The 57,671-nt window shown below is 63.5% G+C and carries 49 protein-coding genes (2 of these 49 cut by a window edge); 28 read left to right on the forward strand and 21 right to left on the reverse strand.

Annotated features, from left to right (window positions below):
• Positions 1-1,329 carry the 5' portion of an L-fuconate dehydratase gene (locus tag M1E07_RS02115; RefSeq protein ID WP_461188653.1) on the reverse strand. The gene continues 57 nt to the left of window position 1, outside the view, so only the first 1,329 of its 1,386 coding nucleotides appear in the window; its start codon is at positions 1,327-1,329; its stop codon lies beyond the left edge, outside the window.
• A 29-nt stretch (positions 1,330-1,358) separates the two neighbouring features.
• Between M1E07_RS02115 and M1E07_RS02120 the strand changes: the two genes are divergently transcribed.
• The 7 genes from M1E07_RS02120 to M1E07_RS02150 all read left to right on the forward strand — a co-directional run bounded on the left by M1E07_RS02120 (position 1,359) and on the right by M1E07_RS02150 (position 9,866).
• Positions 1,359-2,324, forward strand: a complete 966-nt coding sequence (locus M1E07_RS02120; protein WP_461188654.1) for a FadR/GntR family transcriptional regulator — start codon at positions 1,359-1,361, stop codon at positions 2,322-2,324.
• Between the two features lie 177 nt (positions 2,325-2,501).
• Positions 2,502-3,758, forward strand: a complete 1,257-nt coding sequence (locus M1E07_RS02125; protein ID WP_461188655.1) for an ABC transporter substrate-binding protein — start codon at positions 2,502-2,504, stop codon at positions 3,756-3,758.
• A gap of 56 nt (positions 3,759-3,814) precedes the next feature.
• Complete coding sequence (locus tag M1E07_RS02130; RefSeq protein ID WP_461188656.1) at positions 3,815-4,735, forward strand: carbohydrate ABC transporter permease; 921 nt, start codon at positions 3,815-3,817, stop codon at positions 4,733-4,735.
• Positions 4,725-5,624, forward strand: coding sequence for a carbohydrate ABC transporter permease (locus M1E07_RS02135; RefSeq protein WP_461188657.1), 900 nt, complete (start codon positions 4,725-4,727; stop codon positions 5,622-5,624). The genes M1E07_RS02130 and M1E07_RS02135 overlap by 11 nt, the downstream gene beginning before the upstream one ends.
• A 65-nt stretch (positions 5,625-5,689) precedes the next feature.
• Positions 5,690-7,042, forward strand: coding sequence for an alpha-L-fucosidase (locus M1E07_RS02140; RefSeq protein ID WP_461188658.1), 1,353 nt, complete (start codon positions 5,690-5,692; stop codon positions 7,040-7,042).
• A 908-nt stretch (positions 7,043-7,950) separates the two neighbouring features.
• Positions 7,951-8,823 carry an NAD-dependent epimerase/dehydratase family protein gene (locus M1E07_RS02145; RefSeq protein WP_461188659.1) on the forward strand — a complete coding sequence of 291 codons (873 nt, stop codon included), beginning with the start codon at positions 7,951-7,953 and terminating at the stop codon, positions 8,821-8,823.
• Positions 8,824-8,834: 11 nt separating this feature from the next.
• Complete coding sequence (locus M1E07_RS02150; RefSeq protein WP_461188660.1) at positions 8,835-9,866, forward strand: aldo/keto reductase; 1,032 nt, start codon at positions 8,835-8,837, stop codon at positions 9,864-9,866.
• 540 nt (positions 9,867-10,406) lie between these two features.
• Here the strand turns inward: M1E07_RS02150 and M1E07_RS02155 are convergent.
• Complete coding sequence (locus M1E07_RS02155; RefSeq protein WP_461188661.1) at positions 10,407-10,682, reverse strand: hypothetical protein; 276 nt, start codon at positions 10,680-10,682, stop codon at positions 10,407-10,409.
• 486 nt (positions 10,683-11,168) lie between these two features.
• Here M1E07_RS02155 and M1E07_RS02160 point away from each other — a divergent pair, with 486 nt between their 5' ends.
• The 6 genes from M1E07_RS02160 to M1E07_RS02185 all read left to right on the forward strand — a co-directional run bounded on the left by M1E07_RS02160 (position 11,169) and on the right by M1E07_RS02185 (position 15,766).
• Entirely contained in the window at positions 11,169-12,275 is a 1,107-nt protein-coding gene (locus M1E07_RS02160) for a tyrosine-type recombinase/integrase (protein ID WP_461188662.1), read from the forward strand.
• Positions 12,269-12,607, forward strand: coding sequence for a helix-turn-helix domain-containing protein (locus tag M1E07_RS02165; RefSeq protein WP_461188663.1), 339 nt, complete (start codon positions 12,269-12,271; stop codon positions 12,605-12,607). The genes M1E07_RS02160 and M1E07_RS02165 overlap by 7 nt, the downstream gene beginning before the upstream one ends.
• Positions 12,597-14,114 (forward strand): recombinase XerD, encoded by a 1,518-nt coding sequence (locus M1E07_RS02170; protein WP_461188664.1) that lies wholly within the window; start codon positions 12,597-12,599, stop codon positions 14,112-14,114. The genes M1E07_RS02165 and M1E07_RS02170 overlap by 11 nt, the downstream gene beginning before the upstream one ends.
• A 49-nt stretch (positions 14,115-14,163) precedes the next feature.
• On the forward strand, positions 14,164-14,694 hold the full coding sequence (locus tag M1E07_RS02175; RefSeq protein WP_461188665.1) for a hypothetical protein: 531 nt from the start codon (positions 14,164-14,166) through the stop codon (positions 14,692-14,694).
• Positions 14,695-14,815: 121 nt separating this feature from the next.
• Positions 14,816-15,067, forward strand: a complete 252-nt coding sequence (locus M1E07_RS02180; protein WP_461188666.1) for a hypothetical protein — start codon at positions 14,816-14,818, stop codon at positions 15,065-15,067.
• A gap of 339 nt (positions 15,068-15,406) precedes the next feature.
• A complete protein-coding gene (locus tag M1E07_RS02185; RefSeq protein ID WP_461188667.1) occupies positions 15,407-15,766 on the forward strand; it encodes a hypothetical protein in 360 nt (119 codons plus the stop codon).
• 77 nt (positions 15,767-15,843) lie between these two features.
• Here M1E07_RS02185 and M1E07_RS02190 read toward each other — a convergent pair whose 3' ends face one another.
• From M1E07_RS02190 to M1E07_RS02220, 7 genes are all read right to left on the reverse strand, one after another.
• Positions 15,844-16,902, reverse strand: coding sequence for an LLM class flavin-dependent oxidoreductase (locus M1E07_RS02190; RefSeq protein WP_461188668.1), 1,059 nt, complete (start codon positions 16,900-16,902; stop codon positions 15,844-15,846).
• Between the two features lie 169 nt (positions 16,903-17,071).
• Complete coding sequence (locus M1E07_RS02195; protein WP_461188669.1) at positions 17,072-17,458, reverse strand: hypothetical protein; 387 nt, start codon at positions 17,456-17,458, stop codon at positions 17,072-17,074.
• 213 nt (positions 17,459-17,671) lie between these two features.
• Positions 17,672-18,469: an ABC transporter ATP-binding protein gene (locus M1E07_RS02200; RefSeq protein WP_461188670.1), complete on the reverse strand. Its 798-nt coding sequence runs from the start codon at positions 18,467-18,469 to the stop codon at positions 17,672-17,674.
• 38 nt (positions 18,470-18,507) lie between these two features.
• Positions 18,508-19,428 (reverse strand): ABC transporter permease, encoded by a 921-nt coding sequence (locus M1E07_RS02205; RefSeq protein ID WP_461188671.1) that lies wholly within the window; start codon positions 19,426-19,428, stop codon positions 18,508-18,510.
• Positions 19,425-20,399: an ABC transporter substrate-binding protein gene (locus M1E07_RS02210; protein WP_461188672.1), complete on the reverse strand. Its 975-nt coding sequence runs from the start codon at positions 20,397-20,399 to the stop codon at positions 19,425-19,427. The genes M1E07_RS02205 and M1E07_RS02210 overlap by 4 nt, the downstream gene beginning before the upstream one ends.
• A 24-nt stretch (positions 20,400-20,423) precedes the next feature.
• Positions 20,424-22,142 carry an allophanate hydrolase gene (atzF, locus tag M1E07_RS02215; protein WP_461188673.1) on the reverse strand — a complete coding sequence of 573 codons (1,719 nt, stop codon included), beginning with the start codon at positions 22,140-22,142 and terminating at the stop codon, positions 20,424-20,426.
• Positions 22,139-22,888 carry a GntR family transcriptional regulator gene (locus tag M1E07_RS02220; RefSeq protein WP_461188674.1) on the reverse strand — a complete coding sequence of 250 codons (750 nt, stop codon included), beginning with the start codon at positions 22,886-22,888 and terminating at the stop codon, positions 22,139-22,141. The genes atzF and M1E07_RS02220 overlap by 4 nt, the downstream gene beginning before the upstream one ends.
• Before the next feature lie 481 nt (positions 22,889-23,369).
• Here M1E07_RS02220 and M1E07_RS02225 point away from each other — a divergent pair, with 481 nt between their 5' ends.
• The 4 genes from M1E07_RS02225 to M1E07_RS02240 all read left to right on the forward strand — a co-directional run bounded on the left by M1E07_RS02225 (position 23,370) and on the right by M1E07_RS02240 (position 29,651).
• Positions 23,370-25,337 (forward strand): helix-turn-helix domain-containing protein, encoded by a 1,968-nt coding sequence (locus M1E07_RS02225; RefSeq protein ID WP_461188675.1) that lies wholly within the window; start codon positions 23,370-23,372, stop codon positions 25,335-25,337.
• Positions 25,338-25,492: 155 nt separating this feature from the next.
• A complete protein-coding gene (locus M1E07_RS02230) occupies positions 25,493-26,743 on the forward strand; it encodes an iron-containing alcohol dehydrogenase (RefSeq protein ID WP_461188676.1) in 1,251 nt (416 codons plus the stop codon).
• Positions 26,744-26,762: 19 nt separating this feature from the next.
• Entirely contained in the window at positions 26,763-28,238 is a 1,476-nt protein-coding gene (locus M1E07_RS02235) for an NAD-dependent succinate-semialdehyde dehydrogenase (protein WP_461188677.1), read from the forward strand.
• Positions 28,239-28,277: 39 nt separating this feature from the next.
• On the forward strand, positions 28,278-29,651 hold the full coding sequence (locus tag M1E07_RS02240; protein ID WP_461188678.1) for an MFS transporter: 1,374 nt from the start codon (positions 28,278-28,280) through the stop codon (positions 29,649-29,651).
• Positions 29,652-29,813: 162 nt separating this feature from the next.
• On the opposite strand, the gene hxlA is transcribed toward M1E07_RS02240, so the two are convergent.
• Complete coding sequence (gene hxlA, locus M1E07_RS02245; RefSeq protein ID WP_461188679.1) at positions 29,814-30,437, reverse strand: 3-hexulose-6-phosphate synthase; 624 nt, start codon at positions 30,435-30,437, stop codon at positions 29,814-29,816.
• 48 nt (positions 30,438-30,485) lie between these two features.
• Entirely contained in the window at positions 30,486-31,088 is a 603-nt protein-coding gene (hxlB, locus tag M1E07_RS02250; protein WP_461190463.1) for a 6-phospho-3-hexuloisomerase, read from the reverse strand.
• Positions 31,089-31,282: 194 nt separating this feature from the next.
• Between hxlB and M1E07_RS02255 the strand changes: the two genes are divergently transcribed.
• Positions 31,283-32,539, forward strand: coding sequence for a helix-turn-helix transcriptional regulator (locus M1E07_RS02255; protein ID WP_461190464.1), 1,257 nt, complete (start codon positions 31,283-31,285; stop codon positions 32,537-32,539).
• A 132-nt stretch (positions 32,540-32,671) separates the two neighbouring features.
• Positions 32,672-33,481 (forward strand): IclR family transcriptional regulator, encoded by an 810-nt coding sequence (locus M1E07_RS02260; protein WP_461188680.1) that lies wholly within the window; start codon positions 32,672-32,674, stop codon positions 33,479-33,481.
• Positions 33,482-33,542: 61 nt separating this feature from the next.
• Here the strand turns inward: M1E07_RS02260 and M1E07_RS02265 are convergent, their stop codons facing one another.
• Positions 33,543-34,475 carry a LysR family transcriptional regulator gene (locus M1E07_RS02265; RefSeq protein WP_461188681.1) on the reverse strand — a complete coding sequence of 311 codons (933 nt, stop codon included), beginning with the start codon at positions 34,473-34,475 and terminating at the stop codon, positions 33,543-33,545.
• A 160-nt stretch (positions 34,476-34,635) separates the two neighbouring features.
• On the opposite strand from M1E07_RS02265, the gene M1E07_RS02270 reads away from it, so the two are divergent.
• From M1E07_RS02270 to M1E07_RS02290, 5 genes are all read left to right on the forward strand, one after another.
• The gene (locus tag M1E07_RS02270; RefSeq protein ID WP_461188682.1) at positions 34,636-35,940 is read left to right on the forward strand and encodes an aromatic ring-hydroxylating oxygenase subunit alpha; all 1,305 of its coding nucleotides are present in this window, start codon (positions 34,636-34,638) and stop codon (positions 35,938-35,940) included.
• Positions 35,937-37,352, forward strand: coding sequence for a ferredoxin reductase (locus M1E07_RS02275; protein ID WP_461188683.1), 1,416 nt, complete (start codon positions 35,937-35,939; stop codon positions 37,350-37,352). The genes M1E07_RS02270 and M1E07_RS02275 overlap by 4 nt, the downstream gene beginning before the upstream one ends.
• 80 nt (positions 37,353-37,432) lie before the next feature.
• On the forward strand, positions 37,433-39,394 hold the full coding sequence (locus tag M1E07_RS02280) for a BCCT family transporter (protein ID WP_461188684.1): 1,962 nt from the start codon (positions 37,433-37,435) through the stop codon (positions 39,392-39,394).
• Positions 39,395-39,397: 3 nt separating this feature from the next.
• On the forward strand, positions 39,398-40,336 hold the full coding sequence (purU, locus tag M1E07_RS02285) for a formyltetrahydrofolate deformylase (RefSeq protein ID WP_461188685.1): 939 nt from the start codon (positions 39,398-39,400) through the stop codon (positions 40,334-40,336).
• A gap of 33 nt (positions 40,337-40,369) precedes the next feature.
• Entirely contained in the window at positions 40,370-42,877 is a 2,508-nt protein-coding gene (locus M1E07_RS02290; RefSeq protein WP_461188686.1) for a GcvT family protein, read from the forward strand.
• A 125-nt stretch (positions 42,878-43,002) separates the two neighbouring features.
• On the opposite strand, the gene M1E07_RS02295 is transcribed toward M1E07_RS02290, so the two are convergent.
• Genes M1E07_RS02295 through M1E07_RS02310 form a run of 4 tightly spaced genes read right to left on the reverse strand, consistent with a single transcriptional unit; the run spans position 43,003 to position 47,930 of the window.
• Complete coding sequence (locus M1E07_RS02295; RefSeq protein ID WP_461190465.1) at positions 43,003-44,730, reverse strand: glycoside hydrolase family 13 protein; 1,728 nt, start codon at positions 44,728-44,730, stop codon at positions 43,003-43,005.
• A 59-nt stretch (positions 44,731-44,789) separates the two neighbouring features.
• A complete protein-coding gene (locus tag M1E07_RS02300; protein WP_461188687.1) occupies positions 44,790-45,680 on the reverse strand; it encodes a carbohydrate ABC transporter permease in 891 nt (296 codons plus the stop codon).
• Positions 45,677-46,615 (reverse strand): carbohydrate ABC transporter permease, encoded by a 939-nt coding sequence (locus tag M1E07_RS02305; RefSeq protein ID WP_461188688.1) that lies wholly within the window; start codon positions 46,613-46,615, stop codon positions 45,677-45,679. Before M1E07_RS02305 ends, M1E07_RS02300 begins: the two co-directional genes overlap by 4 nt.
• 37 nt (positions 46,616-46,652) lie before the next feature.
• Positions 46,653-47,930 (reverse strand): ABC transporter substrate-binding protein, encoded by a 1,278-nt coding sequence (locus M1E07_RS02310; protein ID WP_461188689.1) that lies wholly within the window; start codon positions 47,928-47,930, stop codon positions 46,653-46,655.
• A 132-nt stretch (positions 47,931-48,062) separates the two neighbouring features.
• On the opposite strand from M1E07_RS02310, the gene M1E07_RS02315 reads away from it, so the two are divergent.
• The 3 genes from M1E07_RS02315 (at position 48,063) to M1E07_RS02325 (ending at position 52,018) form a co-directional block, all read left to right on the forward strand.
• Positions 48,063-49,241 carry an ROK family protein gene (locus tag M1E07_RS02315; protein ID WP_461188690.1) on the forward strand — a complete coding sequence of 393 codons (1,179 nt, stop codon included), beginning with the start codon at positions 48,063-48,065 and terminating at the stop codon, positions 49,239-49,241.
• A 127-nt stretch (positions 49,242-49,368) separates the two neighbouring features.
• On the forward strand, positions 49,369-49,809 hold the full coding sequence (locus M1E07_RS02320; protein ID WP_461188691.1) for a VOC family protein: 441 nt from the start codon (positions 49,369-49,371) through the stop codon (positions 49,807-49,809).
• 121 nt (positions 49,810-49,930) lie between these two features.
• A complete protein-coding gene (locus tag M1E07_RS02325; protein ID WP_461188692.1) occupies positions 49,931-52,018 on the forward strand; it encodes a beta-galactosidase trimerization domain-containing protein in 2,088 nt (695 codons plus the stop codon).
• A 43-nt stretch (positions 52,019-52,061) separates the two neighbouring features.
• Here the strand turns inward: M1E07_RS02325 and M1E07_RS02330 are convergent, their stop codons facing one another.
• The 4 genes from M1E07_RS02330 to M1E07_RS02345 all read right to left on the reverse strand — a co-directional run bounded on the left by M1E07_RS02330 (position 52,062) and on the right by M1E07_RS02345 (position 55,266).
• Positions 52,062-52,880, reverse strand: coding sequence for a hypothetical protein (locus tag M1E07_RS02330; protein ID WP_461188693.1), 819 nt, complete (start codon positions 52,878-52,880; stop codon positions 52,062-52,064).
• Positions 52,881-53,082: 202 nt separating this feature from the next.
• Positions 53,083-53,724 carry a hypothetical protein gene (locus tag M1E07_RS02335; RefSeq protein ID WP_461188694.1) on the reverse strand — a complete coding sequence of 214 codons (642 nt, stop codon included), beginning with the start codon at positions 53,722-53,724 and terminating at the stop codon, positions 53,083-53,085.
• A gap of 45 nt (positions 53,725-53,769) precedes the next feature.
• On the reverse strand, positions 53,770-54,471 hold the full coding sequence (locus M1E07_RS02340; RefSeq protein WP_461188695.1) for a sortase domain-containing protein: 702 nt from the start codon (positions 54,469-54,471) through the stop codon (positions 53,770-53,772).
• 24 nt (positions 54,472-54,495) lie between these two features.
• Positions 54,496-55,266, reverse strand: a complete 771-nt coding sequence (locus M1E07_RS02345) for a hypothetical protein (protein ID WP_461188696.1) — start codon at positions 55,264-55,266, stop codon at positions 54,496-54,498.
• A gap of 437 nt (positions 55,267-55,703) precedes the next feature.
• On the opposite strand from M1E07_RS02345, the gene M1E07_RS02350 reads away from it, so the two are divergent.
• Positions 55,704-55,922 (forward strand): hypothetical protein, encoded by a 219-nt coding sequence (locus M1E07_RS02350; protein WP_461188697.1) that lies wholly within the window; start codon positions 55,704-55,706, stop codon positions 55,920-55,922.
• A gap of 101 nt (positions 55,923-56,023) precedes the next feature.
• Here M1E07_RS02350 and M1E07_RS02355 read toward each other — a convergent pair whose 3' ends face one another.
• Positions 56,024-57,671, reverse strand: the 3' portion of a protein-coding gene (locus tag M1E07_RS02355; RefSeq protein WP_461188698.1) for an FdhF/YdeP family oxidoreductase. Its footprint extends 716 nt past the window's final position; the window shows 1,648 of its 2,364 coding nt (coding positions 717-2,364); the start codon falls outside the window, past its right edge — the gene reads right to left on this strand; the stop codon is at positions 56,024-56,026.

Consider the following 57,671-nt stretch of genomic DNA (forward strand, 5'->3'; position numbering starts at 1 on the left):
AGCTCGCCACGCCTGTTCAACGCGTCCGGCGTCCGTTCCCGTCCAGTAGCTGCCCCAGGGGAAGGCGTATTCCTGAAGTGTCTGCTCCTTCAGTTCTGACGAGTACCCGGGGTTGGCCGGCATCACGTAGGCGCCGTTTTTGATGATGCACGGATCCACAAAGTGCTCGTGAAGGTGGTCCACGAACTCCGTGACCCGTCCGGTGAGGTCTCCCGAGACGGCGATGAAGTCAAAGATGGATAGATGTTGGACCAGCTCGCACAAACCCACACCGCCGGCGTGCGGGCAGACCGGGATGCCGAACTTCGCCGCCATCAGCTGCACGGCAAGCACTTCGTTCACGCTGGCTAGCCGACATGCGTCCAGCTGGCAGTAGTCGATCGCCCGGGCCTGGAAGAGCTGCTTGAAGAGCACCCGGTTCATGCCGTGCTCACCGGTGGCCACCCCGATCGGCTGGACAGCCCTGCGGATTTCAGCGTGGCCCAGGACGTCATCCGGGCTGGTTGGCTCTTCGATCCAGAGCGGGTTGAATTCAGACAGCTGCTTTACCCAGTCGATGGCCTCCGGAACGTCCCACACCTGGTTCGCATCAATCATCAGATTCCCTTCCGGCCCGATCACCTCCCGGGCAATCCCCAGCCGGCGGATATCATCCTCCAGTGATGCGCCCACCTTGAGCTTGATGTGGCGGTATCCTTGGTGCACAGCCTCCTCGCAGAGCCGCCGCAGTTTCTCGTCCGAGTAGCCGAGCCAGCCGGCGGAAGTGGTGTAACACGGGTAGCCGTCCCGGCCCAGCTGCTGAACGCGCTCTTCCCTGGTTGGAGCCAGACGGGCCAAAAGTCCCAGCGCTTCCTCTTTCGTCAGTGCGTCCGACAGATAGCTGAGGTCAGCGGCATCCACGATCTGCTCCGGAGTCATGTCAACCAGGAGCCGCCACAGTGGTTTTCCTGCCCGCCGGGCAGCGAGGTCCCACACCGCATTCATGACCGCACCGAGCGCGAGATGCTCTACGCCCTTATCGGGTCCCAGCCAGCGGAGCTGCGAATCACGTTTGAGGCTCCGATAGGTTTCTCCTAAGCCGACGCAGATTCCGTCGGCGTCCTGCCCCACGAGCGGGCGGGCCCGCAATTCCATAGCGGCGGCACAGACCTCGGTGCCGCGGCCGATGGTGAAGGTGAAGCCGCAGCCATAGACGGCAGGGTCGTCCGTCTTCAGCACGATATAGGCGGCTGAGTAGTCCGCGTCATGGTTCATGGCGTCTGAACCGTCCGCGGAAAGTGACGTCGGAAACCGCACATCGAAGACGTCAAAACCAGTGATTTGTGGCATGGTGAGCCCTCCAAGTTCAGGCTAGGAAGATGACGCTCAAGCAACGTTGCGAGCGTCATCGGATGTATTTGGGAGTATTTGATGAGAATATAGGAGTCGGCGGGTTTTTCCAAGCAATACATCTGATGAAAGCAAAATTAGTGCTAGCTGACAAAGCACCAAGAAAGGCGGCTGCCATGGCCAACGACCCCTCCACTGGCTCCATGTCCCAGACCGACGTTGTCATCTCGGGTGTCAAGCGGATGCTGTCCTCCCGCCGGCTTCGGCCAGGGGACCGGCTGCCGATCGAAAAGGACTTAGCCGCGGAACTGCAGGTTTCCCGGGGTTCGCTTCGCGAAGGAGTGCGGGCTCTGTCCACGATGGGCATCCTTGAAACGCGGCAAGGCGCCGGAACATTCGTAACCCGACTGGAGCCTTCTGCCCTCCTTTCTGCCATGGAATTCTGGGTAGGACTGCAGGATGGCGAGCGGGCGAACCAGGTGCACACTGTTCGGCGGGCCCTCGAAACTGAGGCGGCTGCGGCGGCTGCGATCCGCATCGACGACGGGCAGTTGGGTGAAGCGGATAAAATCCTTGAGCGGGCCCATGCCGCTATCCATGCGGCTCCCGTCGACCATAAGGCAGCAATGGAGTGCGATGTTGAGTTCCACCGCTTGATTGCCGGCGCATCTGCCAACCACGTGCTGTCCGCACTCATCGAAACCGTGTCCACAAATACGATCCGCGGGCGCATGTGGCGGTCCATCCATGACAATGAAGGTCTGCTGGCGACACACCGAGAACATCTGGGCATCCTGGAGGCGCTGCGCCGGCATGATGTGGACCGGGCGAGGACGCGGATGGCAAACCACTTGTACGCGGTGGAGGACTATGTGACCGCCATTCCCGGGCCGGAGCTGGAGGAGCGTGCCGAAGGATCACTGGACGTTGTGTCGGGTAGTTCGGGCAACAAGGAAGTTCCTATTCATCCGATCTTGTTGCCCGATAATTACTAGAATCAGGTTGCACTGCCCTCAATACAGGAAATGGGCACCGAAAGATCGGATGATTTACTTGACTTCCGATAGTTTGGAGGGTCATTCTGTTGGGACAAAGGTTGCGGAATCACATCGGGCAGGCCACGAGAACGTCGCCGGGCAGCCTTTGTCCCCAGCTATGAAAGGACATTCATCGTGTCGAACAACCGCGTTACCGGCAGGCTGCTGACAGCGGCAGCGGTGGCCGCCCTCGCAGCAGGCACCCTGAGCGCCTGTGGCTCGTCAGGCGCAGGATCGTCATCGGACGGCGGCAAGGAAGCCTCCTCGATGTACACCTGGATCACCAACGAAAGCGACCGCGCACAGTGGCAGGCATTCGTGGACGCAGCCAAGGAGAAGGACCCGGAGTTCAACCTGACCCTCGAGGGCCCCAGCTTCAACGATTACTGGACCAAGGTCAAGACGCGACTCTCCAGCTCTGGAGCGCCGTGCATCATAACCACGCAGGCGGCACGTACCCAGGAGCTCAAGGACCTGACGGTGCCGCTGGATGAGCTGGCCAAGAGCAATAACATCGACGTCTCCATGTACAACAAGGCAATGATCGACGGCCTCACCGTGGACGGGACCCTCCGTGGCATTCCCTATGACGCGGAGCCGGTAGTCCTGTACTACAACAAGGATCTCCTGGCGGCAGCCGGCGTCAAGGAACCAACACTCAACTACACCACAGAACAGTTCACCGAAGACCTTAAGGCGCTGACCAAGGACGGTGTCTCCGGCCTGGCTGTCCCGCCGGGGTTCGCGTCCGGCCCCGGGCTCGCCCTCGCCTTCGCCAATGGCAACGAGCCGGTGAAGGACGCAAACCTGGACCTCACCAACGCGGGCCTGGTCAAGGACCAGCAGTTTGCTTTCGACCTGGTGGCGAAGGAAAAGGTGGCGAATGCGCCCCAGGCCTCCGATGGCACGGATGTCCCTGAGCAGCAGTTCATGAGCGGCAAGGCCGCCATGATCATTGACGGTCCGTGGATGTACGAGACGCTGACCACCAAGACCCAGGGCAAGGTTGGGATCGCCGTTGTTCCCTCCGACTCGGGAGAGAGCACTGGGATGATTCAGGGCTCCGCCTTCGCGATTGCTGCGTCCTGCAAGGATAAGGAGGCGGCCTTCAAGAACATCATGAAGATCACCACGCCTGAGGTTGTCGGTGCCGTCGGTGCTGCCCGCGGGACCGTGCCGTCCGTGGAATCCGCAGTCAAGGACTGGGCCGCGAACAAGCCGGCATCGGACGTTGCGGTGGTGGAGGCCCTGCTGAAGAGCGGCCGCCCGCTGGTGACCACGCCCAGCTGGAACCAGGTGGAGACAACCTTTAGCCAGTACTCGGGCGAGGGTTTCCGGGGCAGCAAGTCAGCCCAGGAGATTCTCTCCACCATCTCGAACTCAGCCAAGTAATCTTCCCGGGGGCGGGCTCCCAGCAGGGCCTGCCCCCTTATTGGAATAGGTCAACGATGACTGCTCTACCCACGCTAGCTGTAAAAAACGGAAAGAAGCCCACGGCCATTGCCGGCCACGGCCGGCTCGCGGCAGCCTACCTTGCCCCGGGGATGCTGGGGTTCCTGATCTTTATCGTGCTGCCGCTCATCGCCTCCCTGGTAATCAGCCTCTTCGACTGGCCGTTGTTCGGGGTTCCGGAGTTCGTAGGTTTGGACAATTACGTCCGGATGCTGAGCGGTGACCCCGTGTTCTGGACAGTCCTGGGCAACACCCTGTTCTTCGCCGTCTGTTACACCGTGCTCAACCTCGTCCTGGCGGTGGGCCTGTCCACCTGGCTGCACAACCTTGGCAGCTGGGGACCCTTCTTTCGGGTCCTGTTCTTCATCCCGGTGGTGACGCCGATGGTGGCCAATGCGCTGGTGTGGCGGCTGATGCTGACCGACGACGGGGTAGTTAACAGTTTCCTTGCGAATTTTGGCATCGCCGGGCCGTCTTGGCTCAGCGACACCCAGTTGGCCATGGGATCACTGATCGCCATGTCCGTGTGGCAGGGAGTCGGCTACAACATCATCGTCCTCGGCGCAGGCCTGAACAGCATCTCGCCCAACCTGCTGGAAGCGGCACGCATCGACGGCGCAGGCCCGTGGCAACGGTTCTTCCGGGTGGTCCTGCCCATGTTGTCGCCGTCGCTCTTTTTCTGCACGGTGATGACCATCATCGGATCGTTCAAGGTGTTCACACAGCCCTACCTGCTGACGCTCGGCGGGCCCGGTGAGTCCACCAACACGATCGTCCTGTACCTCTACCGCAACGGATTTTCCTTCGACAAGCTCGGATACGCCTCGGCATTGGCCTGGGCACTGTTTGTGATCGTCATGCTCATTACGGCTCTGCAGTTCTCGCAGCAGAAGAGGCTGGTCAACTATGACAACTGAAATGCTGGCCAAGCCGGCGACCGACAAGTCCGCGTCCCACCGGCGCCATTCCATGAAGCTGCGCACGAAGAGGCACCCGGGGCGCTACATCAGCCGGATAGGCATCATCCTCGTGGGACTGGTCTTCTTCTTCCCCTTCGTGTGGATGATCGCAACATCCCTCAAGCCCACCTCAGAAGTCTTCTCCACCGGATCAAGCCTCTTGGCTTCCCGTATCGAATGGTCCAACTACATCACCGCGTGGACTTCAATCCCGTTCGGGCAGGTCATCGCCAACAGCTTCCTGGTGGCGATTGCCGGAGCAGTCCTGACTACTGTGGTTTCGTTGCTCTCCGCGTACGCCTTTGCGCGCCTGCAGTTCAAGCACCGAGACAAGCTGTTCCTCGTCTTCCTGGGCACCCTGGTACTACCGCAGGAGGTCCTGGTGATTCCGCTGTACATCATGATGAACAAGCTTGAGCTCGTGAACTCCCTGCCCGCCCTCATCGTTCCGTTTGCCTTCGGCGCATTCGGAGCGTTCCTGATCCGCCAGTTCCTCCTCTCGCTGCCGGTGGAGTTTGAAGAGGCGGCAAGAATTGATGGTGCCGGGTCAATCCGGATCCTGTGGAGCGTCATCCTGCCGCTGGTCCGGGCACCGCTTGCCGTGGTGGCGGTATTCAGCTTCATTGATTACTGGAGCAGCTTCCTCTGGCCTCTGATCGTCATCAACGACGTCTCCCAGGCCACCATCCCGCTGGGGTTGTCCATGTTCTCCGGCGAACGCGGCACCGACTGGGGCCCTCTGATGGCCGCGGCAACCGTTGCCGTCATTCCCAGCCTGCTGGTGGTCATCCTCCTGCAGCGCCAGCTGGTGAAGGGCGTAAGCATGGGCGGCTTCGGCGGCCGTTGACCGCCACCCCTCATCCCAAAATTTCATCAACATTAAAAATCCACAAATAAGAATCGGAGCTCAGAATGACCGACGCAACGGCCACCCCTGAAGAATGGAACCAGCTGTCCCGGCCTGTGCCGGAATGGTTCCAGAACGCGCCGTTCGGCATCTTCATCCACTGGGGCGCCTACTCTGTTCCCGCCTGGGCAGAGCCCATCGGGGCATTAGGCACCATCGACGACGACCGAGAGTGGTTCACCCACAACCCGTACGCAGAGTGGTACTACAACACCATCCGCATCGACGGCAGCCCCGCCCAGCAGCATCAGAAGGAGGCGTTCGGCGGCGAGGACTATGATGCCTTCCTGGACCAGTGGAAAGCGGAGCAATTCGATCCGGCGGACTGGGTGGAGCTGTTCAAATTTGCCGGGGCGGACTACGTGGTTCCGACCACCAAGCACCACGACGGCATCGCCCTCTGGGATGCTCCCGAAACAGGGGAACGGAACACTGTCCACCGCGGACCCCGCAAGGACCTGATTGGTGAGATTGCGCATGCCGTGGAGGAGAAGGGGCTGAAGCTGGGCCTGTACTACTCGGGCGGACTGGACTGGCACGTACGCCCCTTCCCGCCCCATCTCACCAGCGAAAGCGTCCATGATACGTCCCGGCCCAAGGACGCCGGCTACGCGGAATATGCTTACAACCATGTGGTGGACCTGGTGGACAAGTACCGTCCCGACATCCTGTGGAATGACATTGAATGGCCCGACGCCGGTAAGCACTTTGGCAAGTCCGGGCTCGGTACCCTTTTCCAGCACTTTTACGCTGCCAACCCCGATGGCGTGGTCAATGACCGATGGGGCGAGACGCATAAGGACTATGCCACCAGCGAGTACGAGCACTTCTCCCAGTCCGAGTCGGAATCTCAGTGGGAGAACTGCCGCGGCGTCGGATTCTCCTTCGGTTACAACCAGGTGGAAGGCCCGGAACAGTCACTCACCGGTCGGCAGTTGGCTCAACACCTCACGGACGTCGTCTCCCGGGGCGGGCACTTCCTGCTGAATGTGGGGCCGAAGGCAGACGGCACCATCCCCGAAATCCAACGCCGGGCACTGACCGACCTGGGGCGCTGGATGGCAACTGCCAAGGAGTACCTGGTCGGCTCGCTTCCGCTTGGGTCTGCTATGACGGGCAGCGGCGGCGAGGGCAACTGGATCCGCTGGGTAGACCGCGGCCCTGAGGTTGTTGCCTTCATTGATTCAAACAAAGAAGATACCGAGGTTGTCCTCGAGCCCGGGGCAGTACGGTTCGCCTTCGAGAAGGCGTCCGTAGCCGGGTCAGGCGGCGCAGTGGTCTTCACCGATGGAGCGTTGAAGGTGACCCTGACACCCGACCGGTTGGGGCCCGTCGTCGTCCGCGTTCCGCGCTACTAGCGGCCTTCCCGTCAGGTATCGCCACGACGGGGGTCGTCCCCAGCAGGGACGACCGCCGTCGTTCCTCTTGTCATTGAAGACCCGGTCCAGAACCTAGCCCTCAAGCCGACGTTGCTTGTTCCGGTCCAGCCTTTCTACGCACACGTACTGATCCGCTTCCAGTCGATAGGTAAAGGCGCCTCTCCAAGGAATTGGCAGGATCGCGGCGAATCCGTATGCCGGGAATGCCTTATGTTGCGAAGCGTTTTTATCCACGGCTGGGATTGGGAGCCGTTGGAGTAGCTCCGTAGCAGCAGTAGGCGTGGATAACCTATTAAGAGTTGCCCGGTTGTGGGCGGAGAAATACTTTCCAGCGTCAGGTTGGGGTGTGCCCCACCTAGGTGTTCGCTGGGTTGGCGCGCCAGTGCGCAAGGACCCTCCGCGTGTGCGGCTTTTTCTCGAAGAGCGGGTTGCTTCGCGAGATAGACCCCTAAACAGACTCGAGCTTCGTTGAATGATGCTGATGCCGCCTACCCCGCTTGTGATGGGCCAATTAGTTGCGGTCCAGGAGTTCTGCCTGGTGCGTGACAGCGGAAACGTTTTTCTAATCTCCGCATTCAGGTCGTTTATTTGTCCATGGCCCTGTTCACGCTTGCGACAGGAACGGTAGGACTCAACGTCCTAGGAAAAGCAGGGACAGGGAAACCTGCTGACAGTGCCGCACTATGTACGTAACGTCAATGGGGTATTCCGCACGGAAGCGGTTCCCGCAGTCCTTTGCCAGCGCCGGTGCGGGAGCGCCAACGTCACGAGGGAAACCTCCCCCGATCAAGCGGGAAGCCGGAAATGACGGGTGACAGACACACGATCGGAAGCGCCCTCATCAGAGCTTCGGGGGAACCGTGGAGTCATACCAGTTAAGGAGCATCATGAGAATTGCAGTGACAGGTGGAAGCGGAAAGCTGGGACGGCACGTGATCCGCAGGCTTGCCGAGGATGGGCACCAGGTGCTCAATCTGGACCGTGCCGGGGAAAGGAATCCCGGGCTGGTTATCGTGGACCTCCGCCAATACGGCCAGGTTCTGGACGTGCTTTTGGGGCTGGATGACCGGCACGGCGGTTTCGACGCCGTGGTGCATCTGGGCGCCGTCCCCGCCCCCGGCATCCTTCCGGACGCGGCCACGTTCGAGAACAACATGCTCTCTACGTACAACGTGTTCCAGGCGGCCCGCCGGGCCGGAATCAAGAAGGTGGTTTATGCCTCGAGCGAAACGGTGCTCGGCCTGCCGTTCGACGTCGACCCGCCCTACATTCCGGTGGATGAGGAATACCCCGCACGACCGGAAAGCACCTACTCTCTCGTGAAACACCTGGAGGAGCAGATGGCGGTGGAACTGACCCGCTGGGATTCCGAGCTGAGCATCACTGGTCTGCGGTTCTCCAACGTCATGGACGCCGAGGATTATGAACAGTTCCCGTCGTTCGATTCCGACGCCAGGCTGCGGAAATGGAACCTCTGGGGATACATCGATGGCCGGGACGGTGCGCAGGCCGTCGCCCGGGCCCTGGAGAACGGCAAGCCCGGATTCGAGTCATTTATCGTCGCGAACTCGGACACGGTCATGAGCCGTTCCAGTGCCAGCCTCGCCGCGGAGGTCTTCCCCGAGGTCAAGGTGATTAAGGATCTGGGCGAACACGAGACCATGCTTTCCATCGACAAAGCCAGACGGCTGCTGGGCTTCGAGCCCGAATACAGCTGGCGTACCTACCACTCGAACACGACCACCCCCACAAAGAACTGAGGAGCATCATCATGCAGTACCGCACATTGGGCAACAGCGGCGCCGTGGTTTCGAACTACGCGCTGGGCACCATGACATTCGGGGCAGAAGCAACCGAAGAAACGTCCCACGCCATCCTGGATGACTATGTTGCCGCTGGCGGCAACCTCATCGACACCGCTGACGTCTACAGCGCCGGCAAATCGGAGGAGATCATCGGACGCTGGCTGGCTCAGCGGCCCGAAGCCAAGGACCGGGTGGTATTGGCCACCAAGGGCCGCTTCCCCATGGGTGAAGCCCCGAACGATGTCGGTACGTCCCGCCGCCACCTGACCAGAGCTCTGGATGATTCCCTCCGCCGCCTGGGAGTGGAGCAGATTGACCTCTACCAGATGCACGCATGGGACCCCATCACACCTCTGGAGGAAACGCTCCGGTTCCTGCACGATTCCGTCAGCAGTGGCAAGATCGCCTACTACGGGTTCTCCAACTTCCTGGGGTGGCAGCTGACCAAGGCGGTCCACCTGGCCAGCGCCCACGGCTGGAGTGCCCCGGTAACCCTGCAGCCGCAGTACAGCCTGCTGGTCCGCGACATAGAGTCGGAGATCGTCCCGGCCTCCCTGGATGCGGGCATCGGTCTGCTTCCCTGGTCGCCTTTGGGTGGCGGCTGGCTGTCCGGAAAGTACAAGCGCGACGAGCCGCCCGCCGGGGCCACCCGGCTCGGCGAAAATCCAACTCGAGGCATGGAAGCATGGCAAGCCCGGAACGACGACCCCCGCACCTGGGACATTATCGGAACAGTGGAAAAAATTGCGGCTGACCATGGCGTGAGCGCCTCGCAGGTGGCCCTGGCCTGGCTGGCAGACCGGCCGACAGTTACGTCTGTGATTCTCGGCGCCCGCACCACCGATCAGCTGGCGGACAACCTAGGGGCGGCAGACCTCGAACTAACCCCGGAGGAATCCGAGCGCCTGACCGAAGCCAGCCAGCCGCGCGTCGGGGTCTATCCCTACGGACCCATGGCAATCGAGCAGCGCAGCCGCAAGATCGAAGGCGGCCGGTAGCGCCGAGACGCGGTGCACTGGCGCTGGCCGGAAGGGCCGGCGCCTTCTTTCCCTTCCGGCCACACAGCCTTCCCCAGCACTTGTGCTGGCTGCCGTAATCATCCTTGCCCGCACCAGATCCCAGCGACTCTTCACGATGATGGGCGGGGCCGTGTTCGTAGCCTTGGTCCCTTGCTCCCGACTTCACTGGAGCGTGCACTACCTCAGCGACGCTGCCGGGGCCATGGATCGCGTTGCCCGCCATAAGATGGCTTTCGGGCCGTACACGGCTGGGGTTATCTGGGTTATCCACATCTGGAAGTGAAAGCCGTGGGGGTGGCCCCGAGCAGCAGTAGCGGTGGATAACCTCTGGGATTCATCCCCGGCCCTGGACGACCGACAAAGCTTCCCCTTGTGACTCCCACTAGATGCGAAGGAGGGCCGCCCCGGTGCCGGGGCGGCCCTCCTTGTAGCAGCAGGAAGCTCTGCCTGGTGGTGTTTCTAGAGGACGTCGACGACAACGACGAGCACGTTATCCACGACGGTGACGTCCACCACGTCCTAGACGTCTACGTTGTTGTCGTTCAGTGCGTTGACCGTGATGCCATTGAGCACGTTGTTCACGGGAACGTCTACGTCGATGTTGCTCAGAATGTCACCGTTGACGGTGACAAGCTGGATCTGGTTGATGTCTGTGCGGTCCGCGTTCACTGCTGCGGCGACGAGGCCGCCGACGGCTCCTGCGTTCTGGTCAGGGGCCGCCTGGGCCATTCCGGCGCCGCCGAATGCCAGCGACGCGGGGAGGGCTGCTGTGGCAAGTGTCTTGGTGATCTGCATGGGTCGTACTCCTTCGTTGAGCGAAGGGGGTTCTAATCCCGGTGCGTGACCCAGTTACGCATGAGGCTCGTGTGCATGTGAATCGGTTGTAAGGTTACTTACTATTGTCGGTATATGGGCAGTGGTTCAGCGGGTTTCGGTGAGGACCTTGAGGTTGGCTAGGGCCTTTTGGGCCACTTCTCCGCCCAGTTTCGAACGCCGATAACTGATATTATGTAAAGCTGTACTCTGCGCATTGCATCAGATGAATCAATCGCCCGATCCCCCGGGTCCGCAAGGGAGTTCTCTTACTTCCTTGAGATTCCGCGGATTTTGCGGGCTGGCGGCTTTGAGGTGCCGCCGCCCAGGTACTCCTGACGGCTGCAACTTCCAGCTTCGAAGGCAGCTGATACATGCCTCTGACCTGCGGTTTTGTGCTGATGATGCATTTAATGAATCATTGATTCAGGATTTGAGCACAAACTTCGACGGGACTGTGGGGCGAAAATGGCGGTCGACGCGTCCGGGCGTGTGCTGCAGCTGAGCGCTGTTCAGCTGCTGCATCCCGAGGAACAGACGCTTGAGGACATGCTGACCGGGTGGCGCAACCAGCAGCTCTCCAGGAACCTCCAGTTCGACACGATCGACAAGTACATCGAGTGCGTCCGCCGGTTCGTGAACCATGTGAACGAGTTCCCGTGGAACTGGGCACCGGAGCATGTCGAGGAGTATTTCGGTGACCTCCGCTCGATCCACCAGCTGAAGCACTCCACTATCCGCGGTTACCAGTCGACGCTCTGCCGGTTCACGTCCTACGTGTCGAACCCCGACTACGGCTGGGACCGGGTCTGCGAACAGCGCTTCGGCACACACCCGTCCCAGGTCTTCTTTGACTGGAACACCGCCTCCCACACTCAGGAGTACGAAGGACGCGCCTCCAAGCGGCCCTTCACCAAGACGGAACTGCAGATGCTGTTCGATCATGCGGACGACCAGGTCGAACTCATCGCCGCCTCAGGGAAGAAAGGCTGGCAGGCGGCCTACCGGGACGCCGTCATGCTGAAAGTCGCCTACTCGTACGGGCTCAGATTCAACGAACTCAGGCACCTGCAAATCATCGACTTTGCGACCAACCCCCAAGCGCGAAGGTTCGGCAAGGCAGGCGTCTGCAAGGTCCGGTTCGGCAAATCCCGCAAGGGCTCCCCCCACAAACCCCGCAGCGTCCTGACGGTCTTCGACTGGACCGCCGGCGTCATCGAGGACTGGCTCGCCAACGGACGGGGCACGCTCGACACCCTGGACCTGTTCCCCAGCGAACGCGGCGGCCTGATCTGTGAATCCACCCTGCTGCGCCGGCTCCGGCGCTACCTGGCCGAGCTGGGCCTGCCGCTGGATGGCCTGGACCTGCATTCGCTCCGGCGCTCCTACGCAACGCACCTGCTGGAGGACGGATGGGATCCTAGATTCGTGCAACATCAGATGGGCCACGAACACGCCTCAACCACCGGGATCTACCAGTTCGTCAGCGACGACTTCCGCAACGCAACCCTCCGGGCGGCGCTGGACCGCACCATGGATGAAGTCCTGGGCGTGCAGATGCGGGGTCAATGGTGAGACGCGAAGTCGAATACAAGTGGCGGCTCTCCGAGCTCATGGCAGCACGGGGACTGCACAACACCACCGACCTCATCCCCCTGCTGGCCGAGCGCGGCATCACCTTGTCCCGGCCACAGGTCTACCGTCTCGTCAACCAGAAACCCGAACGCGTCGCACTGCAGGTCATCGCCGCGATCTGCGACATCTTCTCCTGCGGACCCGAGGACCTCATCACCGTCACAGCCGCCGACGTCCGTGCCCGGAAGACCGGCACCAGCGCCCCCAACGTCGTTGACCTGAACTGCACCGTCAGACCCCGCCGGGCACGCATCATCGACGATGACCACTGACAAACCCGAAGGCCTCAGCCCCCGCAGCACCAGCCGCGGCCGGCCCCGCACCACCGGGACCGCCACCTGCGGACGCTGCGGCCGGACCGCCGGCCGAACACGCGCCACCTGGCCCGAAGGCAAAATCTGCGGCCCCTGCTTCACCACCGCCACCCGCACCCACGGGACCTGCCCGGACTGCGGCCAGCACAGACTTCTACCCGGACCACCGGACAGCAGCGGAGGGCCCCGCTGCGCACCCTGCGCCGGCATCCTCCACGACTTCCACTGCACCCGCTGCAATGCTGAAGGTGAGTTCTACCGACGCGGTATCTGCGCCCGCTGCGCCCTCCGGGAGGACCTCAATGAGCAACTGCTGACAGAATCTTCCGACCCCGAAACAGCCAGCAGAATTGTCGATGTCCTCTGCAAAGCGGACCGGCCCGAAAGCATCATCACGTGGAAGCGCTCCCCCAAAGTCCAAGCCCTCCTCCGCTCTCTATCGAGCGGGGAGACTCCGCTGACGCACGAAGGCTTCGACGCTGCGTCTGAGTCAGCGAACCGGGAAGCCAACCACCTGCGTGCCCTGTTCATCCATCACAGGCTCCTCCCCTACCAAGACCCATATCTGGCCCGGTTCGAGACCTGGATTGACGACAAGCTCCGCGACTTGTCCGATGAGGTCGCCAAACCCGTCGCCCAGTTCGCCACATGGCACCACCTCCGCCGCATCCGGTCCATCACAACACCGGAGAAAAGCGCCCAAGCCCCGGTGCACTCCGCCAAACAAGAGATCTCCGAAACCATCAAGTTCCTGGTCTGGCTCTGGGAAACCCACCAGCGGACCGCATCGAACTGCACCCAGCAAGACATCGAAACCTGGCTCGCCACCGGTCCCACTACCAGGAAAGCCATCCGCACCTTCATCGTCTTCATCAACAACACCGGCACAAACCACCGCGTCGAAATGGGCCGCTACACCGCCAAAACCCGACCAACAATCACCCAGGACCAACGCGTGGCATGGTTGAGGGAACTGCTGACCGGCACCAGCGAATCCCTGCCCTACAGAGTCGCCGGCATCCTGCTCCTTCTCTACGCCCAGCCGCTCGTACGGGTAGCCAAGCTCCGGATCGATGCCGTCGAGACCAGCGAAACCAATGGCAACGTCCGGATCAGCTTCGGCTCACATCCGGTCCCCGTTCCCGAGCCCTTCGCGGAACTGCTTCAAGAACACCTCGCGAGCCGTCCGAACCTCAGAACTGGATCAGACACCCAAAGCCCGTGGCTCTTCCCTGGAACCCGCGCCGGCCAGCCACTTCACCCCAACGGCATCATGGACAGGCTCCGCAGCCTGGGGATCGACCTGCGGGGCGCACGAAACACTGCCCTGGACGAACACCTGTTAGTCTCACCGCCGCCAATGGTCGCCGACGCCCTCGGCTACAGCCACCAGGTCGCCTTTCTGCACGCCGACGCAGCAGGCGACGCCTGGTCCCGCTACGTCAACCTGCGAACCAAACCTTGAGCTTTCACGCCACGAACCTGTGACACTCAGAGTCCGCTAGGCTCACCCCATGACGGCTCATGGCCAATTTCAAGGAGATCGGGCACGCACGCCTGAAGAGGAAAAGCTCCTGAATGCGTTCGCTACCGGCGTCGCCCGCTGGCCCCTGACGCACCCTAAGCTTGATTCCTTTAGGGTGTTCGCAGGCATCAAACCCCTCGTCCTGGTTCTCGACGTCCCAGGTGTCGACGTGTCACCGGGCACGTGCACGCTTCAAATTGCGTACTGGCACGACGGACCCAATGGTCGCATGTTGGAAGGTGAATGGGGCGATAACCACCTCCTGGACAACCATGATTACAACGCAGACGGCCTCACAATTATCGGCTTAGAGGAGGCGCCGGATACCTACGGCCAGTTCGCTGCCAACTGGATGGAACGCCAGCTTGAACGCCCCGTGGAGCGACTTGATTGGTTACAAGCGGGACAGGTTAGGGAGTCAACATGGCGCCTGGCAGACTCCGGAAAATCAATCGCCCGAAGAGGCACGTCACTACGCCTTCCCTCCAAACCACCCGATCGCAAGTTGAACATTCGATAGAGAACTTGGTGTTCAACGGCAACTGCCTCATAGTGCCTGCGACCGTTTCTCCCATCGTTCCAAAGGCACTTCCGACGACCGTGGCGACAGGCCAGCACGAAAACGATTCTAAGGAGACAGAGTGAATTTCTGGGACATGACTTACTTCACCGAGACGGCAAGTGTCCCCGAAGTATTCCTTGCCGTTCTCAGTGCCGCCCTGCTCGTCTTCTGGGGTCTGGTGACTTGGTTTTATCGCAGGAAAGGGGAAAGCCCGCTGAGAAAAGATGCGCCCAAGCTTGCCCTTTACGCCGCAAAGGTCTTTCCCTGGATGCTGGGGATGATTTGCCTTCTCTGCACTGTGTGGGCTTTCACGCCAGGGAATCTATGGTAGAGGCTCATCGCGGTCCCCGCCCTCTACGCTTCATCTTTCGTCTGGCGCATCTATCCTGCCGTCAGCGTTGCCCAAGAATACGCCCACGTGTAATCCGCAGGGATGCCAGTAGCACGAAAGTGGACAAAAAGAGGCCCTCAATACCCATAGGAGGAAGACCGGCAGTCGCGTGAAAACCGCTAAGTCTGTCAGCAAAGTCGAAATACTGTTTGGCTCGGGGGCGCAGCGGTAAGAGGCGGAGTTTACCACGTGTTGGCCTTGGGGCGGGCGGACGGATCCTCGATGTGGGTTGTCTGGCTGAGAGTTTCCCGTGCAGGTGGTCTGACGAAGCCGACGACCGTGGCGGGCAACCTGGTGCTCTATCCCAAAATCAACACCCTGGTCATCAACCGGGACCTGCGGGAGGGGCTGAGCGATAACGAACGCCGCGTCCTTGAGCAGGCGGCGGACGGCACCCGGGCATGGGCCACCGCATCAATGCCCGCAACTGCAGCAGAGGCCGCCGCCTACTGTCAAAGCGGAGGGACCATCTTTACGGCGCCGGAACAGGGCATCGCCGAATTCAAAACTGCGGTAGCACCAACGATTGCCAGGCTGGAAAAGGACCCCGGGACCAAAGCCCTCATCGCCAAGATCCGCTCCCTGGCCGCATCCACGCCCGCCCCAGCCCCGCTGGCCCCCTGCAGCCCCAGCGGATAGCCACCGGCAAAGGCCCCGGCCACTGTCTCCTCAAGGCAACGGCAGGAAGGCTGCGAAAGAAACGGATGCCGTGCCGCTTACTGCGAGTCCTGCCCAGCCTCAGCCGGAGTCCATCCCAGGGTGGGACCCAATTTACCGGCGATGTCGGTAAGAATCTGGACGTAGTCCTCCTGGTCGAAACTGAAGGGCAGTGCGAACGCCACTTCGTCGACTTCCCGGAATCCTGCGTGCGCGTACAGCTGCTCGGCGATTTCATCGCTGGTGCCGATAAGATCCGGGGCGAACAGCATGCCCTTCGGCCCCTGCCGCGTTCGTGTGCGCGGAGTGCGTTCATCGACGTACTGCTGGTACTTCTCCCGCTGACGCGGCGATGCCGAATCGGTAGGGATCACCACCAGGCCCTGAGAAACCCGGGCCTGCCCATGCACTTGTGCTGACGTTGCGGCGGCCTCACGGAAGGCACGAATCTGCGATTGCTGCACAAGGGCAAAGTCCTGTTCCTGATCCGTCTCGGGGAAGACCACACTGCTGGAGAGCAGGTTAAAGCCGTTTGCACCGGCCCATGCGGCCGACTTCCTGCTGCCGGCCCCATACCAAAGGCGATCACGCAGCCCGGGAGAGTGCGGCTCGATGCGGTTTGAGAATTCCTCGACCACACCTTGCCTGCCGGAAAAGTCCCGCACCGGTTCCCCTGCGATGAGACGGGCAAGCCGATCCACACGGGCATAGCTGAAGTCCTCCAGCTCCGAGGAATCCGGGTACAGCTCGTACTTCACTGTGTCGTAGTGCATCGGTTCCCCCACGCTCAGCCCCGGATTGATTCGTCCCCCGGCAAGCAGATCCACGGTGGCCAGGTCCTCGGCCAGGCGCAACGGGTTTTCCCAGCCCAGCGGGGTCACAGCGGTTCCAAGCTCGATCCGGGAAGTGCGTTGGCTGGCAGCGGCCATCACCGCGACGGGGGAGGAGATCCCGAACTGCAGATGGCGGTGGCGCAGCCAGGCGCTGTCGAATCCAAGCCGCTCACCAAACTCGATGATCTGCAAAGTGGATTGGTGCCCCGAGGCGGGATCCGCCGGATCGAACAGGCCAATAGTGAGGAATCCAAGCTTGCTTAAGGGACGTGAAGGGTCAGGCATGGGCTTCCTTCCGGATCGGGTACGGCTGATCCTCAGAATATGCGCCCCGGACGTGACGGTTCTTCGGACAATGGCGGGAAGTTTCCCTGTGTGTCATTGGTGAAGACACTACCTACGCTGGTGCAGCAGTGCCCGTCCCAAGCGTGCCGCGGCTTGTGCCCGTTTCGATTTATCCACATCCCCGGGCCCAGGGTCTTTGTGGAGGTGTTGATGTGGAGGACATGATCGGAGTTGTTAATTCCTCCACGCACTCCTGCTCGCCGGCAAACCGCAGCCCGCGGTAGGGGTTGTCGGCCAGGACCACGAAACCGTAGTGCTCGGCCAGCCGTACGAGCTCCCTGCGTGCTTCGCCCGGGAGTGTGCCTTGGGACGGATTGTGGAAGTCCGGCACGGTATACAGGGCGGATGGCCGGGCACCGGCGCGGAGCTGGTCGGAGAGATGGTCGATGTCGAGCCCGTGCGCGCCCACAAACACAGGCAAGGTGCGTGCGTCCGATAACTGCAGCCCCCGCAGGAAGAGCGGAAAGATCGGGTGCCTTGTCTCGTAGCTAATCATGACTATCGAATCCAAGGGTGAAGTTGCGATATGGAGTTGCAAGAATGGCTGGGTCCCGGAATCCGCCGCTATGCATGCGGAGCACATCCACTCGGTGAGCGGTCGAGGTCTCCAGCGCAAGGACCGGTCAGGCCGCTGACGGACATCAGTCCCACCCTAACTTGCGTAGCGCCCGGTGAGCTTCTATGTCACCGGGCGCCGTGTCGGGTGGTTTTACGCTGTCTGGGACTGGACGCCTTCGTGTACGAGGGTGGAGATTTCGCGTTTGAGTGTATTGAATTCAACGGAGGTCACGTCACGTTCCTCGCCGAGGTTGATGTCGATGATGGAGCGGATGTGTCCGGGCATACCGTGGGAGGCGCCACCGGCCATGACGATGACGCGGTCGGCCAGGAAGACGGCTTCTTCGATGCTGTGGGTTATGAAGACGACGGTGGTTCCGACCTGGCGGTGGATGCGGGAGAGTTCGGTTTGTAGTTGCGAGCGAGTCAGTGCGTCCAGTGCGCCGAAGGGCTCGTCCATGAGCAGGACCGAGGGTTGGTTGGCGAGGACCCGGGCGATGGCGACACGCTGTTGCATGCCTCCGGATAGTTGGTGGGGGAACTTGTCAGCGAACCGGCTCAGCCCGACGACGTCGATGAACTTGGCTGCCCGTTGTTTGACCACCTGCGCTGGATGGCGCTGTTGTTTTGGTCCGTAGGCGACGTTCTCGCTGACGGTCAGCCACGGAAACAGGCCGTAGTCCTGGAAGACCACTCCGCGGTCGGGCCCTGGGCCGTTTACGGGTTTGTTTTCGAGCAGAATCTGCCCTTCGGTGGGTTGCTCGAAGCCGGCAAGCATGCGCAGCAGGGTGCTTTTGCCGCATCCGCTGGCCCCGACGATGGCTACGAATTCTCCGGAAGTGATTTGCAGGTCGACATTGCGCATGGCGAAGATTCCTTCGCCGTATCGTTTGCCGAGTTCGGTGATCGATATGGTACCGGCCGGCGACGGTTCGGGGTGTGGTCTCATGTGTTTTCCTTTATGGTTCTGTGGGCCTGCAATGGTGGTCAGAGGATGGGCCGGCGGCCGGCGGTGAGTTTGACCAGACCGACGAGCAGCCTGTCGGTGAGGAATCCGATGAGTCCGATGATTACCATGCCGGCGACAACCAGGTCGGTTTTGGACACTTCCTGGGCCTCGTTGATCATGGCGCCCAGACCGATGCGGATGCCGGTGGTTTCACCCACGACCAAGATCACCCAGGACAAGCCCAAGGCAATGCGCAGGCCGCCGATGATGCCCGGTGCTGCAGCCGGTATAACAATCTTGTAGAGCGCCTGGCTGCGGGGTGTGCCGAGCATGGCCGAGGCTTCAAGGAGCCGGTTGGGGACCTGGTAGACGGCGGTAATGGTGTTGAGCAGGACAGGGAAGAACGCAGCCAGAAAGACAAGGAATATCGTGGCCCGGTCGCCGATGCCGATGATGATCAGGGCCAGCGGAACCCAGGCCGTGACCGGGATGGGCCGGATGAGGTTGATGACCGGGTCGAGCAGGGAAGAGAGCAGTCGGGATCGTCCCATCAGCACGCCGAGTGGGATGGCGATCGCGGTGGCGAGGGTGAAGCCGGAGATCACGCGGACGCCGCTGGCCCACGTATGTTTGGCCAGTTGGCCGGAGAAGGGGTCATTGATCAATCCGCCGAAGGCGATGTCGGCCAGTCTGCGGGCAACAGCCAGAGGAGCCGGGACCTGGGACATGCGGATGTCGAAGGGCAGGGTCCAGCCGTTGCGCACACCCAGGTCCCAGAGCAGGACCAGCAGCAGCGGTACCGGCAGGCCCAGGAGCAGCTGGCGTGCCCATGCCGGGGCCCGTCGGCTGCTCTTCGACGCCGGTCCTGGCGCCGGTGCCGCTACCGGAAGCAAGGTGGAATCGGTTGCCGGTTGCGCGGTGTGGGGAAGTGTTTGGGTGTCGGTTCCTGCGGTGATCATGAGACCTGCTCCTCCGTAGCTTCGATGAAGGTGGTGTCGAAGATCTTGGTGTCGTCGGGCAGTTTTTCCAGCGTTCCAAGTTCGAGCATGCGGTCGGCCAGTTCGCTGACCTGCGTTTGGTAGTCCTGGCCGAGGGCGCTGCGCAACCAGATGTTGTTCAGGGCTTGGGACAGGACGTCATCGTCGAAGCTGAAGTTGGCCTGGATACCTTCGGCCCAGGCTTTCTTGTCGGCCAGCAGATGGTTGGTGGCCCGGATATGCGTATCGACGACGTCCTGGACGAGTTTTGGATTGGAGGAGATGAGCCCGGAGGTGGTGGCCAAGCCGATGTTGACTTTGCCAATGGGTGTTTCGTAGGGGGAGACGATGCTGTGGGCGCCGTTCAGAATGGCGATTGAAGGGCCGACCTCCGCGCTGGAGAACGCGTCGATATCTCCGCGTTCAAGGGCGTCGGGCATGTCCGCGAAGCCAATGTTGACCAATTCGATGTCGCTGTCGGCGTTCATACCCGCCTCGGCCAGGGTCTGGCGCAGCAGGATCTCCTGGGAGGAACCGGGTACGTAGCCAACCTTCTTGCCGCGCAAGCCCTCCGCCCCGGAAATGTCCGCATCTCCGACGATTCCGGTACCCCCGTCTGCGGCCGAAGCGATCAATTTGACGTCTTCGCCCTGTGAGATACCGGCCAGTACGGCGGGAACACCCAGGACACCGAATTCCACGTCGCCGTTGACCACAGCGTTCTTGATCGCTGTGGAGTCGGTCATGGGTACAACCTCGATGGTGACCCCTTCCGGGGCGAAGTCCTGATACACGTAGGGGGCGAACAGGTGTGGCTGGCGCAGGGTGGCGATCTGGATGACCTCGCCGCCGTCGTCAGCCTGTGCTGAGGGTTCGCCGGTGCAGCCGGTCAGGGCGAGAGCCGCAGCGATAGAGGTAACGGCCAGGGCAAGGGGGAGATGGGAAGTGCGCATGATGCCTTTCGACGTGAAACGGTGTCAGTTGTTGATGAGGGCCGGCGAGGTGAAGGAACGCCACCCGCCGAATTCTGTGATGTCTGTAGCTTCCGTTGCGACCGCGCTGTCGGTCAGGAAGCCGCATACATATGTGCCGTCCGCCGTGCGAATCTGGCCCAAGGATTGGGGCTGCGAGACCGAAGCCAGGAGCAGCCCCAGCGCGTGGGGAGTCAGGCGCCACAGTTCGCCGTCGAGGGCGGCACCGTCCTGCGACGGGACCAGCGCGACTTTCGTGACGGCCGTGGTGGATGGCAGGGCCAACAGCCGGTAGTCCGGGGCGGTGGTGATATCCCGGATGAAGCGGGCCCCCAGGGCCTCCAGCTGCGGGTTGAGTGGTTCGCCGCGCATGTGGGCGCCGAAGACCGCGAGCTCCAGCTCCGGGACGAGGGAGACAGCGGCGACGTCGGTGCCGGTGAAGCGTGCGGCAAGATCCAACAGGGCCTGGTCAGTGAAGGCCGGTCCGATCAGCGACAGCCCAAAATCGGGATCGTCCAGTGAGGGGAAGGCGACGGCGGCCATGTCGAGCACGTTCAAAAACGTGGTGTAGACGCCCAGCCGGCCATTCACGCCGACAGGGTCGGCCTGGACCTCATCCATTCGGGGGTGGAAGGGTGCGGTGGGCAGCAGCAGGGCATCGTTGCCGGACAGCTGGTTCCTCGCACGCCGCCGGTACCCGGTCGCCTTCTGCTGGTCCCGGGCCAGGTCTGAAGCGCTGTGTTCGCCCGCACGGGAGATGATTCCCGACACTGTCGGATCCAGATCAGCCGCACCCTGGTCAATGAAAGCACCGACAGCGGCATGTCGTTCGGCAACCAGGGCGCCGGAGTACAGTAGCTGGCCGGCCGCAAGAAGTTCGCTGATATCAACGACAACTGTCTGCCAGCCCAAACCTCGGGCACGGGAAACGGCTCTGTCGTAAGCCTTGCGCCAATCCTCGGTCAGGTCCGTCAGCGTTGCAGGGTCTGCCACCGCGACGGTCGGCGCCGCCTTTGCCGCGAGCAGGTAATCGGCCGGGAGCGCAAGGTTGGTTCGGCGGCCTGCGTCGGCCATGACTGCGGTAACAGCGCCGGTGGTCTGCAGGTCCTGCGCGAAGACGTTGATGCAGTCGTAGGACGGGCAGGCCGGCACCACCCCGGAAGTTGGGACGTACCCGATGGTGGGCTTGATGCTGTATATCCGGTTGAAGGCTGCAGGGATGCGTCCGGAGCCTGCAGTGTCCGTACCCAGAGCCGCGTCCACCATTCCAAGGGCAACTGCCACAGCTGAACCCGAACTGGAGCCGCCGGAGACCTTCTCTGGTTCGTGCGCGTTCCGGACCGGGCCGTGGGGGCTGCGGGTTCCAACCAGGCCGGTGGCGAACTGGTCAAGGTTCGTCTTGCCGAGAACGAGAGCACCTGCCGCGGTCAGGCGCTGCACAGCCTCCGCGCTGGTTTTTGGCTGGTACGCGAAACTGGGGCAGGCTGCCGTGGTGGGCAGGCCTTCAACGTCGATGTTGTCCTTGACCGCGACCAGGATTCCGTAAAGGACGGGCTTATCACGGTCGGCAAAGCGCATCTGCAGCGCCTCGGCCTCGGCCAGCACCTCGGATTCGGGCCGCAGGTGAATCCATACCTCGGGCCGGTCCGCGGAGCGGATGTTGCGGTAGGCCTGACGGACGCGGTCCACGGGCGCGGCGGAGCGCACGGGCAGGGACTGATTCACGGGGTGTCCTCTCGAGAGCTGTTGATTTGGGCAAAATTGGCGAAAGCCTTTGCGGCCCGATCCATGACGACTTCCTGCGAGGCGCCAATATGGGCATGCAGTGCCTCATAGGCTCGTGATAGGTGGTCTTGGAGCAGCAGCTCCAAAATGGCCTTGTGCTCGGTAATGGTGGCAGCAATGCGGTCTGCCGTCAGGTAGTCATACATGCGGACCGATCGGATCTTGTCACTGACAGTCACCAGGGCCGCTGTCAGGGCCGGGTTTCCGGAGGACGCCAGCAACGTGACGTGGAATTCTTCGTCCTCGCTGACGAACCGGGGTGAGGGGGCGGGCGGATCCTCTAGGTAGCAGGACCAGCGCTTCAGGGCTGCCTCCAGTGTGGGCCGGTCGTGGCGGATGGAGGGGTCTTCGACCGCCCGGCTGATACCACGCAGTTCCAGCGTCACCCGCAGCTCGTAGAGTCCCGCTAGCTCCTCGAAGGACGGCAAGGTCAGATAGATCCCGCCGTTCCGCCGCTCCAGAAGGCCTTCGGAAACCAGCCGGGTAAGTGCCTCCCGGACTGGGGTCCGGGAGACGCGGAAGCGGGCCGCCAGCGGTTCCTCAGCCAGCCGGTCCCAACCGGAAATCCGACCCGACCGAAGCTCGGTCCGCAAGCGCTCGTAAACTTCCGCTCCGGAGCGGCGCCCCTTAACTGCCTGCTCCTGATTCGAACTCGTATCCAGTTGTGTATACAAGGCTGCATCCATGGCCCCCACGCTAGGGGCATGATGTTTCGCGGAACTGCGCCGAGTGTTAAAGAAATAGGTCTGGCACATTTCGGAATTGTGTCTTCCGCTTACGGACGTCCCGGTGACCTAGTTCGGACTGAACAGGGCCTTCGCGCCAATGGTCGGACGCTGAAGCTGCGCGGTGCCTGCATCCACCACGACGACGGCATTCTCGGGGCCGCTACCTTTGGCCGGGCAGAAGGGTGCCGCGTCCAGCTACTCAAGGAAGCCGGCTCCGATGCAATCCGAGGCGCGCACAACCCCATTAGCCAGGCATGCTGGATGCCGGTGACCGTCACGGCATGCTCGTCATGGATGAAACCTTCGACATGTGGACAGAAGGCAAAACTGCTCACGACTACTCCTTCTGATTTCCCGAATGGGTGAGAGCGCGACCTCCAGGCGTTCGTGGCCCTGGCCGAGGGCTCTAACCGCCTGGCCCCGGGCTAGCATTACGTTCATGAGTGTCAATGCCAGTTCTGCCGCTCACACCGGTGGAGGCCCGTCGGGCGACACCAAGGGGACGGGCCAACTCATGGCTCTGCTTGATCGTGGCGTTTCGGCGGCTGAACTGGAGACAACGCTATCCGCCTGGCTGGACGCAGGAGTTGTTGATCAGCCCACTGCGGCGGCTGCACGCCGGTTGAACGCACGGTTGTGGGAGGCGAGCCGACGGGAGGGCCTGCTGCGCGTCCTTTACGATACGGCCACCGACTTGACCGGCATACGCGACGTCGAGGCCGTACTCAAGGCCATCGTTCGGCGCACCCGGTCATTGATCGGCAGCGACATCGCCTACTTGAGCCTGAACGACTACGACAGCGGTGAGTCCTATGTCCGCGTCACCGACGGCGCAACGACGGCTCTCTTCCGCAACATCCGGATGCCCCTTGGAGAAGGCGTGCTCGGCGCCGTGGCCACCGGTGAGGCACCGGCCCAGAGCGCCGACTATCTGTTGGACGAGTCAAAATCCCACTTGGAGTCCAGCGACACTGCCGTGGCAGCTGAGGGCGTCCGGGCAATCATGGGTGTTCCCCTCCGCGCAGCGGGGAAAGTAATTGGCGCTCTACTGGTCGCCGACAGGCATGCGCACGAGTTCAGCAGTGACGACGTGGCCCTCATGGAATCTATTGGCACTCATGCAGCCGTCGCGCTGGAGAACGCCCGCTATTTCAGCGAAATGGCGGGTGCCCTTAGCCGGCTGGACCAGGCCCAGCGGCAGAATCTAGCCCACGTACAGGCCCTGGAGGAGCTTTCAAGCCTGGACCGGCGACTTATGGAAACCTTGGCCTCAACCGGCAGCCTTCCCCACCTGCTCAACTTGCTGGCCGAGTCCCTGGACGCCCCTGTTGTCCTGGTTTCTCCCATGGGCGAGCCGCTGGCGGGGATTGTGCCGGACGGCGACTTCGGAACCCTGCCGGCCCTGACGGCGGCCGAGGAGTCCGCAGCAAAGAGCTCGGCCGTCCAGTTTGAGGTCAAGAACAAGAAGTACACGGTTATGTCCGCCGTGGCGGGCGACCAGCATCTCGCCTCCCTCATCGTCGCCGAGCAACTGAGCCCCGCCCGGCTCGCGGTCCTGGAACGCAGCGCCCTGGTGCTCAGCGTGTCGCTGCTGTTTGAACGCACATTCCAGGACGCCCAATATCGGCTCCAGCTCGAACTCATCGATGACCTGCTCAGCCCACGTTCTGAACACGTGGCGGCGCTCACCCGCAGGGCAGGACAATTCGGATTGGCAAACCACCTTCAGCTCGTGGTGCGCGTCGTGGGGGTCAGCGAAGACCAGCGCCAACGTGCGCTCTCCGTGCTAAGGCATCAACGCGAGGGGACCCCCGGAATCATCGCCCTGCACGAATCACACCTGTGCATCATAGAACCCCTCGAACGACGTGACAGCCGTGCGGATGAAGGCCGGGCAACGGACACCGGCCAGTCCATCGTTGACGAGCTGAAACGGCGACGCATCACGGCCAGCGTCGGAACATCAGAACCAGTATCCGGCTTTGCCGGACTGTCCGCTGCCCATACCGAAGCCCACACCGTCCTCCGCGCACTGCATGCCCTGTCGCGCGACGGGGAGGCGGCGGACCGGGCCGCCCTGGGTACGGCAGGGATGCTGCTTGGAGCGATGGACAGCCCCTTTACCGGAAAGCTGTTGACCGCACAGCTGGGTCCACTCATGAGCTACGACGAACGTCGGGGAACACAGCTGGTCCTCACAGCCTGGACGTTCCAGGAATACGGTGGCGCCATGCAGGAAGCAGCCGACTCCCTCCATATCCACCCCAATACCTTGAGGCAACGGCTGGACCGGATAGACGCCCTGATCGGTTCCACATGGCGTAGGGGAAGCCGGTCCCTTGACGTCTTCGTGGCGCTGCGCCTGTGGCGGATCAAGACAGCCGGCATAAGTCCGTACGGTTCCTAACCCCAAAGCCTGCCCGCAGCACATGGCGCTGGAACACACACGCAAGGGATTTGTGTGGCTTCAAGCTACATGGTGGCGATCACGTGGCTCTGGAATGCTGAGATCTGCGGCACCTTTCGGGCAGCCGCCCATCCCATCTCTAGGAGTTATTCACAATGTCGTGTGCGCATGCAGCGGGTATCCGTCCCGCAACTTTCGGCGTCCTCCGCCTGCCGCGGAGCATCGTCGTCGGCGCCCAGCAGCGCTTCGCCGTCGCCAATATCGCAGCCGAATTCGGGACCAACGTCCTCGTCTGCACCGATCCGCGGCTGGCCGTCTCAGAGGAACTTCAGGCCCTGGTCCGCAGCCTTGAGGACAGGAACCTGACCATACGGGTTTACGGGGACACCCAGGCCGAGCTTCCGACGCCGGGCATCCTGGCCTGCGTCGAGGAGCTCAAGGGCCAGGAGATCGACGTCATTATCGGTTTCGGCGGCGGCAGCTGCATGGACATGGCGAAGGTCGTCTCCGTGCTGCTCACGCACGGCGGCAAGCCCAGCGACTACTACGGCGAATTCGCCGTTCCCGGCCCCACCAAGCCGGTCATCGCATTGCCCACCACCGCCGGTACGGGTTCCGAAGCGACCGCTATCGCCGTCGTCTCCGATCCTGACCTCGGCATGAAGATGGGCATCTCCAGCCCGCACATCATCCCGTTCGCTTCGGTGTGCGATCCCGAGCTGACCTACTCGTGCCCGCCGTCCCTGACGGCCGCAACCGGCGCGGACACCTTCGTGCACCTGGTCGAGTCCTTCACCGCCATCACCCGGGAACCCACCCCCACCCTGGCCACCGAACGGGTCTTCGTCGGCAAGAACATCCTGACCGACTCGATTGCCCTGAACGGCATCGGACTCGTGGGCCGCAGCCTGGTCACCGCCTACAAGGACCCGGAAAACACCGAGGCCCGTGCCGGGATGATGCTCGCGGCACTCTACGGCGGCGTGGTCCTGAGCAACGCCGGCACCGCCGCGGCACACGCCATCCAGTACCCGGTAGGCGCCCTCACCCACACCCCCCACGGTGTGGGCGTCGGCCTCCTGCTGCCCTACGTCGTCCGCCACAACTTCGAAGCGATCCAGCCGCAGCTGGCGCAGATCGCCGAAGCCCTGGGACGCGATATCCGCGGCCTGGACCAGCGCGCCGCCGCCGTCGCAGGCGTTGATGCAATCGACGAGGTCATCGCCGCCATCGAGCTGCCCCCGACGCTGAAGGACCTCGGCGTGCAGGAAAGCGACCTCGCCCAGATCGCCAAGCTCTCGCTGAACTCCAAGCGCCTCATCGACAACAACCCCGTGCCGCTCGACCTCGACGCCGTCACCTCCATCGTCCAGGCCGCCTACACCGGCGACCGCACCATCCGCTGATCAGCACTAAGGACTCCTGATGACACTTCTTTCAACTTCTGAACCGCTCGACGTCGACGGGCTGACGGTGCCCCGCCAGCTGCTGATCGCCGGGAACTGGCAGGACGCCAGTGACGGAGACACCGTTGAGGTGATCAACCCCTCCGACGCTTCCGCCATCACCGCCATCGCCGACGCCGACGTCGAGGACGGCCTCGCCGCCGTCGACGCCGCGGCAGCAGCGTTCCCGGAATGGGCCGCGACGCCGCCGCGCCGCCGCGCCGAAATCCTCCGCCGCTGCTTCGAACTGATGACCGAACGCAGCGAGCAGATCGCCCACCTCATCTCCCTCGAAAACGGCAAGGCCCTCAGCGACGCCCGGGGAGAAGTGGCGTACGCCGCCGAGTTCTTCCGCTGGTACGCCGAGGAAGCGGTCCGGATCATCGGCGATGTGTCCGTCTCGCCGTCGGGCTCCAACCGGATCCTGGTCCAGCACATGCCGGTCGGCGTCTGCGTGCTGATCACCCCCTGGAACTTCCCGGCGGCCATGGCCACCCGGAAGCTGGCGCCGGCGCTGGCCGCCGGCTGCACCGCCGTGCTGAAGCCCGCCACGCTCACGCCGCTGACCACCCTGGCGATCGCCCAGTTGATGATCGACGCGGGAACCCCGGCCGGCGTGGTCAACGTCATCACCACGAGCAAAACAAGCGACGTGATGACGCCGATCCTTGCGGACCCGCGGGTTCGCAAGCTCTCCTTCACCGGTTCTACGAGCGTCGGACGCCACCTGCTCCGCCAGGCCGCCGACAACGTGCTCAAGTGCTCCATGGAACTCGGCGGCAACGCTCCGTTCCTGGTTTTCGACGACGCTGACCTCGATCTGGCCCTGGACGGGGCCATGATCGCCAAAATGCGCAACGGTGGCCAGGCCTGCACCGCCGCCAACCGCATCTACGTCCAGCACGGTATCCACGACGAGTTCGCCCACCGGCTGGCCGAACGCATGGGCGCAATGCGGGTAGGTCCGGGCACCGACCCTGACACCGAGGTCGGTCCGCTCGTGGACGAAGCCAGTGTCCGCAAAGTCGACACGCTGGTCCGGGACGCGGTCAGCCAGGGAGCCAGGCTCCTCGCCGGCGGCAAGGCCATCGACGGCACCGGATATTACTACCCGCCCACTGTCGTAACCCACGTCCCGCTGCAGGCCCGTATGGTCAGTGAGGAAATCTTCGGGCCGGTGGCCTCGGTCATCCCCTTCGACACCGAAGACGAAGTCATCGCCGCCGCCAACGACTCCGAGTACGGCCTCGCAGCCTACGTGTTCACGGAGGACCTTCGCCGCGGGCTCAGGGTCTCCGAACGCATCGACAGCGGCATGGTGGCCCTCAACCGGGGACTTGTTTCCGACCCCGCAGCACCCTTCGGCGGCGTCAAGCAGAGCGGCCTCGGCCGCGAAGGTGCCCATCAGGGCCTGCTGGACTTCACCGAAACCAAATACATCGCAGTCGACTGGTAGCCCGCAGCTCCCCCCAATTCCATCCGAAAGAAAAGACCAATGACGATCTCCAACACCAAAACCAAGGCGAAGGCGGCCTGGCGCGTACCGCTTGCCAGCTTCGCCGGTACCACCATCGAGTGGTACGACTACTACATCTTCGGCCTTCTCGCCGCTACCGGCGTCTTCAGCCGCCTCTACTTCCCCGAACAGGACCCGGCGACCGGGCTCCTTCTGGCCTTCGTCACCTACGCCGTCGGCTTCGTCGCACGCCCCTTCGGAGGCATGTTCGCCGGCCACTTCGGCGACAAAATCGGCCGCAAGCCCATGCTGGTGCTGTCGCTGCTCATCATGGGCTTCGCGACCCTGGCCATGGGGCTGCTTCCCACCTATGCCCAGATAGGTGTCTGGGCCCCCATCCTGCTGACGGTGCTGCGCCTGCTGCAGGGCTTTGGCGCCGGAGCCGAATGGGCCGGCGCGGCGGTGATCTCCATTGAACACGCCCCTCCCGGCCGCAGCGGGTTCTTCGGAAGCTTCACGCAGATGGGCGTTCCGGCCGGCATGTTGCTCGCTAACTCCAGCGTCCTGATCGTTAAGTCCTCCGTGCCCGCCGAAGTCTTCGATGCGTGGGCGTGGCGAGTGCCGTTCCTGCTCAGCGTGGTCCTGATCGTCATCGGTCTGGTGGTTCGCGCCAAACTCGAGGACTCCGACGACTTCAAAGAACTGGTTGCGACAAAGCAGACCTCGAAGAAGCCGCTGGGCGAAGCCATGAAGAAGGAAACCAAGGGCATCTGGCTCGTCGTCGGCATGCGACTGGCAGAAAACTCCGCGTTCTACCTGTACACGACCTTCTCAGTGGTCTACATCATGAGGACCTTCGGAGCAGAGCGGGCCAACCAGGGTACCTTGTCAGTCCTGATCGCCTCAGCGATCGGCGTCTTCGCCGTACCACTGTGGGCCATTCTTTCGGACAAGATCGGGCGCAAGCCGCTGTACCTGTTCGGCTCCATCGGCGGACTCCTGTTCTTCCCGCTCTACTTCGTCATGACGGACACCGGCAGCGCGCTGCTGGCAACGCTCGCCATCATCATCGGGCTCGCCGTCTTCCACAACTCCATGTACGGCCCCCAAGCCGCTTTCTTCTCAGAACTGTTCTCCACCAAACTGCGCTACAGCGGCGCGTCCATGGGCTACCAGTTCGGCTCGGTTCTCGCCGGCGGCATCGCGCCTTTGGTCGCCGTGGCGCTCCTGAACGCAGGAAACGGCGAGCCCGGCTGGGTGATCCTCTACTTCAGCGTGATCGGCGTCATCACGGTTGTGGCGACATTCCTCGCACCGGAAACGCTCGGCAAGTTGGACCGGCGCATCACTGCCGCCCAAGAGCTGGACGAGAAGAACGCAGCTGTTTCGCAGGAGCGCGTAAGCGCGAACTGATACAGCCTGAAGTAAAAAGGACCTTTCCGGGTCAGGGATAGACCCGGCAGGCTCAGACGGCGGCCCCGCACCAAAAGGTGCGGGGCCGCCGTCGTGATGCGAACCGGGGCTTGGTCATCGGCTGGGTCCAGTGATTTTGACAGCCGAAGCCAGCGAATAAGCCTAGATAATCGCCGCCCGCAGTTCCTTGGCGGCCACCGCGGGATCGTCCGCGCTGTAGATGGAACCGCCAACCACTGCCACGTCCGCGCCGGCCCGCTGCACGGCCTCGATGGTGGAAAGGTTCACGCCGCCCGCCACGGAGAACGGCACGCGGGCCTCTTCGCCGGCGGTCAGCAGCACGTTCAGGTTGTAGCCCGGCTTGGCCTGCTCATCCAGGCCTGCATGGAACTCGATGAACTTCGCACCCAGGGCGCTGGCTTCCTTGGCCCGGGCCACCTTGTCCGGGACACCGATCAGGTCCACCACGATGCCCTTGTTATGGGCCTTGGCAGCCTTGACCGCACCGGCGATGGTGGAGTCGTCGGCGCTGCCGAGAACCGACACCAGGTCCGCGCCCGCGGCGAAGGCGATCTCGGCTTCCAGCTCGCCGGCGTCCATCGTCTTCATGTCCGCGAATACGATCTTGTCCGGGTGGGCATTCTTGATAGCGGTGACAGCGGAAAGCCCGGCGTTCTTCACCAGTGGCGTGCCCAGCTCGATGATGTCCACGTACTCGGCGACTTTGCCGGCCAGGTCGAGTGCAGCTTCGACGGTGAGGACATCCATGGCTACTTGCAGTTTCATGTTTTTCTCTTTCGGTTTGGGACAAACGGGTAGGCGGGGGAGGGGTTTTTATTCGAGGTTTGCGTGGCGCAGCCAAAGGTCCTCGGGCGCGGTTGAGTCCTCGTCCCAGAGGCTTTGGAACACCGCCTCGGTGGTGGCGAGCAGAACCTGCTCGAAGAGGCTCCCCGAGTACTGGCGTGTCACCGCCGAACCATGGTCCGTCTTCTGGGCAGCCGGGATAAGCACGACGGCGGCAGCAACGGCCGCAAGCGGGGAACCTTTGCTGGTGGTGTAGGCAGCCACGCGGGCACCTTGGGCGGCGGCGGTTTCCGCCGCTTTGACGACGCCCGCTGTGGTCCCGGAACCGGAGGCCGCGAGCAGCAGGTCACCTGCGCGGATGGCCGGCGCCGTGGTCTCGCCAACCACGTGCACCGTCAATCCAAGGTGCATCAGCCGCATCGCCGCCATCTTCAGGACAAGGCCGCTGCGTCCGGCGCCGGTCACGAAGACCCTGTCCGCCAGCCGCAGCTCGGTCACCAGGGCCGCGACCTCTGCGGGGTCAACGCCCTGGAAAACGTCGCTGATCTCGTTCAGGACAAGGGCCCGGTTGCGGTCAAATGCCCGCGATGTTCCGGTCAGGGCAGCCGGATCAGTTTCCGCGATGGCGCTCATGGCGAGTACCTCCTTCTCGACGTTGTGACTCATTCATCGTCGCCCGTGCAAGGGGCAGGTAAAACGCCATCATTGGGCGGTCCTAACTACCCAAAGGAGTAGGTTCTCTCCCGCCTGGTCCGTACACTGGGCAGGTGGAACGCCCCGATACAGCCCTGCTCCAGGCAGTTGCCGCACTTGTCACGGCTCCTTTGATGGAGATGGCGCACCGGTTGCGCAACGCCCTCAACCCGTACGTCAGGTCCAGCGCCCTCGTGATCTTCACCGAGGACTGCACCGGCAGGCCGCAGAAGAAGGCCGGTGACGAGGCCATCATCAGCCGCGTGTCCGTCGCAGAGTTGGATGCCATCCGGGCGTCACTCGCCGAAGCCCGAAACGACGCCGGCGACAGCCATACTTGGAGCGGGCAGGCCACATTTGGCGGTGCCGTGCGCCCGGTCCTGGCCTTCTCATCGCCAAGCAATGCGCTGCTGGTCCTCTCGGACCCGCACCCCAACCCCCATCCGCAGTCCAGCACCCAACCGCAACCGGGCCCTGACGGCGAGGCGGACGCCCAGTGGATCCTCCACTACCTCTGGACGATGGCAGCCGAGCGGATCCGCGAAAAGGTGGCCGATGCGCCGCCGTCGTACCTCATCGAATCCCGCGCCGCCTCGGCGGAACGCCTCCGGGTGACTGCGGAACTGGTGGACCAGCACTCCACCACCCTCGAAACCCTGCTCTCAGCGCTAAGGTCGCCGGCGCTCGCCGACGCCGCTGCCCGGAAGGCAGCAACAGAGGTTGCGGCCAAGGCGCTGGTGGGCCTCCGCACCCTCAGCGACCGCACCACCGACCTCGTCGAGGAACCCGTGGCTTCCGCTTTCCAGCGCCTCCGCGAGGACCTGCGGCCCCTGATGAACTTCAGCGGGATCGACGTCCAATTCATCGAGCCGCCGGTGAACGGCCGGGCGCTCCCCGGCGAGGTGGCACACGCCGCCAGGGCAATCGTCCGCGGCTTGGTCCTGGCCATGGTGGACCAGGGCGGAGTGGGCCGGATCCGCACGCAATGGGATTGCGACGGCGTCAACCTCATCATCAATGTGCGCGACGACGGTCCCGGCGAACTGTCCGCGTCGGCGCCGGCCATGGCGCGCCTCGTCCAGCGCGTTGAGGTGCTCGACGGGACCATGGGAGTGGACGTGATGCCAGGCTGGGGCGCCGATGTCGCCGTCACCATTCCGCTCGATCCTCCCGCCCGCCAACTCACAGACGTAGCGGGATGGAAGCTCGGGGAGCGGGAACTCGAGGTGCTTCAGCTGCTGGCCGCAGGCCAGCGGAACCGCACCATCGCAGGGCAGCTCCACATCAGCGAAAACACCGTGAAGTTCCATCTCCGGAACATCTTCCGGAAGATCGGGGCGTCCTCACGCACGGAAGCGATCGCGCTCGCACACAGCAGCGGGCTGCGTTAAGCCACTTAGCGCAATATCACCTCCGTCACAGTCCGCGGTCTAGGATCGAAACAGTGGAACTGACCGGGAGGACGCCGCAAGCGGCCTCATCGCGGGAGAGCGAGCCGCACAAACTACTCGAGAGTATGGACCATGGCTTCGAACACTGACCGCGAACCCGACGCCGATGCGGAGGCGGGCCAGCACGGCGGCGTCCAGTCCGTGGACCGGGCACTGGCGGTGCTGGAGATCCTGGCGCGGGACGGCCATGCCGGCGTGAGCGACATCGCCGAGGAGATGGGCATCCACAAGTCCACCGTTTCCCGGCTGCTGGGGTCACTGGTGAGCCGGGAAATGGTCCACCAGAACAGCGAGCGCGGAAAGTACCAGCTGGGGTTCGGCATCCTGCGGCTGGCCAGCTCCATCCCCGGCCGGCTCAGCCTGGTCCGGGAGGCCCGGCCCGTGCTTGAGGCCCTGGCGGAGGAATTCAAGGAGACGGTGAATCTCGCCGTCCTGCGATCCAACTTCGCCGTCAATGTTGACCAGGCAATGGGGCCCTCCACCCTGGCCACCTATGACTGGGTGGGCAACCTGACGCCGCTCCATGCCACCTCAAGCGGGAAAGTCTTGTTAGCGGCGCTGCCCGCCGAGGAACGGGACCGCATTCTGAAGGAGGCCGGGCTGCCGCAGCGGACTCCGCGGACCATCACCAGCCGCACGGAACTTGAAAACCAGTTGCTCGCCGTCGCCCGCGACGGCTATGGGGTGGTGCGCGAGGAATTCGAGATGGGCCTGACGGCGGCCGCCGTTCCGGTCTACAACCACATGGGTGCCGTGATCGGGGCCATCAGCATCTCCGGCCCGGCCTTCCGCTTTGATCCGGAGGAAATCCCGGGACTGATCAAAGCGCTGAAGCAGGGCGGGCTGCAGGTCAGCGCCAAGATGGGCTACACCGCCCGTTGAGTCAGCGTCCACGCAAGGATAAGGAAGCTGCTGAACGCCAGGACGCCCGCGCCGGCAGCGCTCAGAGATCCTCTTCGGGACGGGCGGTGAGGATCCGATTGGCATTAACCTGCAGGATGCGGAGCGACTCCTGAATCAGGGGTGAGGCGATGCTGCCCCTGCGCACCGCGGCGACGATGCGGCGCGTGGGTTTTGCCTTACCGGTGATACGTAGCCGAACCACGTTCTCGGCACCCTGCAGAGGCGCCAGCCGGGGCAGCAGGCCGACGCCCAGCCCCGCACCCACGAACGCGATCTGCGTTTCCCATTCAACGGCCTCATGGGCAATGCGCGGTGTCACCCCGACTGCCGTGAATGCCGCGGTAAAGAGGGAATGGTAGGTGGAACCAGCGGTCTCCGTGATCCACGGTTCCGATGCCAGTTCTTCAAGCGTCGCTGTTTCCCGTGATGCGAGCGGATGGTCACCGGGAATGATCACGTCCAGTGGATCGTCGAGCAGAACTGTCTGCTCGAAGCGCGGATCGTCCTCACCATAAGTGTCGGACTGCATGGCGACAATAACTGCAAGGTCGATTCGTTCCGCAACCAACAAGTCGAAGCACCGGGCCGGATCAGCCTCAAGAACCTGTACCTCCAGCAGGGGGCGTGTTGTCCGCAGGGTGGCGGCCAGCGGCGCGAGCAACTGGGCGGCTGCAGTGGAAAATCCGCCGAGGCCAAAATGGGGCTGCACCTGGTCGCCGGCCTCCATGGCTGCCGCGCGCAGGCTCTCCCATTGGGCAATGAGGGGATCCGAGCCCGCCACGATAAAGCGACCCGTGGCGGTAAGCCGCACGCCCCGGCCGTCTTTCGTCAGCAGCTGCATTCCAAGCACGCGCTGGAGCTCCCGCAATTGCGCGGAGACGGCAGAGGGAGAATAACCCGTGAGCTCCGCGGTCGCGCCGATGGTGCCGCACCGGGCGAACACGCGAAGAGTGATGAGTCTCGCATCGATCATGCACCTATTCTGCATGGTTATCTTCAGAATGTTGCGCTTTTATTGCAGCTGCTGTGACTCTAATCTCATGCTTACAAGTTCTTCCACTCGGCCGCTACCACCTACGCACCCGTGGTTGACACGCAACACCCACTTACCCTTGCCTCCCGGGAGGAAACCCATGACTGCTTCAGTGAACGTGCCCCTCAACTCACGCGGAAAACTCGCTGCCTCATTGCCTGCCGAGCAGCTGGCAGAAATCACCGCGCTGTTTGAGTTCCGGCGCGCCGGCTACTCCCTCGATGCCCCCTTCTACACCGACTCCTCGATCTTCAAGCTCGACATGGAGGCCATTTTCGGCCAGCACTGGATCTTTGCCGCCAGCACCGCCGAACTGCCGGAACCGGGCGACTACGTCACCGTCGACTACGGGCCCTACTCCCTGATTGTGCTGCGCAACGACGACGGCGCCGTGAACGTCCTGCACAACGTATGCCGCCATCGCGGTGCCCGCGTTCTGACCGAAGCTGCCGGGTCAACCGGAAACCTGGTCTGCGGCTACCACTCCTGGACCTACTCCCCGGAGGGCAATTTGATCCATGCCTCCGCGCCGGGGGAAACGAAGTTCGACAAGAGCTGCTTCGGCCTCAAGCGCGCCCACGGCCGCGAGGTCGCAGGACTCATCTTCGTCTGCATTGCGGATGAACCGCCAACGGACTTCGACGAAACCGCGAAGATCTTTGAGCCCTACCTGGCGCCCCATGATCTCTCGAAGACAAAAATCGCCTACCAGCAGAACATCATCGAAGAGGGCAACTGGAAGCTCGTCATGGAGAACAACCGTGAGTGCTACCACTGCGACGGACACCCCGAGCTCGCCTGCTCCCTCTTCCCCACCTGGGGCCTGACGGAGGGCCTGATCCCGACCCATCTTGAGGAAGTGTGGAACCGGAACAAGGAGGCCCAGTCCTCCCTCGAGGAGCGATGCCGCCGCTACGGCCTTCCCTACGAGGTGGTCGAGCAGCTTGACACCCGCATCGCGGGAATCCGCATCTCACGCGAATCACTCGATGGAGACGGTGAATCGTTCTCCGCCGACGGGCGCAGGCTTTCCAAGAAGCTGCTCGGCGACTTGCCCGACTTCCGCCTTGGCCGCTGCTCAATGCACCTGCAGCCCAACAGCTGGTTCCATTTCCTCGGCGACCACGTCATCACGTTCGGTGTCTTCCCCATCAACGAACACCAGAGCCTCGTACGCACCACTTGGCTCGTGGCTGACGACGCCGTCGAAGGCGTCGACTACGACCTGGAGAAGCTCACCTACACCTGGAAGCAGACGAACCTGCAGGACAAGGCGTTCGTGGAGCTGTGCCAGCAGGGTGCCGGCAGTCCCGCCTACGAGCCCGGCCCCTACATGAAGAGCGAGTACCAGGTCGAGGCATTCATCAACTGGTACGTGCAGCGCGTGCAGGAGCACTTGGCATGATGGAACTCATCACTGAAACGGCAATCCAGGAACCACAGCGTATCCGCGGTCTTGAGATGCCGTGGAACAGGGTGATGGGATGCCCCGAGACGCCAGCCCGGGCAGCCCGTGCATTGGGCCCATGGCATCCGCAGGAGTTCATGGCCGAATGCGTTGAGACCATTCCCGAGGCCGGCGCCATGATGACCTTCGTGTTCCGCCGCTGCGACGGTGCGCCCTTGGCGTTCCGTGCGGGCCAGTACGTGAACGTCGCATTCCCCGTAAACGGCGAGGACCAGGAACCGGTGGACCGCAGCTACTCGCTGTCCAGTTCGCCCACCGAGCCGTGGACCTTCAGCATCACCGTCAAGTGCGACCCCACCGGACTGGTATCGCCATGGGTGCACGAGAACGTCAAACCCGGCACCGTTCTTGAGATGCTGGGACCGGTGGGAGCATTCCACCTGCCCGATGCCGACCGGCGGGCACGGTACCTCTTGCTGGCCGCCGGCGCAGGCATCACTCCCATCATGTCCATGGTGCGGACCATCCACTCCCTGCCCGGACACGCCGATGTTGTGGTGCTCTACCACGGCTCGGATACTGGAGGCTTTGCCTTCCACCGGGAATTGGCCTACATCGCCTCCGTAGACTCACGCGTCAACGTCTACTACTCGCTGGGCGACCGCAGTGTACCGGAGGGGTGGGAAGGGCTCAGTGGAAGGCTGACGGCAGCCATGCTTGAGGAGGTGGCCCCCGACGCCAACGGCCGTCAGGTGTACGCATGCGGTCCCGAGGGTTACCTGAACACCGCCACCGAGCTCCTCAAAAAGGTCGGTGTCGACGACACTTCCATTTACATGGAGTTCTTCTCGGGAGACCGCCAGACGCTCCTTGAATACCAGGCGGAGGTGGCATTTGCAGCAGACGTCGCGGAGGAAATCGCCGAGGAGATCGCCGAATCCGCCGAGGACTATTTTGAAAGCCAGCCCGCCGCGTTCGGGCTCTACGAACCTGGCTACGACACCGACGGAACCCTGCAGGCCTCGGGGCTGCCACTGGAAATCATCAACCCGGACACACCCGGCTCCGACCCCTCCGCCGGCAGCCCGGGCGTGGAGCCGGAAGCCGCTTCCCCTGACGCCTCGAGCTTCGACACGGTGGGAACAGGCAGCCTCACCATGTCCTTCATGCGTACCGGCATCAACGTCCGGATCGACCCCACCGAGCACATCCTCGAGGCCGCCCAGCACGCGGGCGTCAGGATCGGCGCGAACTGCAAGGAAGGCATGTGCGGCTCCTGCAAAGTCGTCAAGCTTTCAGGGGAGATCGAGATGAACCACCAGGGCGGGATCCGGGCACGGGAAATCACTGCCGGCAAGTTCCTGCCCTGCTGCTCCACCGCACAGACGGACCTGGTGATCGATGCCTGACCCCTGTTCCAACCCGCTCTCAAGGCGAAGCCCAACCCCTGAACAGCTCCAGCCCATGAATTCAAACCAAAGGACTTGACATGGCTTTGAACAGCGACATCCGACCGGATGGCCAACCCCCTCTTGAGCTGGAGGAGCCCAAACTCGGTCCTGCATCGGAGAACTCTCCTTCCTCCCACGGCCCGGAGGCGGATGCAGAGGATACCGAGCAGATTATGCAGGAACTGCGCCAGAGCCGCGCCGAACAGGCCGTCTCCGAGCGACGCAACCGCAAGCTCACCCTCGACAAGGCCACTTTTGGAATCACCGGCGTTCTCGCCCTGGCTTTCGTAACATGGGGATTCCTGGGCAGGGACAGCCTGTCCGCCACGTCAACTCTCGCCCTTGATTGGGTAATGGAATATACCGGCTGGCTCTTTATGGTCCTGGCCTCATTGTTTGTTGTATTTGTCCTCTGGCTGGCCTTGGGCAAGTGGGGCAATATCCCACTGGGTAAGGACGGCGAAAAGCCCGAGTTTCGGACCATTTCCTGGATCTCTATGATGTTCGCCGCCGGCATGGGCATCGGGCTGATGTTCTACGGCGTGGCTGAGCCCCTCTACCACTTCGTTTCACCACCGCCTGGAACCGTGGACGGGCAGACGCCCGAAGCCATCCAGACGGCGATGGCCACCTCCATCTTCCACTGGACCCTGCACCCTTGGGCCATGTACGCGGTCGTGGGTATTGCCATGGCGTACGGTACTTACCGCCTGGGCCGCAAGCAGCTGATCTCCGCCGCATTTACATCCCTGTTCGGCATCAGGACCGTGGAGGGGCCGGTAGGAAAATTCATCAACATCCTTGCCATCTTTGCCACCCTTTTCGGCACGGCAGCGTCCCTCGGCCTCGGAGCCCTCCAGATCGGCAGCGGCCTGACCTCGAACGGCTGGGTGGGCCAGCTGGGCACCCCAGTCCTGGTGGCCATCGTCGCCATCCTTACGGCCTGTTTCGTGGCCTCGGCGGTGTCCGGCATCAGCCGCGGCATCCAGTGGCTGTCCAACATCAACATGGTCCTGGCGGTAGTCCTGGCGCTCATTGTCTTCATCGCCGGGCCCACACTCTTCATCCTCAACCTCATCCCGGCGGCCGTCGGTGACTACGCCCGGGACCTGGCGGAGATGTCGTCCCGTACCGAGGCCGTGGGGGACGAGTCCCTGCGCACCTGGATGTCGGGCTGGACCATCTTCTACTGGGCCTGGTGGGTATCGTGGACGCCCTTTGTAGGCATGTTCATCGCCCGGATCAGCCGCGGGCGCACCATCCGCCAGTTCGTCACCGGCGTCTTGCTGGTCCCCAGCATCGTCAGCGTGCTTTGGTTCGGTATCTTCGGCGGAAGCGCCTTCAAGGTGCAGGAGGCAGCGGACGCCGCGGGCCAGCCGGGACTGGTCACCATGACAGACGGCAGCCCGTCCATCGACTTCGACGGAGCGCTCTTCGACCTCGTCAAGAACCTGTCCATGCCTGACTGGCTCACTGCAGCTGTCATCGTCCTGGCCATGGTCCTTGTAGCGATCTTCTTCGTCACCGGTGCAGATTCGGCCTCCCTGGTGATGTCATCACTGAGCTCCAACGGTTCGGCAGATCCGAAGCGCGGCCTGGTGATTTTCTGGGGCCTACTCACTGGTGCGGTCGCAGCTGTCCTACTGCTGGCCGGCGGCGATAAACCGTCCGAAGCGCTGGCAGGCCTGCAGCGCATCACCATCGTGGCGGCACTGCCATTCGTGCTGGTCATGCTGCTCTTGTGCTTCGCCCTGGTCAAGGACCTGCGCCGCGACCCGATGTCGCTCCGGCAGCGACTGGCCACCTCCGTCGTCGAACGCGCCATCCGCGCCGGCGTGGACCAGCATGGCGGGGCACAGTTCGACCTGGTTACCAAGCACGAATGCGGAGACCGCTGCCCGGAGGACAGCGCCTGCCCGGGCAGTTCCACTACGGCCAATCCCGCGTCCACCTATTCCCCAACCGCCACTACCAAGCCCGCCACCAGCACCCAGGAGTAAACCGTGACCATTCTTCTTGAAAGCCGCTCGCCTGGCAGCGCGACTGCCGCGGTGGGTGCCGCAACCGCCGCAACCCGCAAGGCCGAATTCGTCCTGACCCTGTCCTGCCCGGACAAGCCAGGCATTGTCCGGGCCGTTACAACGTTCCTGGCTGACCGCGGTTTCGACATTGTGGAGCACCAGCAGTTCGATGACCACGTCAGCGGCAATCTCTACCTCCGTACCGCCTTCGCGGCAGGAGCACCGGCAGACACCGACGTTCCGGACACTGTCGAAGTTCTCACGGAAGCGTTCCAGCCAATCGGCGAGGACTTCGGTATGAACTTCACCATCAACGACGGCCGTCCGCAGCGGCTGCTGGTGATGGTCTCGAAGTTCGGGCACTGCCTCAACGACCTGATCTTCCGGTGGCAGGCCGGCAGCCTGGGTGCGGAAATCGCCGTCGTGGTTTCCAACCACGAAACCCTCCGCCCCATGGCTGAGGCTGCAGGACTGACCTTCATCCACGTCCCGGTCACCGCCGAAACCAAGCCCGAGGCCGAGGCCCGGCTGCTGGAACTCGTGGAGGAGTACGACGCGGACCTCGTGGTCCTGGCCCGCTACATGCAGGTGCTGTCCAACGAACTCTGCGGAAACCTGCGCGGCCGTGCCATCAATATCCACCACTCGTTCCTGCCCGGCTTCAAGGGCGCCAAGCCCTACCACCAGGCCTACGACCGCGGCGTAAAGCTGGTGGGTGCTACCGCCCACTATGTGACCGCCGACCTTGACGAAGGCCCGATCATCGAGCAGGAGGTCTTCCGGGTTGACCACAGCCTGGACGCCGACGCCCTGGTAACGGTCGGCAGGGACGCCGAAACCCAAGCTCTGGCACGGGCCGTGAAGTGGCACTGCCAGCACCGGGTCCTGCTCAACAAAACCCGCACCGTCGTATTCCGCTAACGCGAACCCAAGCCAACAGGAGAAACAACACCCATGAGCTCATCACCACGCGTTGTCATCATCGGCGCCGGCATCGTCGGAACCAACCTTGCCGACGAACTCGCCACCCGGGGCTGGACCAACATCACGGTGGTGGAACAGGGCCCGCTGGAACTTGCCGGCGGCTCCACGTCGCACGCGCCGGGCCTGGTGTTCCAGAACAACCAGTCGCGGACCATGACCGAATTCGCCACCTACACGGTGAACAAGCTGCTCGCCCTGAGCAAGGACGGCCAGTCCTGTTTTGAACAGGTGGGCGGCCTGGAGCTGGCAACCACACCCGAACGGCTGGCCGACCTCCACCGCAAGATGGGCGTGATGACCTCCTGGGGCGTCGAAAGCCGGATCGTCGACGCCGACGAATGCGAAAAGATCTACCCCCTCCTGAACACCGGCAAGCTCACCGGCGGCCGTGAAGTCCTGGGCGGCCTGCTCATCCCCACGGACGGCCTGGCCCTGGCCGCCCGCGCGGTGCAGCTGCTGATGGAGCGCTCAAGCGAGCGCGGCGTGACCTTCGTCGGCTCCACCACGGTGACCGGCATCGCCCAGGAGGGCGGCAAGGTGACCGGCGTCGAAACCGACAACGGACTGATCCCGGCAGACATCGTGGTCTCCTGTGCAGGTTTCTGGGGCCGTGAACTGGGCAAGATGGTGGGTCTGGAGGTGCCGCTGCTGCCGCTGGCCCACCAGTACGTCAAAACCACCCCCTTGGACGAGCTGCGGGGAGTCAACGAACTGCCCAACGGTGCCAGCAAGCCCATCCTGCGCTACCAGGACCGGGACCTGTACTTCCGCGAACACGGCAACCGGATCGGCATCGGCAGCTACGCGCACAAGCCCATGCCCGTGGACATGTCCGCCCTGCCGAAGGTCTCCGCAGCGGAGATGTCAGACCACCATATGCCGTCCCGCCTCGATTTCACGCTGGAGGATTTCGCCCCCGCCTGGGAGGACTGCCAGGACCTGCTGCCGGCGCTGCGCAACTCCGCGATCCAGGACGGCTTCAACGGCATCTTCTCCTTCACCCCCGACGGCGGCCCGCTCATGGGCGAGGCGCCCGAGCTCGACGGCCTCTTCGTGGCCGAGGCCGTCTGGGTAACGCACTCGGCCGGCGTGGCCAAGGCAATGGCGGAGCTGCTGGTGGAAGGCCGGTCACGCACGGACCTGCACGGCTGCGAGCTCACCCGCTTCGAAAAGGTGCAGACCTCCGACGCCTATGTCAGTGAGACGTCCCAGCAGAACTTCGTGGAAATCTACGACGTGATGCACCCGCTGCAGCCCCGGGAATCCCCGCGGGACCTGCGAGTCAGCCCGTTCAACGTGCGGCAGAAGGAGCTGGGGGCGTTCTTCCTGGAGTCCGCTGGCTGGGAGCGGCCGCACTGGTTCGAGGCCAACCGCGGCCTGCTCGAGGAGCTGCCGGAGGAGTGGCAGACGCCGGAGCGGGATGCCTGGTCCGCCCTGTACTCGTCCCCCATCTCGGCGGCCGAGGCGTGGAAGACGCGTACCGCCGTCGGACTCTTCGACATGACGCCGCTGAAGCGGCTGTCCGTGGTGGGCCCGGGCGCGCAGGCGCTGCTGCACCGGCTCAGCACAGGCAACATTGCCAAGAAGCCGGGTGCCGTGACGTACTGCCTGCTGCTGGAGCACGACGGCGGCATCCGCAGTGACGTCACCGTCGCACGGCTCGCGGAGGAAGACTTCCAGCTGGGCGTTAACAGCAACGTGGACCTCGATTACCTGCGGGTGGAAGCCCGGAAGCAGTCGGCTGCCGATCCCGCCCAGTGGGTGCATGTCTCCGACATCACCGGCAGCACCTGCTGCATCGGGCTGTGGGGGCCGCTGGCGCGCGAAGTGATCGGCAAGGTCAGCTCCGACGACCTCACCAACGACGGCCTGAAGTACTTCCGCACCAAGGAAATCTCGGTGGGCGGCATCCCGGTCACGGCCATGCGGCTCTCCTACGTGGGCGAACTCGGCTGGGAGCTCTACACCACCGCCGAGTACGGCCTGAAGCTGTGGGACCTGCTGTTCGAGGCGGGCCAGGAGCACGGCATCATTGCCGCCGGACGCGGGGCATTCAACAGCATGCGGCTGGAGAAGGGCTACCGGCTGTGGGGCACTGACATGACGTCCGAGCACCACCCCTACGAATCCGGACTGGGCTTCTCCATCGCCAAGGACAAGACCGGTTTTGTGGGCGCCGAGGCTCTCGCTGAACGCAAGGAGCAGCCGGCCACCCGGGCACTGCGGTGCCTGACGGTCGACGACGGCACATCCCTCGTGCTGGGCAAGGAACCGGTGTACGTGAACGGTTCGGCAGCCGGTTACATCACGAGTGCCGCCTACGGATACTCGGTGCGCAAGCCGATCGCCTACGCCTGGCTGCCGGCTTCGGTTTCTGAAGGCGACGCCGTGGAAGTCGAGTACTTCGGCAAGCGTATCGCCGCCACGGTCACGGCCGAGCCGCTCTTCGATCCGGGCATGGAGCGCCTCCGCGGCTAGCTTGAACCGCGAGATGGCACTTAACAGCAGTCCCGGCGTCGGGCATTGCTATTAAGTGTCATCTCGCGGAACGAATGGCCCGGGCGGGCCGTCGTCTTGACGCGGCGGCAGTCCGTTGCAGTCTGTCAGTTGCTGTTGCGCAGCCAGACGGTCGTGGCGGCGGGCAGGGTGCCGTCGGTCAGCGGGGCACTGGAAATCAGCACTTCACCGGCAGGCAGCGCGACTGGCCCGTTCCCGAAATTGGTCACGTTGACCCAGCCGTCCGGGCGGGCGAAAGCGAGTACGTCACCCTGCGAAACGTCGTCGAGCCACTCCAGGGACTCTGCTGACTGCAGGTTGCGGCGCAGGCCCAGCGCGCCGCGGTAGAGCGACAAGGTGGAGTCCGGGGCGTCCTCCTGGGCCTGAACCGATACCCCGCCGAACCAGGACGGTTGCGGAAGGTGCGCCGAGCCGGCACCGAAACCGAAGGACGGGCCTTCCGCGGTCCAGGGCAGCGGGACACGGCAGCCGTCGCGGCCGATTTCCACACCCTTATTGCGGAAGAAGGCCGGGTCCTGGCGCTCGGAGTCCGGAATTTCGTTGCCAACCTCCTGCAGGCCCAGTTCCTCGCCCTGGTACAGGTACGCGGAGCCAGGCAGGGCGAACATCAGCAATGATGCGGCGCGGGCGCGGCGGAGGCCGAGTTCGACGTCGACGTCTTCCTGCCTGCCGCCGTCGAGCAGCCACTTCTTGCCCGCCTGCCCGGCCATGATCTCACCGTCGGACGAAGGCCCGGACACGGGCAGCCCATAGCGGGTGGCGTGCCTGACGACGTCATGGTTGGAGAACACCCAGGTGGAGGAAGCGCCGGAGCCTTCAGCCTCGGCGAGGTTCTTGGTGATGATTTTCCGGAACTGGGCGGCGTCGAAGTCGGCCTGCAGAAGGTCGAAGTTGAAGGCCTGGCCCAGTCCCTCCGGGCTGGCGTAGCGGGCCCGGCGGTCCGTGTGTACCCAGGCTTCGGCGACCGCGGTGCGCGGCGGGTTGTATTCGTTGAAGAGCTTGCGCCACTCGGCGTAGATCTCGTGGACTTCGTTGCGGTCCCAGTATGGATGCGCGCCTTCAAGGTAAAGGCTCTCGCCTTTGGCCTCGAGGTCGGCCTTGGTGGGCAGGGTGTCTTCGAGGTTCTTCGTCAGGGCGTGGGCGACGTCGATGCGGAAACCGTCCACGCCGCGGTCGGACCAGAAGCGCAACGTTTTCAGGAAGTCTTCGCGAACCTCGGGGTTGTCCCAGTTGAAGTCGGGCTGTTCCTTGGCGAAGATGTGCATGTACCACTGCCCCGGGGTGCCGTCGGGTTCTGTGATGCGTTCCCACGCGGGGCCGCCGAACACGGAATCCCAGTCCGACGGCGGCAGCTCACCTTTTTCGCCCAGTCCGTCGCGGAAGATGTAGCGGTCGCGCGCGGCGGAGCCCCTGGGCGAGGCGAGTGCTTCCTGGAACCATTCGTGGCGGTCCGAGGAGTGGTTGGGCACAATATCCACGATCAGCTTGATGCCGGCGGAGTGGAGCGCGGAAGCCATCGCGTTGAAGTCCTCAAGGGTGCCAAGCCGCGGGTCCACGTTGCGGTAATCGTCCACGTCGTAGCCGCCGTCGGCGAGGGCGGAGGGGTAGAAGGGGCTGAGCCAGACGGCGTCGATCCCCAGTTGCTTCAGGTAGGGGACCTTGGCGGTGATGCCGTTGATGTCGCCGAGGCCGTCGCCGTTGGAGTCGGAGAAGCTGCGGGGGTAGATCTGGTAAACCGAGGCCTGGCGCCACCAGTTGGGGCCGGCCATGGGATCTGCGTCGGTGCGGTTTGCCTGGGTGGCGGTGGTGGACAAGATAAGTTCCATTCCTTTTCTTGGTGATCGGCTTGGTGATCGGCGTCCCGGGTGGGGAGTTATTTGACGGCGCCCTGTGTGAGGCCGGACATCACCCAGCGCTGGGTGAAGAGGTAGACCACAATTGCCGGTGCCATCGCCATGAGGTAGGAGGCAAAGGCGATGTTGTAGCTGTTGCTGAACTGTGTCTGGAACATCTTTTGCAGCACCGGGATGGTCTGCAGCTCCGGATCGGAGATGATGAGTGACGGCATCATGAAGTCGTTCCACGAGGCGATGAAGGCGAAGATGCCCACCGTGGCGCTCATCGGCCCGAGCAAGGGGAAGATGAGCTTCCAGAACACCTGCCACGTTCCGGCGCCGTCCATGCGCATGCTTTCCTCCAACTCGAGCGGGATGGAGCGGAGGAAGGCGGTAAACAGCATCGTATTGAACGCCAGCGCGAACACGATATGCAGGATTGCGACGCCGAGCGGGTTGTCGAGTCCGAACTGTCCGGTGAGCTGGATCTGCGGCAGCGCCACCACGGGGAACGGGATGAACATCGCGGCGAGCAGGTAAAAGAACGACCAGCGGAAGAGCCGGCGGTCCCAGTTGCGGACGATCGCGTAGGCTGCCAGCGCGGACACGATGATCTCTCCCGCAACGGCGATCACGGACACGAACACGGAGATCGCGAAGCCACGGGGGAAGTTCGTGAGTGTCCATGCCTGGGCAAAGCCATCGAAGGTCAGGGGGCTCGGCAGTGAGAAGGCGTTGCCGTCCACCGCCTGGCCGGTGGTTTTGAATGCCATGCTGATCGTGACGTAAAGCGGGACGAGCACACAGAGCGTGCAAACGATAAGGACAACTGTTGCGGTCCAGTTGGTGCGTTCCTGGCCGGCGCGGACCCGGTGCTTCCTTCCGGCCGCCGTGGATCCTGCGGGGATTGTGCTGGGTGCGCTGCTCATGCTGCGATCCCTCCTTTGCCACGTGTGAAGCGAAGCTGGATGAGTGCGATGACAATGCTGATCAGGAAGAAGATGACGGCGTTGGCCATCTGGTAGGCGTAGTCGCCGCCTTCGAAGCCGCGGAAGATCGACATCGCGACGCTCCGTGTGGAAACCCCGGGACCGCCGTCGGTGAGGCCGACGATGATGTCGTAGGCGTTGAGGTAGTTCTTGAAGCCGAGGACAGTATTGATCACGGCATACCCGGCTACGAGCGGCAGCGTGATATGCCGCAGGTTCTGCCAGGGCCTTGCCCCGTCGATGGAGCTCGCCTCATAGACCTCGGGGGGAACTGTGAGGAGGCCTGCGATGTAGATCAGCATCGCGCTCGGAATCGACTGCCATGCCGTCACGAACACAATGGACAGCCATGCGAGGTCGGGGTTGGCGAGGATGCTCGTGGAGAGCGGTTCGAATCCGATTTTCTGGCTTAGCAGCGGCAGCGAGTTCGAAAAGAGGTACTGGAACACGAATGCGATGACGATGCCGGAGATCACCATTGGGATGACGAACACGGTGCGCAGCGCGGCCCGGAATCGAACGCGGGACGTGAGGCCCAGAGCCAGCAGGAAGGCCACGGCGTTCACCACGATGACCGTGACCAGTGAGAAGGCGAGCGTGAAGCCGTAGGCGCCGAGGATTCCTTCGTCCCGGAAGACCGCGATGTAGTTTCGGATGCCGATGAACTCGAACTCACCGAAGCCAACGGAGTTTGTGAAGCTGTACACGAATCCGAGCACTGCAGGCAGCGTGACGGCGAGCGTGAAGATGGCCAGCGAGGGGAGGAGGAAGAAGTAGTAGAGCGGATCGATGCGGCTCTTGCTCGCGCTTGGCGCTCGTGTGGCTGCTCCGGTGGTCACCGCCTCTTTGGTGGCGGGTTTCGTCATTGATGACATGGTTGATCCTTATTCGTGCATTAGATCGGAAGTGTGATTACGCGCGGAAAGCCAGGCGCGCCCAGTCTGCGTCGATCCGGCGCAGCGTGCTCTCGGCGTCGGCACCGCCGATGATCGACTGAAAGTAGTTGGCCGCTGGTATCGAGTTCGGGATGAACTGTGAGGCGCCCATGTAGAAGCGGCCCTCGTCGTAGTACTTCTGCATCTCGGCGATCCGGGGGTCTGTGACCGCGGGTGCGTCCTTGCCCGAGCCGAATCCCAGGAACTTGGCGTTGTAGGAGTTCTGGATCTCCGGCTGCAGGAGGTACTGAAGGAAGGCGCGGGCCCCCTCTTGTCCGTTCGCGACCTCGGGAACCCAGAGCGAGAGATCGATGTTGACGCGTACTTTGAGGTCGGCGGGATCGTCCGTCATCGGCAGCGGGAAGGTGCCGAGGTCTATATCCGTGCCGGCCTTTTCGATCTCTCCGAAGGCCCACGGCCCCTGAAAGTACATGGCCGCCTGGCCCTGCGCCATGGCAGTGTTGCCGTCTCCGTAGCCGCGGCTGGACGCGTCCGGATTGATGTATTCCGTCAGCTGGACCATGCGCTTCATTGGTTCCAGCATCGTTCTCTGGAACGAGACTTCGGAGTCTGGTCCCACCGTCTCGCCGATTTCGTGCATCGCTTTGTAAAAGGCGCGCACGTCCACCATCCCGCCCACCGTGTAGTCGAACAGGCCCTGCGCGATGGTCCAGGGGTCGCGGAAGGTGCCGTAGATCGGAGTTGTGCCGGCTGCCTTGAGCACCTCACACACCTCGATCAGCTCATCCCACGTGGTGGGGACGGCCAGCCCGTTCGCCTCGAAGATGCGCCGGTTGTAAATCACCGATGCCGCCGTAATTGAGTAAGGGATGACGCTCGTACGGCCTTGGTAGGTGGGATACCAGTTGGTCAGGTCGAGCACGTCGTCCCGGACGCGGCCGGCTTCGCGCAGATCGGAAAGGTCCGAGAGTGCGCCCCGTTCCATGAACCGGGCCATCTCAAGGTTGTAGTTGAGGCAGCCAAGATCCGGGGGACTGCTTCGCACGAAACTGGCCGAAAGATTCGTGGCCATGTCATGCAAAATGCGGAACCGGTCCTGCGACGCGGTGAACTTCCCCGCGAGATCACGGAAGTAAGGAACGGCTTCCGGTTTCGACTGGTGGAAATTGATGGTTGACCGGGCATTCGCCGGGGCGCATCCCGCCAAACCGAAAGCCGCTGCCGCGCCGCCGGCAGCGGCTAGGAAAGTGCGCCGGGAAAATCGCGTCCCGGCGGACGTCAAAGGTGGCAACATCGGCTCCTAAGGTGTCTCACATGAAGTTTATTTGGATCTTATATTTATGTCCTATATGAGCATGAACGAGATTGCGGATATCGTCAAGGGATGAACGGGACTACGGCGAGCTCCACCCAGCTGTTGAGGCGCATGAACTCTGATGCACTGCTGCGCTTCGCTCTGCAGGAACGAGTGTTTACAGCTGGAGAGGCAATGGACGTCACCCAACTGACCCGCGCCACCGTGCTCGGCGTCTGCGACGGACTGGTCAACGCCGGCTGGCTCGAAGAGGTCGAGGACGGGAGCGCCACCGATCGCCCCAACAAAGGCCGGCCAGCGCGGCGCTACCAATTGCGCGAGGCTGCCGGTGTGGTTGTCGGGCTGGACGCCGGGGAGGGCTACTTCACAACTATCGTGGCGGACCTGCGCGGCCGCGAGCTTGGTATGCGCCGGAAGAGCGTGGATTCGCACGCACTGCGGCGCGCCGGTCGCGTCGAGGCGGCGCGGGAGCTTATCCGTCTGACCCTCGCCGACGTCGGCCGCGCCGTCGATGACGTTCTGCTCACGGTCGTCGGCGTACCCGCGCCCATCGACGCGACCGGCGCATCTCCTGACGGAGCCGATTTCTGGCAACTGATGAACTCCGGATTCGCCTCGCAGCTTGATGGCACTGTCATCGTCGAGAATGACGCCAATCTCGCCGCTATTGCCGAACTCGCGCACGAGCCATTAGCGAACCTCGCCACCTTGCTGACGGGCGAGCGCCTGGGAGCCGGCCTCATCGTCGACGGGCACTTGCTGCGGGGGCCGCGGGGAGGCGCCGGTGAGATGCGGTTCCTCGGCACATTGGCCGACACCAAGTCCGTGCCCGACGAGGGCAGCGCTGATGGGTTCGGGGCGCTTGCGCGGAAATGGGCACGCTCCGGCATTCACGCACTCGACGGAGACACGGGGCTGCAGGGAATACCGGAGGGCGACATCAAAGCCGAGGATGTATTCCAGGCGGCCCGCGACGGAGACCCGTTTGCACGGGACATCATCGCCCGGCTCGGCGCCCGGCTGGCGCGCATCGCGGTGGTGCTCTCCAGCCTCCTCGACATTGAGCGTGTAGTCATCGCAGGCGGGATATCACGTGCCATCGAACCAGTCCTGGAACATGCACGCACCCTTCTTCGGACCGAATTCGAGCCTCCTGTCCCGGACCTCGTGGCAAGCACACTCGGAGCGGAGGTTGTGGTCAAGGGCGCTATCGAGTCGGCACTCACCCGGATCAGCCGCGAACCCGGCGCGTTCCTTCCAAGAGCACGCGAACCTGATTCAGCAATCTAAACCGGGCACCTTGCGGGAGGGGTAGGCTGAGGACCGCTAACCCATTCGGGCGGGCAGTTTCCAGGCTGGCCCTGCGCACGCGGGCGTCGACGAAGGCGTCCTCAACGAGAACTGGAGGCTGCACCTCATGGCGCATGTGCGACGCTTTGACCACGTCGGCATCACTGTTTCGGACCTTGACAGGGCAACGGCGTTCTTCGTTGGGCTGGGTCTCGAGGTCGAGGGCCGGATGTTTATGGAGGGCGAGTTCGTGGACACCGTGATTGGCATCCCCGGCTCCCGCAGCGAGATCGTCATGCTGCGGCCGCCTGATGGAGGCGCAGGCCTGGAACTGTCAACCTTTAGCCGGCCCGACCACGAGCCCGGGTCCCCGGCCGCAATGTCCACGGAACTGGGACTTCGCAATGTGGCGTTCGAGGTGGACGATCTTCAAGCAGCCGTCGAACGGCTGGCCGAGGACGGCTACGGCCTGATTGGCGGCGTGGGTCAGTACGAGCAGATCTGGCGCATGGCCTACGTGCGCGGACCGGAAGGAATCATCGTGGCCCTGGCCGAGCGGATCGGCTAAGCAGCTGCCCGGGCGCCGGTTGTACCTTTGCCCGCTGTGCTTCACCTACGCATGCGCAAGTGGACCCCTCAGCCAAACATGCGGTAGTAGCGACGCTTGACTTGGACGTTAGGCTCAGTGCATGGCAACTAAGCGTGCTAGGCAGGTGACCAGACGTAAATTCATGGCTGGCACGCTTGGCACTGCCGTCGTCTTCGTCGTCGCTGGATGTGACCTCAACAAACCCGGCGGCCAGCTCCCGCTGATCGTTGAGCCGCCCCCGGCGGAGCTTAATTGGACCTCGGACGCGCGCGCCGCGGGGATCGAGACCTCTCCAGCTGATCGGGCCGTTGACGCGCGCCTGGATGTGCTGGCGGCCGCGCACGTGAGCGTGGTGGTGATCGATTCAGCCCTCTCCTTCTACATGACCGACGCGGATTTCGAGGAGAACGCGATCTATATCGACGCAGTGGCGAAGAAATGCCACCAGCGTGGCATGAAGGCGGTCGCCTACTACCCGATGCTGGAGGTGCTCACCGAGAACGCACCGAACAAGCAAAACAGCATGTGGAAGGACCACCCGGACTGGGTGCAGCGCGGCATCGACGGGAAAGCGAACCAGTTCGTCGGCGGGGGACGCGTGTTCTGGGTGGCGGAGGGGACCGAGAGCGCCTGGCTCTGCCCCACCTCCGACTACCGCGACTACTTCATCAACAGGGTGAAGCGGCTGGCGCAGACCACGCTCGACGGCTTGTGGGGCGACGCGCTGGCGCTCTCGGATATTGTCGGCGTATGGCCCTGCACCAACGCGACCTGCGCTGCCAAGTTCCTTGCCGAGACCGGGCTCGAGCAACCCGCCAACGAGGATTGGAACAGCCCGGTGTTTCGCCGCTGGGTGGCGTGGCGCCACGGCGTCACCCATGAGTTCGAACAGGCGGTGTTCGCCGGCGCGCGCACGGTACGGCCCGACTTCCAGCTCATTGTCGAAACCGTCACCATGGACTACAGCAACGCCACGGTGCAAGGTCACGACGGCGCCAGCCACGACGACGGCGAGGTGCTGCGCGTGTGGGAGGTCAGCGGCGCCAGCGCCGGGACCGGTATGCGCGAGGCGACCGCCGATGATTGGATCTCGATGGCGATCATGATGCGCCACGGTCGTGGCTGCGCTGGCAAGAACCCGAGCTGGGCCATCACCTACGGCAAGCAGACGGACGACGCCGAGCGGGTTATGGCCGTCGCCATCGCCGGTGGGCTGCGGCCCTACGAGAGCCAGATCCCGCTCCTTAGCCGCACGGTCGGCGACGCGTGGCGCGGCGAGATGTATGGCTGGCTCGAGGATAACAATGACATCTGGGCCGGCGGGAGCGCCAACCCGGTGGCGGTGGTCTTCTCCAGCGTGAGCCGCGATTTTGTCGACCAGAACGCCGGCGCGGGGCTCTACACCAGCACCAACCCGGCTGATGAGCTCTGGTGGGCGGCCACGCCGAGGGACTCAGCAAAATCACTGCCCTACCTTGCCGAGTACCGCGGCATGTGCAAGGCCCTCATCCACGCGCACGCACCGTACGACGTCGTCACCACGCCGCACTTGTCGGCGGCGCGGCTTGCGCCCTACCCGGTGGTGGTGGTGCCGCGGCCGGCGGCGCTGTCGGATGGAGAGATCGCCAGCCTGAAGAGCTATGTCGAGGCTGGCGGCACGCTGCTGATCACCAGTGGCGCCGATGCCGGCATCTACGACGAGAATGGGGCGCTGCGTGCGAAGCCGGCGCTTTTGGAAGCGCTGGGCATCAGCTCGGGCGCCGACTGGTCGCGCACGTCCCACGGCCGCGGTGCAGTGATGCTGGTGACCGACAAGGTGGGGCAGAAGTACTACAAGAGCACCGATGCCGCAGTCGCGACCGCGCTGGCAGGGATCTTGGAAGCGACCGGGCGCACCATTGTCACCAATGCGTCACCGGGTGTGGTCATCGATCTGCGGCAGCGCACGGAGCACCGGCTGGATGTCCTCTTTGCCAACATCGACGGCCTCGACACTGGCGGGTTCAAAGGGCAGAGCGCCAGTTTCAAGGCCGCCATCCCGTGCGGCGGGAAGATGCCGCGGCGGGTCACCATTACCGAGCCGGGAGACTCGGGTCCGGTGGAGATACCCTTCACTCACGAGGACGGCCGCGCCGTCTTCGACGTGACTGTGGATGCGCTCCTGCTGGCACGCATCGCAGTTACCTAGCGCGAGCCAACCCCGCCATCGGCGGACATCCGTATCCCTGGCCTCACGGTGTGGGCTGCTCGGTTGATTCCGGATTCGAGAAGACCTCCGGCTCCGAAGCCTGTCCGGTCTCGGGGGCGGGCTCCAGGCTCTGTTCGATTTCGGGGGCGAGGTCCGCAGGCATGGTGTCGTTCAATTCGTTCGCTCCCGGCTCTTCAGTTCCGGTCGAACCGTTGTCCCCGCCACCGAGGCTGCCGTTGGTAGTCAGGCCATCTTCTTCGTTAGGGCCTTCCTCGACTTGCCCAGGCACTTGGCCCAGGTCCTCAGTCGATTGGTCTGGCTCGCCGGTGCCAGTCGGAGTGCCGCTCAATGCCTTGCCGAGCGTCGTCGTGTGCCCGGCCGCACCGTCATCGATGCTCGACGTCGCCGAGACAAGGCTGGAGATGGGCTGATTGGTTCCGAACTCGACTGCAGTGAGACCGACCATCGCGAGAACGAAGGCGGCAGCGCTGACTGCCCCGACCTTGATCCAGGTCTTGGGGGTGAGCCGCCTGCCCGCAAATTTGGCTTGAGGTTTGTCGCTCCCGGCCACAGCGCCGGCGGCCAGCAAGCGGCCGTCGTCAGCACGCAGGCTCTGGCGGCGTCGCTGAGGAATCTTCGTGAGTGCCACGGTGGCCGCCGAACTAAGTGTTCGGGCATACAGAGCGGCGCCCACTGTGGCGACTATAGAGCCGAGGGCGGCGCCGATAAGTGTTCCGGCAACGCCCAGAAAGGACCCCACGAGGGCAGAGGTCACAGCGGCCAAAGCCGAGCCAATGGTCTGGGTGCCGCTTAATCCGAGGAATTGTTTTGGCTTGTCTTCGGTTTCGGGATTCGCAGGCATATCGTCACACACAATTCAGTCAGGGATTGTTACGAATAGATAACGTTACCAGTCTCCGCTGGAGGATCCGTTCGCGGATCCCAAGCCAGGCACCGCCGTCGCCCCCATCGACCTGCACGCGGGGCATCAGATTGTGATCAATGACCCGCAGCGAAGCTATGCCCACACCGTGCTTTCAAGCTGGTCAACCATGTCGCATGTGTCAGGGGTGTTCGATCCAGCAGGCGAGGATGGTGGTGGAAAGCTGGTAGGCCAGGGCGTTCCTGGTGATGCTGTCCGGTCCGACTGTGCCGGGCAGTTCGGTGGCGTCCACCTGCAGCACGAAGCTGTCCTTCTGAAACACTGCCGAGCCGCCTGCGGTTTCGTAGGCCGGGAAGCCGAGGTTGGCGAGTCCTTCGATAGGTGTGGCGTCCTTCGCGAGGGCCTGCATCGCATCAAAATATTTCAATGCAGATGCCTTGTCCGTGGCTTCCTGAACGGAGATTTCCAGGTCCCCTTCGACCAGGTGGTAGGTGCAGGTGAAGGTGTTGTCGGCCCAGTCATTGATGGTGTGCGGGTCGGAGTCCAGTTCCAGAATGGAGGTAAGTCTGTCCATCGGCTGTTCGCCGCAGACCATCAGGGCAGCGTCGCTGGGCCCGTCCGCTGTCGCACCGTGCGAGGCCGATCCCTGACCGTGATGCCCGCCGTCCTGGCTGCCGGTGGGCCCGGCCTCGGACGAAGCTACCGGCGGGGACGGTGTCGAAGCGTCTGACGGTGTGGACACGGAACTGGCTGCTTCTGCACAACCGGACAGCAGCAGGGCGGACAGGGCCAGGGTGGCCAGCAAGGGCTTGTGCTGTTTCATGGCTCTTCCTTGTTCTGGCCGCCGTACTTTTGCTGGCGGCCGTTGTCAGGCTTTGAGTTTGGCGTAGATGACGTAGTTGTCGTCGAAGAGCCCGGTAGCGGGGTCGTAGCCGTCGCAGGTGATCAACCGCAGCTCGGATCCGTCCGTGTTTCCGTAGACCTCGAGGGTGGGGAATTCGTTCTTGCTGTAGAGGGCGCCGCGGTCAACGGTAAACACGGCGGTGCTGCCGTCGGTGCGGGAAACGCTGATTTCAGCACCGGGAGTGAGTTTCCGCAGGTCCGCGAATACGCCCTTGTTGCCGCCCAAGGCATTGACGTGGCCGAGCATGACGGAGGGTCCGCGTTCGCCCGGGGTGGGGGAGCCGTTGTACCAGCTGGCAGGTGTGCCGTTCCCGGTGTCTTCCGGGACTTCCAAGGAGCCGTTCTCCCTCAGTCCGAGGCGCAGAAGGTCCGTCCGGACCCCGATCGAGGGAATGCTCAGGGTGACCGGATCTGAAGCGACCATCACCGGTGGAAGCTGCTGTCCGGGCGGGGCAGCTACTGGGGCAGCCGGCGGTGTGGCGGCCACAGCCGGGGACGGAGCCGCCGGAGCGCTGGACGCCATCGATGACGAGGTGGAAGGCGGGGAGCCGGCGTCGGGAGTGGTGGCGGCTCCACCGGCGCAGCCGGCCAAGGTCAGCGCGAGCAGAACCCCGGCCGCCGTGGGGGCACCGAGACCTCCACGGCGGCCGGGATTCCTGGTTGTCACAGTACTGATCCGGTCAGCCCGTGCTTACGCCGCTGCGTTGCGGCGACGGACGACGTAGGCGCCGCCGGCGAGGGCGATCAGGGCCAGGCCACTGCCGACGGTGAGGGCTCCGGTGTCGGTACCGGTTTCGGCGGTGATGCCGGTGTCAGCGCCGCCTGCGGGCATCTGCATCTGACCGGCCGTCAAAGTCCCGCACAGGGCGGGGGAGGTGGCGGCCAACGGAAGTTCGGGGACGAGGTCGGACTTGGCAGCCTGGCCGGCCGCGCTGAGCGTGGCGGGGTCAAGGCCATGAACCACCACCACTGCGGTACCGGCTTCGAGCGCGGCCTTGGTCTCGGCGTTCAATTCGAACGTCCGGTCAACGGTGTAGGCAGCTCCCTGGCCCGCGACCTTGAGGTCAAGGCCGGCTGCGGCGCTGGTGTCGCCGCTGGTGGAGAGAGTGGTGACGATTCCGCCATAGGACGGCGCGCCTTCAGTGGTGGAAATGACCTGGTCGCCATCCTTATCGGCGGACGGGTCCGGGCAGACGCCCTGGGCACCGCCATGGATGTGCTGGACGTGCGGGTACGGGGCGTCCATGAAGGTCGCGGGCATGCCCGAAACGTTCAGTACGACGTGGGCCTGATTGCCGGTGACATCAACGGTGATGGTTCCCGAGCCGGCGCTGCCGTTGAGCTGGCTCAGCGTGGACTGGTAGTGATCGGCACCGTCATGGGCCATAGCGGGGGACCCGGAAAGAGCCAGGGCGGCCAAAGCCAGAGTGGGGACTGCCATAAAGCGAAGTGTCTTATTCATAGGGAAAAGCTCCTCATCCACGTGCATGTGATGTTGGCGCCCCGAGGCCGGGGATACCAGTACTTCGGGGCAGGACACAGGAAGGATGGGTGCGGATGTGGCCGCGGCCACAAAGCGTTGGGAAGAACTCTTAGCGCCGGAGCTGACACCCCGCACCCAGCAACATGTCGAAGGCGTAACTAAGCAATGTGCCTGGACGTTTTGTTTGCTGCCAGTCGTGGGCCCGGCAATCGGCCTGGTACTGGTAGCCGGCCCTTCCGCGAATGGCGGCTACGGATTGTGTTGTCGCCCTCTGCGGAGACGCGTCGATAGCCGCCGTCCGGGGTGCTGATGGTGCCCGTTGCGCTAGCCGGAAACCGGCAGGTTCAGGCGCCGTTCTTGCCACCCCCGGCGCCTTGACTCTTGCCGCAACCGGGTAGTGATGCTTGGCTGTTGGGATGGCTGATGAAGAGGTTTCCAAGAACGTTCCTGAGGACGAGCATCTGCGGCAGGATGTGGCACCGGACTCCGGGGGAGAACACCAAGGCGTACCGGAGAGCGGTTTCACGCCAGGACAAACCAATGCTGGACAACAGGTGGGAGGGCTTGCTTCGGCCACCGGCTACGGCAAAGACCTGGATCCGGAGGCCCAGCCTGACGGAAACAACCCGGTATAGGCGAACGGAAAATACAGCGGGATGGCCAAACGGTGGTTAAGTTTGTCGAAACCCGACAAACTTAACCACCGTTTCCGCCTCAAGCCTTAGGGCCCGCTACCTCACGATGGAAGCGGCACCGGGGTTTCGACAGGCTCAACCACCGGGGTTGCCTCTGCGGTTTCGGCGGGGTGCGGGACAAATCGGACGAACATTGCCTTGAAGCCCGGGGTGTTGGATTCCCGCGCCACATTTTCTTTGTGGACGAGGGCGTTGGCTTCGGGGAAGTAGGCGGCGGCGCAGCCCTTGGCGGTGGGGTAGGCGACGAGGCGGAACTTGTCCGCCTGCCGGTCGTGGCCGCGGAAGGTGCTGACCACGTCCACGAGATCCCGGTCCTGGAAGCCCAGTTCTGTCAGGTCTTCGGGATGGATGAGGATGACGCGGCGGCCGCCGGAGATGCCGCGGTAGCGGTCGTCCAGGCCGTAGTAGGTGGTGTTGTACTGGTCGTGGCTGCGGATGGTCTGCAGCACCAGGTGCCCGGCCGGCGGGGTGAGGTATTCCAGGGGGCTTACGGTGAAGCGGCCGCGGCCGATGTCGGTTTTGAAGGAGCGGGTGTCGCGCGGCGGGTTGGGCAGGACGAAGCCGTTTTTGGTCCGGACCCTGGTGTTGAAGTCCTCGAAGCCGGGCAGGACGCGGGCGATGTGGTCGCGGATCACGTCGTAGTCCTCGGCCATGGCTTTCCAGTCCACGGAGTGGTCCGGGCCGAAGGTCGCCTCGGCCATCCGGGCCACGATCACGGGCTCGGCGAGCAGGTGTTCGGAGACCGGGGTCAGCCTGCCCTGGGTGGAGTGGACCACGGACATGGAGTCTTCCACGGACAGGAACTGGGCGCCCTTGGGGTGCTTGTCGTCCTTGTCGGTCCTGCCCAGTGTGGGCAGGATCAGCGAGGTGCGGCCGTGCACAATGTGCGAGCGGTTGGGTTTGGTGGAGATGTGCACGGTCAGGCCGATCCGCTGCATCCCGGCTTCGAGGGTTTCGGTGTCCGAGCAGGCGAGGGAGAAGTTGCCGCCCATCGAGACGAACACGTCCACCTCGTCGCGTTCGAACGCTTCCATGGCTTCGACGGCGTCGTAGCCGTGGTGCCGCGGAGAAGTGATCCCGAACTCGCCGTCCAACGCGTCCAGGAGCCATTCCTTGGGTTTTTCCCAGATGCCCATGGTCCGGTCGCCCTGGACGTTGGAGTGCCCGCGGACCGGGCAGGCGCCGGCGCCGGGCTTGCCGAAGTTGCCCTGCAGCAGCAGGACGTTAACCATTTCCTTGATGGTGTCCACCGAGTGCGGCTGCTGCGTCACGCCCAGCGCCCAGCAGAAGATGGTGGCCTTGGAGCGGATCAGCATCCCGGCCACGGTCTCGATTTGTTCCCGGGACAGCCCGGTGGCTTTCTCCGTTTCGGCCCAGTCCAGCTCGGCGCGGGCTTCACGGTAGGCATCGAACCCGTCCGTCTGGCCGGCGATGAAGGAATGGTCGACGACGGTTCCCGGGTTCCGCTTTTCCTCTTCAAGGAGCAGGTGGCCAAGGGCCTGGAACAGGGCGAGGTCCCCGCCGACCTTGATCTGCAGGTATTCATCGGCCAGCGGGGTGCCGCCGCCGATGACGCCGGAGACGGTCTGCGGGTCCTTGAAGTTGAACAGCCCGGCCTCTGGCAGCGGATTGACCGCCACCACCTTGCCGCCCTTGTCCTTGCATTCCTTCAGCGCGGACAGCATGCGG

It is taken from the genome of Arthrobacter sp. Z4-13 (assembly GCF_054792705.1).

Bases quoted from the DNA above. Each gene is read 5' to 3' on its own strand.
- M1E07_RS02205 (WP_461188671.1), bottom strand. From the start codon at position 19,428: ATGATCACCGCAGGAACCGACACCCAAACACTTCCCCACACCGCGCAA.
- M1E07_RS02330 (WP_461188693.1), bottom strand. From the start codon at position 52,880: ATGCCTGCGAATCCCGAAACCGAAGACAAGCCAAAACAATTCCTCGGA.
- M1E07_RS02290 (WP_461188686.1), top strand. From the start codon at position 40,370: ATGAGCTCATCACCACGCGTTGTCATCATCGGCGCCGGCATCGTCGGA.
- M1E07_RS02155 (WP_461188661.1), bottom strand. From the start codon at position 10,682: ATGCAGATCACCAAGACACTTGCCACAGCAGCCCTCCCCGCGTCGCTG.
- M1E07_RS02170 (WP_461188664.1), top strand. From the start codon at position 12,597: ATGACCACTGACAAACCCGAAGGCCTCAGCCCCCGCAGCACCAGCCGC.
- M1E07_RS02345 (WP_461188696.1), bottom strand. From the start codon at position 55,266: ATGAATAAGACACTTCGCTTTATGGCAGTCCCCACTCTGGCTTTGGCC.
- M1E07_RS02315 (WP_461188690.1), top strand. From the start codon at position 48,063: ATGAACTCTGATGCACTGCTGCGCTTCGCTCTGCAGGAACGAGTGTTT.
- hxlB (WP_461190463.1), bottom strand. From the start codon at position 31,088: ATGAGCGCCATCGCGGAAACTGATCCGGCTGCCCTGACCGGAACATCG.
- M1E07_RS02280 (WP_461188684.1), top strand. From the start codon at position 37,433: ATGGCTTTGAACAGCGACATCCGACCGGATGGCCAACCCCCTCTTGAG.
- M1E07_RS02195 (WP_461188669.1), bottom strand. From the start codon at position 17,458: ATGATTAGCTACGAGACAAGGCACCCGATCTTTCCGCTCTTCCTGCGG.
- M1E07_RS02200 (WP_461188670.1), bottom strand. From the start codon at position 18,469: ATGAGACCACACCCCGAACCGTCGCCGGCCGGTACCATATCGATCACC.
- M1E07_RS02190 (WP_461188668.1), bottom strand. From the start codon at position 16,902: ATGCCTGACCCTTCACGTCCCTTAAGCAAGCTTGGATTCCTCACTATT.
- M1E07_RS02265 (WP_461188681.1), bottom strand. From the start codon at position 34,475: ATGATCGATGCGAGACTCATCACTCTTCGCGTGTTCGCCCGGTGCGGC.
- M1E07_RS02160 (WP_461188662.1), top strand. From the start codon at position 11,169: ATGGCGGTCGACGCGTCCGGGCGTGTGCTGCAGCTGAGCGCTGTTCAG.
- M1E07_RS02145 (WP_461188659.1), top strand. From the start codon at position 7,951: ATGAGAATTGCAGTGACAGGTGGAAGCGGAAAGCTGGGACGGCACGTG.
- M1E07_RS02140 (WP_461188658.1), top strand. From the start codon at position 5,690: ATGACCGACGCAACGGCCACCCCTGAAGAATGGAACCAGCTGTCCCGG.
- M1E07_RS02235 (WP_461188677.1), top strand. From the start codon at position 26,763: ATGACACTTCTTTCAACTTCTGAACCGCTCGACGTCGACGGGCTGACG.
- M1E07_RS02255 (WP_461190464.1), top strand. From the start codon at position 31,283: ATGGAGATGGCGCACCGGTTGCGCAACGCCCTCAACCCGTACGTCAGG.
- M1E07_RS02135 (WP_461188657.1), top strand. From the start codon at position 4,725: ATGACAACTGAAATGCTGGCCAAGCCGGCGACCGACAAGTCCGCGTCC.
- M1E07_RS02120 (WP_461188654.1), top strand. From the start codon at position 1,359: ATGACGCTCAAGCAACGTTGCGAGCGTCATCGGATGTATTTGGGAGTA.
- M1E07_RS02130 (WP_461188656.1), top strand. From the start codon at position 3,815: ATGACTGCTCTACCCACGCTAGCTGTAAAAAACGGAAAGAAGCCCACG.
- M1E07_RS02320 (WP_461188691.1), top strand. From the start codon at position 49,369: ATGGCGCATGTGCGACGCTTTGACCACGTCGGCATCACTGTTTCGGAC.
- M1E07_RS02275 (WP_461188683.1), top strand. From the start codon at position 35,937: ATGATGGAACTCATCACTGAAACGGCAATCCAGGAACCACAGCGTATC.
- M1E07_RS02260 (WP_461188680.1), top strand. From the start codon at position 32,672: ATGGCTTCGAACACTGACCGCGAACCCGACGCCGATGCGGAGGCGGGC.
- M1E07_RS02220 (WP_461188674.1), bottom strand. From the start codon at position 22,888: ATGGATGCAGCCTTGTATACACAACTGGATACGAGTTCGAATCAGGAG.
- M1E07_RS02165 (WP_461188663.1), top strand. From the start codon at position 12,269: ATGGTGAGACGCGAAGTCGAATACAAGTGGCGGCTCTCCGAGCTCATG.
- M1E07_RS02210 (WP_461188672.1), bottom strand. From the start codon at position 20,399: ATGCGCACTTCCCATCTCCCCCTTGCCCTGGCCGTTACCTCTATCGCT.
- M1E07_RS02310 (WP_461188689.1), bottom strand. From the start codon at position 47,930: ATGTTGCCACCTTTGACGTCCGCCGGGACGCGATTTTCCCGGCGCACT.
- M1E07_RS02335 (WP_461188694.1), bottom strand. From the start codon at position 53,724: ATGAAACAGCACAAGCCCTTGCTGGCCACCCTGGCCCTGTCCGCCCTG.
- M1E07_RS02240 (WP_461188678.1), top strand. From the start codon at position 28,278: ATGACGATCTCCAACACCAAAACCAAGGCGAAGGCGGCCTGGCGCGTA.
- M1E07_RS02175 (WP_461188665.1), top strand. From the start codon at position 14,164: ATGACGGCTCATGGCCAATTTCAAGGAGATCGGGCACGCACGCCTGAA.
- M1E07_RS02270 (WP_461188682.1), top strand. From the start codon at position 34,636: ATGACTGCTTCAGTGAACGTGCCCCTCAACTCACGCGGAAAACTCGCT.
- M1E07_RS02300 (WP_461188687.1), bottom strand. From the start codon at position 45,680: ATGAGCAGCGCACCCAGCACAATCCCCGCAGGATCCACGGCGGCCGGA.
- M1E07_RS02150 (WP_461188660.1), top strand. From the start codon at position 8,835: ATGCAGTACCGCACATTGGGCAACAGCGGCGCCGTGGTTTCGAACTAC.
- M1E07_RS02225 (WP_461188675.1), top strand. From the start codon at position 23,370: ATGAGTGTCAATGCCAGTTCTGCCGCTCACACCGGTGGAGGCCCGTCG.
- M1E07_RS02325 (WP_461188692.1), top strand. From the start codon at position 49,931: ATGGCAACTAAGCGTGCTAGGCAGGTGACCAGACGTAAATTCATGGCT.
- hxlA (WP_461188679.1), bottom strand. From the start codon at position 30,437: ATGAAACTGCAAGTAGCCATGGATGTCCTCACCGTCGAAGCTGCACTC.
- M1E07_RS02350 (WP_461188697.1), top strand. From the start codon at position 55,704: ATGGCTGATGAAGAGGTTTCCAAGAACGTTCCTGAGGACGAGCATCTG.
- M1E07_RS02305 (WP_461188688.1), bottom strand. From the start codon at position 46,615: ATGTCATCAATGACGAAACCCGCCACCAAAGAGGCGGTGACCACCGGA.
- M1E07_RS02230 (WP_461188676.1), top strand. From the start codon at position 25,493: ATGTCGTGTGCGCATGCAGCGGGTATCCGTCCCGCAACTTTCGGCGTC.